General features: G+C 57.6%; 55 protein-coding genes (2 of these 55 running past the window's edge). 28 read left to right on the forward strand and 27 right to left on the reverse strand.

Translation table 11 applies throughout. The features are described 5' to 3' along the window. A protein-coding gene (locus AC2FD9_RS04865; protein ID WP_282169005.1) for a DUF938 domain-containing protein crosses the window boundary here: on the reverse strand, positions 1-178 show its 5' end (the start). Its footprint begins 476 nt before the window's first position; only the first 178 of its 654 coding nucleotides appear in the window; its start codon is at positions 176-178; its stop codon lies beyond the left edge, outside the window. Continuing rightward, positions 175-1,242: an NAD(P)/FAD-dependent oxidoreductase gene (locus tag AC2FD9_RS04870; RefSeq protein WP_496757479.1), complete on the reverse strand. Its 1,068-nt coding sequence runs from the start codon at positions 1,240-1,242 to the stop codon at positions 175-177. The genes AC2FD9_RS04865 and AC2FD9_RS04870 overlap by 4 nt, the downstream gene beginning before the upstream one ends. Before the next feature lie 180 nt (positions 1,243-1,422). Between AC2FD9_RS04870 and AC2FD9_RS04875 the strand changes: the two genes are divergently transcribed. Both AC2FD9_RS04875 and AC2FD9_RS04880 read left to right on the forward strand, forming a co-directional pair. Beyond that, the gene (locus tag AC2FD9_RS04875) at positions 1,423-1,827 is read left to right on the forward strand and encodes a hypothetical protein (protein ID WP_370246295.1); all 405 of its coding nucleotides are present in this window, start codon (positions 1,423-1,425) and stop codon (positions 1,825-1,827) included. A 3-nt stretch (positions 1,828-1,830) separates the two neighbouring features. After that, positions 1,831-3,063, forward strand: a complete 1,233-nt coding sequence (locus AC2FD9_RS04880; protein WP_496835667.1) for an HlyD family secretion protein — start codon at positions 1,831-1,833, stop codon at positions 3,061-3,063. Positions 3,064-3,105: 42 nt separating this feature from the next. On the opposite strand, the gene AC2FD9_RS04885 is transcribed toward AC2FD9_RS04880, so the two are convergent. The 8 genes from AC2FD9_RS04885 to xdhA form a co-directional block, all read right to left on the reverse strand. Continuing rightward, entirely contained in the window at positions 3,106-4,425 is a 1,320-nt protein-coding gene (locus AC2FD9_RS04885) for an MFS transporter (RefSeq protein WP_496835669.1), read from the reverse strand. A 214-nt stretch (positions 4,426-4,639) separates the two neighbouring features. Further along, a complete protein-coding gene (locus AC2FD9_RS04890) occupies positions 4,640-5,713 on the reverse strand; it encodes a BMP family ABC transporter substrate-binding protein (protein WP_496835671.1) in 1,074 nt (357 codons plus the stop codon). A gap of 35 nt (positions 5,714-5,748) precedes the next feature. Then, positions 5,749-6,669 (reverse strand): ABC transporter permease, encoded by a 921-nt coding sequence (locus AC2FD9_RS04895; protein WP_108859238.1) that lies wholly within the window; start codon positions 6,667-6,669, stop codon positions 5,749-5,751. Positions 6,670-6,672: 3 nt separating this feature from the next. Next, entirely contained in the window at positions 6,673-7,755 is a 1,083-nt protein-coding gene (locus tag AC2FD9_RS04900) for an ABC transporter permease (protein ID WP_058276029.1), read from the reverse strand. Positions 7,756-7,818: 63 nt separating this feature from the next. Then, positions 7,819-9,336: an ABC transporter ATP-binding protein gene (locus AC2FD9_RS04905; RefSeq protein ID WP_058275481.1), complete on the reverse strand. Its 1,518-nt coding sequence runs from the start codon at positions 9,334-9,336 to the stop codon at positions 7,819-7,821. Continuing rightward, positions 9,333-10,268, reverse strand: a complete 936-nt coding sequence (gene xdhC, locus AC2FD9_RS04910; RefSeq protein ID WP_496835674.1) for a xanthine dehydrogenase accessory protein XdhC — start codon at positions 10,266-10,268, stop codon at positions 9,333-9,335. The genes AC2FD9_RS04905 and xdhC overlap by 4 nt, the downstream gene beginning before the upstream one ends. After that, complete coding sequence (gene xdhB, locus AC2FD9_RS04915; RefSeq protein ID WP_496835676.1) at positions 10,268-12,670, reverse strand: xanthine dehydrogenase molybdopterin binding subunit; 2,403 nt, start codon at positions 12,668-12,670, stop codon at positions 10,268-10,270. The genes xdhC and xdhB overlap by 1 nt, the downstream gene beginning before the upstream one ends. Then, positions 12,667-14,028, reverse strand: a complete 1,362-nt coding sequence (xdhA, locus tag AC2FD9_RS04920) for a xanthine dehydrogenase small subunit (protein WP_496835678.1) — start codon at positions 14,026-14,028, stop codon at positions 12,667-12,669. Before xdhA ends, xdhB begins: the two co-directional genes overlap by 4 nt. 344 nt (positions 14,029-14,372) lie before the next feature. Here xdhA and dnaE point away from each other — a divergent pair, with 344 nt between their 5' ends. The 3 genes from dnaE (at position 14,373) to AC2FD9_RS04935 (ending at position 18,551) form a co-directional block, all read left to right on the forward strand. Then, entirely contained in the window at positions 14,373-17,873 is a 3,501-nt protein-coding gene (gene dnaE / locus AC2FD9_RS04925; RefSeq protein WP_496835679.1) for a DNA polymerase III subunit alpha, read from the forward strand. An 85-nt stretch (positions 17,874-17,958) separates the two neighbouring features. After that, entirely contained in the window at positions 17,959-18,177 is a 219-nt protein-coding gene (locus AC2FD9_RS04930; protein ID WP_058275719.1) for a YMGG-like glycine zipper-containing protein, read from the forward strand. A 26-nt stretch (positions 18,178-18,203) separates the two neighbouring features. After that, positions 18,204-18,551, forward strand: coding sequence for a hypothetical protein (locus tag AC2FD9_RS04935; protein WP_496835681.1), 348 nt, complete (start codon positions 18,204-18,206; stop codon positions 18,549-18,551). Positions 18,552-18,572: 21 nt separating this feature from the next. On the opposite strand, the gene AC2FD9_RS04940 is transcribed toward AC2FD9_RS04935, so the two are convergent. Beyond that, a complete protein-coding gene (locus tag AC2FD9_RS04940) occupies positions 18,573-19,259 on the reverse strand; it encodes a hypothetical protein (RefSeq protein WP_496835683.1) in 687 nt (228 codons plus the stop codon). A gap of 10 nt (positions 19,260-19,269) precedes the next feature. Beyond that, positions 19,270-19,464 (reverse strand): SlyX family protein, encoded by a 195-nt coding sequence (locus AC2FD9_RS04945; RefSeq protein WP_058275721.1) that lies wholly within the window; start codon positions 19,462-19,464, stop codon positions 19,270-19,272. A gap of 131 nt (positions 19,465-19,595) precedes the next feature. Between AC2FD9_RS04945 and hisS the strand changes: the two genes are divergently transcribed. From hisS to hisG, 3 genes are read left to right on the forward strand one after another with little or no spacing between them, the layout of a single operon-like run. After that, a complete protein-coding gene (gene hisS / locus AC2FD9_RS04950; RefSeq protein WP_496835685.1) occupies positions 19,596-21,083 on the forward strand; it encodes a histidine--tRNA ligase in 1,488 nt (495 codons plus the stop codon). 3 nt (positions 21,084-21,086) lie between these two features. Then, a complete protein-coding gene (locus tag AC2FD9_RS04955) occupies positions 21,087-22,175 on the forward strand; it encodes an ATP phosphoribosyltransferase regulatory subunit (RefSeq protein ID WP_496757509.1) in 1,089 nt (362 codons plus the stop codon). Further along, the gene (gene hisG / locus AC2FD9_RS04960) at positions 22,172-22,861 is read left to right on the forward strand and encodes an ATP phosphoribosyltransferase (protein WP_058276022.1); all 690 of its coding nucleotides are present in this window, start codon (positions 22,172-22,174) and stop codon (positions 22,859-22,861) included. Before AC2FD9_RS04955 ends, hisG begins: the two co-directional genes overlap by 4 nt. Here hisG and AC2FD9_RS04965 read toward each other — a convergent pair whose 3' ends face one another. Continuing rightward, on the reverse strand, positions 22,862-23,293 hold the full coding sequence (locus AC2FD9_RS04965) for a DUF1489 family protein (RefSeq protein ID WP_282168994.1): 432 nt from the start codon (positions 23,291-23,293) through the stop codon (positions 22,862-22,864). 128 nt (positions 23,294-23,421) lie between these two features. Here AC2FD9_RS04965 and AC2FD9_RS04970 point away from each other — a divergent pair, with 128 nt between their 5' ends. The 4 genes from AC2FD9_RS04970 to rpsD all read left to right on the forward strand — a co-directional run bounded on the left by AC2FD9_RS04970 (position 23,422) and on the right by rpsD (position 28,361). Beyond that, entirely contained in the window at positions 23,422-25,704 is a 2,283-nt protein-coding gene (locus AC2FD9_RS04970) for an adenosylcobalamin-dependent ribonucleoside-diphosphate reductase (protein ID WP_282168993.1), read from the forward strand. Positions 25,705-25,833: 129 nt separating this feature from the next. Continuing rightward, positions 25,834-26,622, forward strand: a complete 789-nt coding sequence (locus AC2FD9_RS04975) for a hypothetical protein (RefSeq protein ID WP_496835688.1) — start codon at positions 25,834-25,836, stop codon at positions 26,620-26,622. 417 nt (positions 26,623-27,039) lie between these two features. Then, positions 27,040-27,540 carry a hypothetical protein gene (locus tag AC2FD9_RS04980; protein ID WP_496835690.1) on the forward strand — a complete coding sequence of 167 codons (501 nt, stop codon included), beginning with the start codon at positions 27,040-27,042 and terminating at the stop codon, positions 27,538-27,540. Positions 27,541-27,740: 200 nt separating this feature from the next. Then, complete coding sequence (rpsD, locus tag AC2FD9_RS04985; protein ID WP_058275494.1) at positions 27,741-28,361, forward strand: 30S ribosomal protein S4; 621 nt, start codon at positions 27,741-27,743, stop codon at positions 28,359-28,361. A 278-nt stretch (positions 28,362-28,639) separates the two neighbouring features. On the opposite strand, the gene AC2FD9_RS04990 is transcribed toward rpsD, so the two are convergent. Continuing rightward, positions 28,640-29,101, reverse strand: coding sequence for an Lrp/AsnC family transcriptional regulator (locus tag AC2FD9_RS04990; protein WP_058275495.1), 462 nt, complete (start codon positions 29,099-29,101; stop codon positions 28,640-28,642). 103 nt (positions 29,102-29,204) lie between these two features. Between AC2FD9_RS04990 and AC2FD9_RS04995 the strand changes: the two genes are divergently transcribed. From AC2FD9_RS04995 to AC2FD9_RS05010, 4 genes are all read left to right on the forward strand, one after another. After that, positions 29,205-30,620, forward strand: a complete 1,416-nt coding sequence (locus AC2FD9_RS04995) for an aminotransferase class V-fold PLP-dependent enzyme (RefSeq protein ID WP_496835693.1) — start codon at positions 29,205-29,207, stop codon at positions 30,618-30,620. Between the two features lie 64 nt (positions 30,621-30,684). Next, complete coding sequence (gene hisC, locus AC2FD9_RS05000; RefSeq protein WP_282118955.1) at positions 30,685-31,770, forward strand: histidinol-phosphate transaminase; 1,086 nt, start codon at positions 30,685-30,687, stop codon at positions 31,768-31,770. Next, a complete protein-coding gene (locus tag AC2FD9_RS05005) occupies positions 31,767-32,687 on the forward strand; it encodes a prephenate/arogenate dehydrogenase family protein (protein WP_496696203.1) in 921 nt (306 codons plus the stop codon). The genes hisC and AC2FD9_RS05005 overlap by 4 nt, the downstream gene beginning before the upstream one ends. A gap of 47 nt (positions 32,688-32,734) precedes the next feature. Then, a complete protein-coding gene (locus AC2FD9_RS05010) occupies positions 32,735-33,520 on the forward strand; it encodes an extensin-like domain-containing protein (RefSeq protein ID WP_496835696.1) in 786 nt (261 codons plus the stop codon). On the opposite strand, the gene AC2FD9_RS05015 is transcribed toward AC2FD9_RS05010, so the two are convergent. Next, positions 33,517-34,518 carry a DUF2125 domain-containing protein gene (locus AC2FD9_RS05015; RefSeq protein WP_496835697.1) on the reverse strand — a complete coding sequence of 334 codons (1,002 nt, stop codon included), beginning with the start codon at positions 34,516-34,518 and terminating at the stop codon, positions 33,517-33,519. The two genes, AC2FD9_RS05010 and AC2FD9_RS05015, sit on opposite strands and share 4 nt — an antisense overlap. A 67-nt stretch (positions 34,519-34,585) precedes the next feature. Between AC2FD9_RS05015 and AC2FD9_RS05020 the strand changes: the two genes are divergently transcribed. The 3 genes from AC2FD9_RS05020 (at position 34,586) to AC2FD9_RS05030 (ending at position 38,068) form a co-directional block, all read left to right on the forward strand. Beyond that, complete coding sequence (locus AC2FD9_RS05020) at positions 34,586-35,116, forward strand: gamma-glutamylcyclotransferase (protein ID WP_496835699.1); 531 nt, start codon at positions 34,586-34,588, stop codon at positions 35,114-35,116. Positions 35,117-35,185: 69 nt separating this feature from the next. Further along, complete coding sequence (locus AC2FD9_RS05025; protein WP_496835701.1) at positions 35,186-36,364, forward strand: biopolymer transporter ExbB; 1,179 nt, start codon at positions 35,186-35,188, stop codon at positions 36,362-36,364. A gap of 3 nt (positions 36,365-36,367) precedes the next feature. Further along, positions 36,368-38,068, forward strand: coding sequence for a peptidoglycan -binding protein (locus tag AC2FD9_RS05030; RefSeq protein ID WP_496835703.1), 1,701 nt, complete (start codon positions 36,368-36,370; stop codon positions 38,066-38,068). 25 nt (positions 38,069-38,093) lie between these two features. Here AC2FD9_RS05030 and AC2FD9_RS05035 read toward each other — a convergent pair whose 3' ends face one another. The 3 genes from AC2FD9_RS05035 to gloB form a co-directional block, all read right to left on the reverse strand. After that, positions 38,094-38,981, reverse strand: coding sequence for a YHYH protein (locus tag AC2FD9_RS05035; RefSeq protein ID WP_496835705.1), 888 nt, complete (start codon positions 38,979-38,981; stop codon positions 38,094-38,096). 138 nt (positions 38,982-39,119) lie between these two features. After that, positions 39,120-41,444: an ATP-dependent Clp protease ATP-binding subunit ClpA gene (gene clpA, locus AC2FD9_RS05040; RefSeq protein ID WP_058275504.1), complete on the reverse strand. Its 2,325-nt coding sequence runs from the start codon at positions 41,442-41,444 to the stop codon at positions 39,120-39,122. Between the two features lie 172 nt (positions 41,445-41,616). Beyond that, entirely contained in the window at positions 41,617-42,384 is a 768-nt protein-coding gene (gene gloB / locus AC2FD9_RS05045; RefSeq protein ID WP_496696194.1) for a hydroxyacylglutathione hydrolase, read from the reverse strand. A gap of 61 nt (positions 42,385-42,445) precedes the next feature. Here gloB and AC2FD9_RS05050 point away from each other — a divergent pair, with 61 nt between their 5' ends. The 7 genes from AC2FD9_RS05050 (at position 42,446) to AC2FD9_RS05080 (ending at position 48,818) form a co-directional block, all read left to right on the forward strand. Then, positions 42,446-43,180, forward strand: a complete 735-nt coding sequence (locus tag AC2FD9_RS05050) for a class I SAM-dependent methyltransferase (protein WP_109313357.1) — start codon at positions 42,446-42,448, stop codon at positions 43,178-43,180. Positions 43,181-43,491: 311 nt separating this feature from the next. Further along, a complete protein-coding gene (locus tag AC2FD9_RS05055; protein ID WP_058276054.1) occupies positions 43,492-44,052 on the forward strand; it encodes a F0F1 ATP synthase subunit delta in 561 nt (186 codons plus the stop codon). After that, complete coding sequence (gene atpA / locus AC2FD9_RS05060; protein ID WP_058275507.1) at positions 44,053-45,591, forward strand: F0F1 ATP synthase subunit alpha; 1,539 nt, start codon at positions 44,053-44,055, stop codon at positions 45,589-45,591. A gap of 15 nt (positions 45,592-45,606) precedes the next feature. Continuing rightward, positions 45,607-46,482: a F0F1 ATP synthase subunit gamma gene (locus AC2FD9_RS05065; protein ID WP_058276006.1), complete on the forward strand. Its 876-nt coding sequence runs from the start codon at positions 45,607-45,609 to the stop codon at positions 46,480-46,482. A gap of 20 nt (positions 46,483-46,502) precedes the next feature. Next, positions 46,503-47,927: a F0F1 ATP synthase subunit beta gene (gene atpD / locus AC2FD9_RS05070; protein WP_058275509.1), complete on the forward strand. Its 1,425-nt coding sequence runs from the start codon at positions 46,503-46,505 to the stop codon at positions 47,925-47,927. Between the two features lie 12 nt (positions 47,928-47,939). Next, entirely contained in the window at positions 47,940-48,350 is a 411-nt protein-coding gene (locus AC2FD9_RS05075) for a F0F1 ATP synthase subunit epsilon (RefSeq protein ID WP_058276005.1), read from the forward strand. A gap of 117 nt (positions 48,351-48,467) precedes the next feature. Next, positions 48,468-48,818 (forward strand): H-type lectin domain-containing protein, encoded by a 351-nt coding sequence (locus AC2FD9_RS05080; RefSeq protein ID WP_058275511.1) that lies wholly within the window; start codon positions 48,468-48,470, stop codon positions 48,816-48,818. Positions 48,819-49,270: 452 nt separating this feature from the next. Here AC2FD9_RS05080 and AC2FD9_RS05085 read toward each other — a convergent pair whose 3' ends face one another. The 3 genes from AC2FD9_RS05085 to AC2FD9_RS05095 all read right to left on the reverse strand — a co-directional run bounded on the left by AC2FD9_RS05085 (position 49,271) and on the right by AC2FD9_RS05095 (position 51,341). Next, positions 49,271-49,552, reverse strand: coding sequence for a hypothetical protein (locus AC2FD9_RS05085; RefSeq protein ID WP_496835707.1), 282 nt, complete (start codon positions 49,550-49,552; stop codon positions 49,271-49,273). Between the two features lie 259 nt (positions 49,553-49,811). Further along, positions 49,812-50,261 (reverse strand): ribose 5-phosphate isomerase B, encoded by a 450-nt coding sequence (gene rpiB, locus AC2FD9_RS05090; protein WP_496720853.1) that lies wholly within the window; start codon positions 50,259-50,261, stop codon positions 49,812-49,814. 60 nt (positions 50,262-50,321) lie between these two features. Then, positions 50,322-51,341 carry a ribose-phosphate pyrophosphokinase gene (locus tag AC2FD9_RS05095; protein ID WP_496835709.1) on the reverse strand — a complete coding sequence of 340 codons (1,020 nt, stop codon included), beginning with the start codon at positions 51,339-51,341 and terminating at the stop codon, positions 50,322-50,324. 107 nt (positions 51,342-51,448) lie between these two features. Here AC2FD9_RS05095 and AC2FD9_RS05100 point away from each other — a divergent pair, with 107 nt between their 5' ends. Together AC2FD9_RS05100 and AC2FD9_RS05105 are read left to right on the forward strand one after the other, a co-directional pair. After that, positions 51,449-52,051, forward strand: a complete 603-nt coding sequence (locus tag AC2FD9_RS05100; RefSeq protein WP_058276053.1) for a 2-hydroxychromene-2-carboxylate isomerase — start codon at positions 51,449-51,451, stop codon at positions 52,049-52,051. Further along, a complete protein-coding gene (locus AC2FD9_RS05105) occupies positions 52,048-52,860 on the forward strand; it encodes an alpha/beta fold hydrolase (RefSeq protein ID WP_496835712.1) in 813 nt (270 codons plus the stop codon). Before AC2FD9_RS05100 ends, AC2FD9_RS05105 begins: the two co-directional genes overlap by 4 nt. 39 nt (positions 52,861-52,899) lie before the next feature. Here AC2FD9_RS05105 and AC2FD9_RS05110 read toward each other — a convergent pair whose 3' ends face one another. From AC2FD9_RS05110 to AC2FD9_RS05135, 6 genes are all read right to left on the reverse strand, one after another. Beyond that, positions 52,900-53,934: a threonine aldolase family protein gene (locus AC2FD9_RS05110; protein ID WP_496835714.1), complete on the reverse strand. Its 1,035-nt coding sequence runs from the start codon at positions 53,932-53,934 to the stop codon at positions 52,900-52,902. Beyond that, positions 53,934-54,407 carry a YcgN family cysteine cluster protein gene (locus tag AC2FD9_RS05115; protein WP_058275998.1) on the reverse strand — a complete coding sequence of 158 codons (474 nt, stop codon included), beginning with the start codon at positions 54,405-54,407 and terminating at the stop codon, positions 53,934-53,936. Before AC2FD9_RS05115 ends, AC2FD9_RS05110 begins: the two co-directional genes overlap by 1 nt. Next, a complete protein-coding gene (locus tag AC2FD9_RS05120) occupies positions 54,404-55,336 on the reverse strand; it encodes a bifunctional riboflavin kinase/FAD synthetase (protein ID WP_496835716.1) in 933 nt (310 codons plus the stop codon). Before AC2FD9_RS05120 ends, AC2FD9_RS05115 begins: the two co-directional genes overlap by 4 nt. A 116-nt stretch (positions 55,337-55,452) precedes the next feature. Next, entirely contained in the window at positions 55,453-55,896 is a 444-nt protein-coding gene (locus tag AC2FD9_RS05125; protein ID WP_058275996.1) for a MaoC family dehydratase, read from the reverse strand. A gap of 100 nt (positions 55,897-55,996) precedes the next feature. Further along, positions 55,997-56,872: a TIGR01459 family HAD-type hydrolase gene (locus tag AC2FD9_RS05130; protein ID WP_496835718.1), complete on the reverse strand. Its 876-nt coding sequence runs from the start codon at positions 56,870-56,872 to the stop codon at positions 55,997-55,999. A 109-nt stretch (positions 56,873-56,981) separates the two neighbouring features. After that, positions 56,982-57,406 carry the 3' portion of a DUF389 domain-containing protein gene (locus AC2FD9_RS05135; RefSeq protein WP_496835720.1) on the reverse strand. The gene runs 646 nt beyond the window's last position, so the window shows 425 of its 1,071 coding nt (coding positions 647-1,071); its start codon lies beyond the right edge, outside the window; its stop codon occupies positions 56,982-56,984.

Raw genomic sequence — 57,406 nt, forward strand, 5'->3', positions numbered from 1 at the left:
CCACGACGTGCTGCCCTGTACCACTGGCCAGTTCCAGCGCGCGACCGGACACAGGGGCGAACTGAGCCAGCAAATCACACAGCGCGTCGGCATTCCTGCTGGCCGCCGGAGCAACCAATTTTTGCCCATCGGATACCGTCGCCACGCTGGCATTTGCGGGAAGTTTGCGTTTCGTCATCCACGTAACCTTTCTGGCCTTAGGGCGGAAACGCTCGCCGCCTCCAATTCTGAACGAGCACCAGTCGTCAAATCTGCCACCAGCTGTGAGGCCGCCGGTGCCGTTTGAAAGCCATAACCACCTTGCGCAGCCGACCAGATAAACGTGGGTTCGGCGGGGTCGGGGCCTAAGACCAGCGTACCATCCGGCGCAAAGCTGCGAAGCCCAGCCCAGTTCGCCTCGACCCTTGTGACCGGCTCGGTCACCATCGCTTCGTACCTCGCCAGACCCTCGGCCAACACCATGTCGTCCGCATAGGCATCATGGGGAAAGGTCGGGTCAGCCTCGCAAGGGGAAACGATCAGCTTTCCGGCATCCGGTTTCGCATACCAACCTTCGCCAGCGCCCAACATCAAAGGCCAACCCGTCACGTCATGACCAGCAGGGGCGCGAATACGGGCCACTGATCGTCGGCGCGGTTCTATGCCGATCGGTGTAACGCCGACCATCATGGCGATCTCATCCACCCACGCGCCTGCGGCATTAACAAGGGCTCGGGCCTCGAAGGTTTCTGCCGCTTCGACAAGCCAGTGTCGGGCTTTGATGATGCCGTTGACCTTCTGACGGGTCAGAACCAAGCCGTCGTTGGCCCGGATTACACGTGCGAAATCTTGCATCATCCGGTCGGTATCAATGTCAAAAGCAACGCTGCTGGCGGCGGCAAACCCAACAGTCTGTGGGTTCAGTATCGGAACCCGCGAAATGGCCTCGTCAACCGAGATTTCTGACAGACGAAGGTCAGCCTGATCCTGAAGAAACGCGTCCCGTTGATCATGCCCGGCAATCAGCATCAACCCGCGTGGCGACAGATAGCCGTTCGATCTGAGGTAAGCTTCGCTCGCTGCATTCAGGGTCTTGACGGAAGGTGGTCCATACCCCTTTTCAAACAACGCCGCTGACCGGCCAGAGGTGTGATATCCCAGCGCGTCTTCGCCTTCGAGCACGACGACATGACCATGTTCGGACAAACGCGCGCCCGCGCTTAATCCGGCGATGCCGCCACCGATGACCAGGAAATCGATCATGTTAGAAACTCCGCCCTAGGATCACCCCAAAACGGGTGGATTTGAGATCTGCTTTTGTTCATGCGCAAAGCTTCGCATGCGTAACACTATTGGAAAAGAGGCGTAATTTCCGCAATGTAAACTTGAACCAAAGAGACCGGCCTGTTTTTAGTGCAGCTATCATCGGAATCGGAGAAAGACGTGACACCGGCAGAATTACATCCAATGGCCACGGGGCATATCCCCTCATACGTCACGCAGGCAGATGGCAGCGACTTTTTGCTGACCTTCATGTTTGTTTTTACCGTTTTGGTGATCGTTCTGATCGGAGTTGGCTACTTTACGCTGCACTCCATCCCGGAAAAAATCGCGCATGAATCCAACCACCCTCAGTTTCAGCTTGTGGGGATATTGGCGCTGTTGGCTCTGTTTACCCACAATGGTCTGTTCTGGGTGGCGGCCATTCTTGTAGCCGGATTCCAGTTCCCGGATGTCGCCGCCCCCTTGCGCGCCATTGCCGACGCAATCCGATCCTTGGGCAATCAAGGCAACGATGTTCCTGCCCCAGCGACCCCATCGCAACCGACCGCGCAGCAGGAGCAGTAAGAGATGCTTGAAACACTGATGTGCGCGCTGGTCACCGTGTTGCCGGATTACTTATTTCGCCGTTACGTACAGGGCAAACGTATAGGCCATGAAATCACACTGTTCACCATGTGGTATGAACTGCGTTGGGGCCTGACCACCTGCGCCATTCTTGCGCTGACCGTGATCACCACGCTGTTTTACTTCCACCCTGCCAGTAAAACGGCGGCGTCCTATTTCCGAACGGTGACAATTCTGCCTCAACTCGGCGGTCGCGTGTCCGAAATTTACGTCACCAACAATCAGCAGGTCACTGCCGGCCAACCGATTTTCCGGATCGAGGATTTCACCCAAACCGCACAGGTCGAGGCCGCGCACGCGCAGATCGCGCAGGTTCAGGCCTCGCTGAAAGTGGCGGAAACCGATCTGGCCGAGGCCGACGCAGGCATCGCAGGCGCGCGCGCTGCATTGGATCAATCGCTTGAGGATTTGGAGCGTAACACCACCCTGCGGGACGAAGGCTCCAGCGCCGTGCGATTGGCCGAAATCGACCGGTTGGAAAACCTTGTTGCCGAGCGTGAAGCGCAGCTGACCGCATCGCGATCCCGCCGTGCCGCCGTGGTGCAGCAGATCGAAGAACTGATCCCGGCCCAACTGGCCAGCGCCAACGCCCAGTTGGACGCCGCGCTGACCGAGCTGGACAAAACACTCGTAAGCGCAGGTGTGACCGGTCGGGTTGAACAATTTGGCCTTCAGGTGGGCGACTATGTCAGTCCTTTGCTGCGGCCTGCGGGCATTCTGGTTCCGTCAAGCTCGGGCCATAACCGGTTTCAGGCTGCATTCAACCAGATGGCCGCTCAGGTCATCAAGCCGGGCATGATCGGAGAGTTGGGCTGCATGACCAAGCCCTTCACCGTGACCCCGATGGTTGTGGTTGAGGTGCAGGATGTCATCCCGTCAGGTCAGATACGTCCCACAGATGAGCTGCGCGATGTTCAGACCAACAAGGTGCCCGGCTCGATTTTGGTCTATATGGAGCCGCTGTACAAAAACATGGCCGATGACATACCGCCCGGCAGCAACTGTCTGGCCAATGTCTACACCGATAACCATGAACGGCTTGAGCATGAGGATTTGGGATTCTGGCACGCCGCCGCCTTGCATGTGATCGACACGATCGGTGTTGTCCACGCGGCGGGCTTGCGCCTGCGTCTGATCCTGATGCCGGTGAATACGCTGGTGCTGACCGGGCATTGATCCATTCAAGCGTTTTGATTTCAGATCCGGCCTGTGTGAGGTTTAAACCGCTGGGCGGCCGGGTTTGTTATCTAAGGCGAGGGACACGTAAGCAAACGCGAGAACGCAGACAGCGAACGCCGCAACAAAACAGAAAACGAGAGTGAACGAGCCGGTTATGGCAAAAACCGAACTGCCCAGGGCCATCCCGACCGTACCGCCCAGCAGCTGAAATGTCATCGAGATGCCACTTGCCTGTCCGTGCAGAGCTTGTGGTACCATTGACATGATGGCCCGCCCTGGGGGGACAAACAGAAACGGCACGCAACAACCCCAAAGGAAGTAGCCAGCATAGATCAGCGCGGCGACGTCCAAATGCATTCCCAGTGCGACAATAAGTATGGCAATCGTACCCAGCGCTGTACCTGTCAGAGAAGGGCCGCGAGAGCCAAATTTATCAGCAATTTTCCCCGCCATCGGGGCAATGAAAATCTGCGGAAAAGCAATCGGCAACAGGGCGACACCAGCAGTCAGCGGTGAAAACCCGAGCTTTGATTGAAAGTAGGATGCGCCGAACACGAACAGAGTAATCTTGCCGAATTGTGCGGTGAACAGGATCATGTTTGAAGCAGCAAACCCGGGGCCGGCAAAAAGGGAGATGGCAATCAGAGGCGATGTTGCCCTCTGTTCGACGCGGACAAATAACACCAAAAAAATAAGACCCGCTGACAGGGCCATAAGAACTTCGGGCTGTGCCCAGCCTCTGTCCGGGCCCTCCATGACACCAAACACAATAGCCGCCAACCCCGTCACCAGTAGAATTAGGCCTTTCAGGTCGAACTCGCGCTCCCGTTGGTGTGGCGGGTCCCGCCAGAAAGCCCTTGCGACCAGAGCGACCACAAGCACGATTGGGGGGTTGACCCAGAAGATCCAGCGCCAAGACAGATATTCGGTCAGAACGCCTCCAACCAGCGGACCCATTGACAGGAATACTGTCCCGATCCCGCCATATAAACCCAGTGCCAGCCCGCGTTCCTTTTCGTCAAAAGACTGGATCAGAACCACTAGCGACAGCGGGAAAATCAGTGCTGCACCGATGCCCTGTGCGGCGCGCGCTGTTAGCAGTTCAAATCCGCTTTCGGCAAACCCTCCCAGCGCAGAGGATAAGCCGAAAATCAATAAACCCGCACTGAGCAAAACACGAATGCCCAGAACATCGCCCAATCGTCCTGCTGCGCCCGCAAAACAAGCCAACACCAGCAGATAGATATTCACCACCCAATGCGCTTCCAGCAGAGACAGGCCAAGCTCATCGCGGATGGTCGGAAGCGCGACGCTGACGACCGTTTCGTCCAGCAGAATAACACCCAAGATGGCGCCCATTGCGCAGAGTATCCACCAGCGGCTGTGGTCTTGCGCTTTGATCTCCATGGGATTTTTACGTTTCGTGTTGAGACAGGTAAAACATTAACCCCATCAGGTCCGTCGTGTCTGCAATCGTCAAGACAGTAATTAGTTAAGGTTAGGCGAGGTGCTCGCATAGAAACGAAAAAGGGCCAGCCAAATGGCTAGCCCTTCAGCGTGTTCGTGCAAAGATTTACTGCGGAATTTCGCCTTCCAGACCTTCAACGTAGAAGTTCATGCCTGCCAGTGTACCGTCATCGGCGGTTTCGCCTTCAGCCAGCCAGTCGCTGCCGTCCTGCTTTTTGATCGGGCCTGTGAAGGGATGGTATTCACCCGCTGCCATGGCCGCTTTCATCGCCAGTGCTTCTTCTTTGATGTCGGCCGGAACGGCGTCCGAGATCTCACCGATCTCAACCATGCCTTCCTTGATGCCGTCCCAAGTGTTCACGGTTTCCCACGACCCATCCATGACAGCTTGGGTACGTGCGATGTAGTAAGGCGCCCAGTTGTCGATGATCGAAGAGACGCGCGGCTTGGGAGCATATTCGCTCATGTCCGAGGCCTGACCGAAAGTGATCACGTTGCCTGCCTCTTGCGCAGCCGCCTGCGGCGCGGTCGAGTCGGTGTGCTGCAGGATCACGTCCGCACCTTGTTCGATCAGAACGGTTGCGGCATCAGCCTCTTTCGCCGGGTCGAACCAAGTGTAGGCCCAGATGATCTTGAACTCGACATCCGGGTTTACCTTTTTGGCATGGATGTAGGCCGAGTTGATGCCGCGGATCACTTCGGGGATTGGGTAGGAGCCAATGTATCCGATGATGTTCGACTCGGTCATTTTACCCGCGATGTGGCCCTGAACGGCACGACCTTCGTAGAAACGGGCCGAATAGACGGACACGTTCGGGGCGGTCTTATAGCCGGTCGCGTGCTCGAACTTCACGTTCGGGAATTTCTTGGCCACGTTGATCGTTGGGTCCATGTACCCGAACGAGGTGGTAAAGATCAGGTCAGCGCCTTCAAGCGCCATCTGCGTCATCACACGTTCCGCGTCCGGGCCTTCGGGAACGGATTCAACAAACACAGTCTCGACTTTGTCGCCGAATTCTTTCTCGACCGCCAGACGGCCTTTGTCATGTTCATAGGTCCAGCCGCCGTCGCCCACCGGGCCGACATAGACAAAGCCTACTTTTGTTTTGTCCTGTGCGACCGAGCCGGTCGCCAGACCCAGCACCATCGCAGCACTGGCAAGAAGTGAAGTGAATTTCATGTGGTTACTCCCCAAGTTGGTTCAATTGGCCCCGTCTAGTGCGAGGCGTGGAAGGTCCGGCCCAGTGAGGCAGGTGCGCTGCTCTTGTCGGCCGAAAGGATCACAAGCACAAGGATCGTGATGATGTAGGGCGACATTGCCAGATACTCGACTGGGATGGCAACGCCTGCTGCCTGCAGATTAAGCTGCAACACCGTGATTCCGCCAAACAAATAAGCACCCAGCAATGCACGCCATGGTTTCCAGCTGGCAAAGACCACCAGCGCAAGAGCGATCCAGCCAACACCGGCGGTCATGCCCTCGGTCCACTGCGGGACGCGGATCAGGCTGATATAGGCTCCACCGAGGCCCGCGCAGGCGCCACCAAACAGGATCGCCAGGATGCGGATTTTGATGACCTTGTAGCCCAGGGCGTGTGCGGCGTCGTGGTTTTCACCCACTGCGCGCAGGATCAGACCGACGCGGGTGTATTTCAGCGTGGCCCAGACGGCTGCAACCAGCGCGATGCCCAGATACAGGATCGGATCATGCTGGAACAGGATGGGGCCGATCACCGGAATATCGCTGAGCAACGGGATATGGATATCTCCCATGCTGGGCGGTTTGACACCTACATAGCTTTGACCCATCAGTGCGCTGAAGCCTAGGCCGAACAGGGTAAGTGCAAGACCACTGGCCACCTGGTTCGCCAGCGCAAACTGCGTCAGCAGGACGAACAGCAGGGACAGAACCGCGCCACCAATGGCTGCTGCAATGAACCCCAGCCAGGGTGATCCTGTTTCGACAGATATCGCAAATCCGCTGATTGCGCCGACGATCATCATGCCCTCTACGCCAAGGTTCAGAACACCTGCTTTTTCGACGACAAGCTCTCCGATCGCCGCCAGCAGCAGGGGGGTTGCGGCCACCATAAGCGAGGCGACCAGAAGTACGGGATTGATTTCACCTAGGTCCATGGGTCACGCCACCTCATTACGGGCCGCACGGATGCGGTAGTTGGTCAAAAGATCGAAAGCCAGCAGGAAGAACAGGAGCATGCCCTGAAAGACCTGAATGGCAGCAGCAGGCAGGCCCAACTGGGATTGCGCGATTTCGCCGCCAATATAGGTCAACGCCATCAAGCCACCTGCCAGCAGGATACCCACCGGATGCAAACGGCCCAGAAAGGCCACGATGATCGCGGTAAAGCCGTAGCCCACATTAAAGTCGATGCTGACCTGACCTGATGGGCCTGCGACCTCGAACATCCCCGCCAACCCGGCCAGGGCGCCGGACATGCCCAGACAGAACAGGATCAGACGTGCTGGGTTTACACCCGCGAACTTCGCCGCCCGAGGCGCTTCACCCGTCAGGCGAATGTGGAAGCCCAGCATGTGACGGTTCAGCAGGACATAGGCAAAGATCACTGCGATCAGCGCGGTCACCACGCCCCAGTGCATTCCCGATCCTGCGATCAGCTCGGCGTTATGCGCGCTTTCATAGGATTGCAGGTTGCGCGATCCGGGAAAGCCGAACCCTTCGGGGTTCTTCAGCAGACCAAGGGAAACCGAAGCCAGCATCTGCTCGGCCACGTAGACCAGCATCAGTGACACGAGGATTTCGTTGGTGCCAAAACGCACCTTTAGGAAGGCCGGGATTGCCGCCCAAAGCCAACCGCCAAATGCGCCGGCGATCACCATGATCGGGAAAACGTAGAACGCATCCAGCGGATAGAAGGCCAGACCAGCACCCGCGCCAAAGATAGCGCCCATGATGTATTGCCCCTCGGCGCCAATATTCCAGATACCGGCTCGGAAACCCAAGGACAGGCCAATGGCGATCAGAACCAGCGGCGCGCCTTTGACCAGCAATTGTGGACGGTAGTAGAAAGCGAACTCACCAAACAGCGGCTCCCAGAAAATAGTGCCAATGGCTTGGATCGGGTTCTTGCCCAGAATGGCGAACAGGATGCCGCCGAAAACCATGGTTGCCAGCACGGCAACCAAAGGGGTCGCGTAAGACCACGCTTTGGACGGCTGCGGCCGTTTCTCCAACACAATCATCTGCTCATTCCCCCAGTTTCTTCATCTTTTTGTAAATTTTCCCGCCGAAGGCGGTCCGACGGATTAAACATGAGCCACCTCCATGCCATGCGCGCCGCCCATCATCAGGCCGATTTCGTCGACCGTCAGACCCGTGGTCGTACGCGGAGCGCTGAGCCGCCCTTCATTGAGCGCTGCAAAGCTGTCCGATATCTCCATCAGCTCATCCAGATCTTGCGATATGCAGATGACTGCGGTTCCTTTGGCGGCCAAATCCAGAATGGCCTGACGGATCGAGGCCGCGGCGGCCGCATCCACGCCCCATGTCGGTTGGTTCACAACCAGAACGTCCGGGTTTTGCAGGACTTCGCGCCCAATGACGAATTTCTGTAGGTTGCCCCCTGACAGAGATCGTGCTGCGTTTTCTGGCCCCGGTGTGCGGACGTCAAAGGCACTGATGATCTTTTCGGCAAAACTCTTGGTTTCTGCCCATTTGAGGAACCCGTTGTTCTCAAGTCCTTCCCGGACCGATCCAGTCAGCAAAGCGTTTTCGGTCAGGCTCATGTCAGGGGCGGCCGCATGTCCCAACCGCTCTTCCGGAGCGGTCAGAACGCCCAGCTTGCGGCGCGCGGTCGGCCCCAGTTTTCCGATCGGCTGGCCGTTGAACTTAATCGCGTCGGGTGCTGTGGTGATCTCGCCCGACAGAACGCCCAACAATTCGTCCTGGCCGTTGCCCGCGACACCGCCGACGCCCAGAACTTCGCCCTTACGGACGGTCATGTGGACATTCTTCAATGCGGTACCGAACTCGGATGGTGATGGAACTGACAAACCGCTGACATCCAGGGCGACCTCACCGAACTCACGCCCCGAACGCTCGGGTGTTTGCAGGGTCGAACCCACCATCATCTCGGCCATATCCCGCGCTGAGGTCTCAGCTGGAACGCATTCGCCGACATTCTTACCCAAACGCAGGATTGTGGCGTGGTCGCACAGTGTGCGGATTTCTTCCAGCTTGTGCGAGATATACAGGATCGAAGTACCTTCGGACCGCAATTTGTTCAGCGTTTCAAACAGAATGTCGACTTCCTGAGGTGTCAGAACCGATGTCGGCTCATCCATGATCAGCAGCTTCGGATCCTGTAACAGGCAGCGGATGATTTCGACCCGCTGACGCTCACCCGCGGACAGATCGCCGACGGTGCGATAGGGATCCAGTGGCAGACCGTAAGTTTCCGAAACTTCGCGAATACGCGCCGCCAGATCGCCCATGGCTGGTGGGTTTTCCATCCCCAAGGCGATGTTTTCGGCCACGTTCAATGCGTCGAACAACGAGAAGTGCTGGAACACCATCGCGATCCCGTCCGCCCGTGCGGCGCGGGGTTCGGGTGGTGCGAAGGCTTGTCCGCGCAGCAGCATGGTGCCGCTGTCGGGCTTCACCAGCCCATAGATCATCTTTACGAGAGTGGATTTTCCGGCACCATTTTCGCCCAGTAAGGCGTGAACTTCGCCCTCACCGATGTCAAAGGACACCTGATCATTGGCCACGACGCCGGGATAGGCTTTAGTCAGCCCTTGTAAGCTTAGAAGTGGAGTGGTCACGCGCTCAGGTCCTTCTTTATTTCGTTTTGCCGGGCAGGGCGCAGGATCTGCGCCGCGACACCAACTGCGATCATCTGCGGGTGTTTGCCCAAGGCTGGATCTCCGATTGGGCAGGTAATCCGGCCAATCCGCTCGGGCGCATGTCCCAAAGCGGCCAGCCGGGATCGGAACCGCGCCCATTTCGTAGCCGAGCCAATCAGGCCCGCAAAGCGGAAATCATGCAAAAGCAACCTGTTGCATAGCTCCAGGTCCAGATTGTGTGAATAAGTAAGCACAAGGTGCTCGGCATCACGCGGCGCATGGCGAACCAGCTCGGCCGGTTTGCTTGCCGGAACGACGGTTACGCCTGCGGGCACCGTTTCGGGAAAACGCTCAGGCCCGGTATCGACCCATGTGATCGACAGATCGGGCAACGGTGACAGGACATCGACCAGAGCCCGGCCAACGTGACCAGCACCCCATATCCACAGATTGCGCGCCGGTTCGTGAACGGGTTCGACCATCCAGCCGTCAATCAGCTGCGGTTCGGGCGCAACACCTTGACCGCGGGCCTGCGACAACAGTCGCTTGACCGAAAGCGGCATCGCACCACCTGAAGCCGAGCGCGCAATGACTGCATCATCCAGCCGGTCGACGGCCGCAAGATCGTAGATTTCACTCAGCAGAGTTACTGCACCGCCACAACACTGGCCCATATCCGGGCCGAGGGCATGGTGCGTTTGGCGCATGGGCGCTGCTTGGGATCGAGCTGCTTCAGCCGCCTGATACTCCAACGTGCCACCGCCGATGGTGCCCGACTGCCCGTTCTCCCAAACAAGCATTGCAGCGCCAACTTCACGGGGGGATGACCCCTTGATCCCGGCGATAACCACCCGGGTCACCTTGCCGTGGGTTTTGACCGCCTCCCTCAAAGCCTCTCGATCAAATCCCATCAGGTCTCTCCCTTTACCCGCTGGACACCCTTCCAGACTTCTTCAGCCGTGGCGGGTGCATCCAGTGCCGGATAGCTGTCCCCGCAGGAAGCCACCGCATTCGACAGGGCAAGCCACGCGGAAATACCCAGCATGAACGGCGGCTCTCCGACCGCTTTTGAGCGATAGATCGTGTCCTCGCGGTTTTCACCGCTCCAGAGCGCGACATTGAAAACATCAGGCCGGTCCGAGCAAGCGGGGATCTTGTAGGTCGACGGCGCATGCGTGCGCAGGTTCCCTTTGCCATCCCAAACCAGCTCTTCGGTTGTCAGCCAACCGGCACCCTGTACGTATGCGCCTTCGACCTGTCCAATATCCAGCGCCGGGTTCAGCGACGCGCCTGCATCATGCAGGATATCCGTCCGCAAAATGCGGTTCTCGCCAGTCAGTGTATCGATCGCGACTTCGGTGATCGATGCGCCGTAGGCAAAATAAAAGAACGGACGCCCCCGGCCTTTGATCCGGTCCCACTCGATCTTGGGTGTCTTATAGAACCCGGTCGCAGACAGGCTGACCCGGCCCTGATAAACCAGCGCAGCTGCTTCTGAGAACGTATAACGTTCTTCGCCAACTGAGACGTAGCCATCCGAAAACGTCACTGTCGAGGGATCGGCCTGATGTCGATGCGCCAGATAGTCGGCCATCCGGTCGCGGATCGTGTCGCAGGCCGCTTTGACCGCCATGCCGTTCAGGTCACTGCCCGAGGACGCGGCCGTAGCCGAGGTATTCGGAACCTTGGCGGTGTCGGTCGCGGTGATTTTCACCATCTCCAACGGAATACCAAAGCGGGACGCGGCCACTTGCGCGACCTTTTGGAACAGACCTTGCCCCATCTCGGTCCCGCCGTGGTTCAGGTGGACCGAGCCGTCCTGATACACATGCACCAACGCGCCCGCCTGGTTCAGGTGGGTCAACGTAAACGAAATGCCGAACTTAACCGGAGAAAAGCCGATGCCTTTCTTGATCACGCTGTTCTCGGCATTCCACTTCTCAATGGCAGCCTTGCGTGCGGTGTAGTCGCTGGATTCCAGCAACTTGGCAGTCATGCCGTGCAGTTCGAAATCGCTGACCTCCATCCCGTACGGCGTGGTATTGCCACCTGCGGGCAAGGGACGCACCGGGGCGTTGCCCATCTCAACCGCGCCTCGGCTGGTCAGGTCCTCGTGCGGGTCAGGATGGCCCAGCGGCTTTTCAGCGATCACGGGATCCGCAACAACATGCGCCGGCTCATAGTAGTTCCGGCGACGCAATTCGACCGGGTCCATTCCCAGCTCATACGCAGCGTGATCCATCACGCGTTCGATCCCGACCATACCCTGTGGTCCGCCGAAGCCGCGATAGGCGGTGGCGGATTGAGTGTTAGTTTTCAGCCGGTGGCTTTCGATCCGGGCATTCGGCAGCAGATAGGCATTGTCCGAATGCAACATCGCGCGGTCCGCGACGGGCAGGGACAGGTCTTGGGCCCAACCGCAAATCGCATGATGCAGGAAGGAAACGCCTTGGATGTGACCGTTCTCATCAAACCCGGCCTTATACGCAATCCGGAATGCGTGGCGCTTGCCGGTGATGATCATGTCATCATCGCGATCATAGCGCATCTTGCAGGTTTTGCCTGTCGCACGCGCTGCGATAGCGCAGGAAACAGCCAAAGCGTTGCCCTGACTTTCCTTGCCGCCAAAGCCGCCGCCCATACGGCGCGTTTCAACGCGAACCGCGTGCATCGGAACACCCAGAGCGTCCGCTACTTTGTGCTGAATCTCGGTCGGGTGTTGGGTCGAAGAATGCACCAACATATCCGCGCCCTCATTGGGCACGGCCAGTGCAGCCTGACCTTCCAGATAGAAATGCTCCTGACCGCCAAGTTCAAACCCACCTTCGATCACATGCGCCGAACCCGCAATGGCCGCATCCGCATCGCCCTTGGCGTAGATGCGCGGACCGTCCTCGAACCGACTGTCTGCGGCAAGCGCCTCTTCAATCGTCAGGATCGCGGCCTCTTCGGCATAATCGATCTGGCCCAAACGCGCCGCTTTCCGCGCGGCAATGTGGCTGGTCGCGATAACGAGGAAAACGGGTTGCCCGATATAGTGAACCGTACCATCAGACAGCAGAGGTTCATCATGGATCGACGGTGAGACGTCATTGGCAAACGGCAGATCGTCGGCTGTCATTACCATGACGACACCTTCGGCTGCCTTCACCGCCGACAGGTCCATCGTGGTGATCTTACCCTTGGCAATCGGGCTGATGCCAAAAGCCAGATGCAACGACCCTTTGGGCGTCGGAATGTCATCCACATACCGTGCGGTTCCCGCGACATGCAGTGGCGCCGCGTCATGGGGGAGGGGTTTGGTCACGCTCATGCGGACACCTCCAATACATTTGTCACTTCGCCTTGATCCTCAAGGAAATATCGTTCGAGCAGCGCTTTGGCGGTCTGCAGCCGATAGTTGGCCGATGCGCGCATGTCCGTCATTGGCGTGAAATCACTGTCGAAGGCCGGAATAGCGGACCGAACAGTCTCATGCGTCCATGGCTTGCCAACCAGCGCGGCTTCGACATTTGAAGCCCGTTTGGGAGTTCCGGCCATACCACCAAAGGCAATACGGGCATCAGCAACCATACCGTCCGAAACAGAGATGTTGAAACACCCACACACGGCCGAGATATCCTGATCGAACCGTTTGCTGAGTTTGTAGGCCTTCAAACGATCCGCCTGACGCGGAAAACTTACGGATTCGACAAACTCGCCAGGTGTCCGGTCTTGTTTGCCGTAGTCGATAAAGAAGTCCTCCAATGCGACCGAGCGACGTTCGTCGCCCTTGCGCAGATGTAGCGTCGCGCCCAGGGCGATCAGTGCAGGAGGATTGTCTCCGATGGGCGAGCCGTTTGCGATATTTCCGCCCACGGTGGCCGCGTGCCGCACCTGAACGCTGGCGTAGCGCCGGATCATTTCGGCGTAAGACGGGTGCAGGTCCGCCAGTGCTTCGCCCATCCGGTTCATATCGACCATCGCGCCGAACAGAACCTCGTCATCCGTGATGGTGATCTCTTTCAGATCATCACAGCGGTTCAGAAAAATCACTGGGTCGAGGTCACGCAGTTGCTTGGTCACCCAAAGCCCAACATCCGTTGCGCCGGCGACCAGAGTGGCGTCCGGGTGTTCCGCATAGATTTTGGCCAATTCATCCGAAGACTCCGGCAACATCTGCGATGTGACCCGCGTGGCGACTGGCTTGTCTTTCACCCAAACTGGCACGGGAACTTCTTCGGCAACCTTGGCGGCGCGAATGATCGGCGCGTAGCCGGTGCAGCGGCACAGGTTGCCAGCAAGCTGGGTGTCGTGATCCGTCGCGCCATTTGCATGACTTGCCACCATCGACATAACGAAACCGGGGGTGCAGAAGCCACATTGCGAGCCGTGCAGATCCACCATCGCCTGCTGGGCTGGGTGCGCCTCGCCGTTGGGGCCACTGGCGCCTTCGACCGTGCGAACCGCCTTACCATGCAGTTGAGGCAGAAACAGGATGCAGGAATTCAGCGCCTTGTGGCCACCTTCATCCGTCATCATGACAGTGCATGCCCCGCAATCGCCTTCGTTGCAGCCTTCTTTGGTGCCGGTCAGGCCGCGATCCTCACGCAGCCAATCCAGCAGGGTCGCTGTCGGATTGACATCCGCCAGTTCCACTGTCTCTCCGTTCAGAAGAAACGTGATGTTCATTCGAGAAACCCGTCGCCTTACCCGGTTGCGCCCTTGCGTGCCCCCCTTCGATGCGACGTAGAAAGAGTAGCGGGCGGATAGCTTGCCATCTGATGTTAGAAACAGCGCAGGTTGTCTGGCAAGAAAAACTACCTATGTGATACACCATTGAGCACTGACTCTGCGTGATTGTTATCTTCGTTTAGAGATCACCTGATTGAAACTAAAGCGTTTTTTGTCTTTGGCTGCTGTCGGGCTCCGAAGCACCTTCTGGAAAAGCCGAATAATCAAAGCCCATCTTTTTGGCAATCCAAAGCCAAGGTTCCTGCTTTTGCCGGGCGCGCGGCTGGGATAGCGTGGCAGTCATGAGCAGTACTCCTCGATTCATTCACCTCCGTGTTCACACCGAATATTCCCTGCTGGAAGGCGCCGTGCGGCTGAAAAAGCTGCCCGGTCTGTGTGGCAAGATGGATATGCCCGCCGTCGCTGTGACGGATACTAACAGCATGTTCTCGGCTTTGGAGTTTTCGGTCACCGCCAGCGGGGCCGGAGTGCAGCCGATCATGGGTTGTCAGGTTGACCTGACCTATGTGCAGGCGCAACCGGGCGAAAAGCCCAAAACACCCGCACCGGTGGTTTTGCTTGCCCAGTCCGAGGTCGGGTATGAGAACCTCATGAAGCTCAGCTCGTGCCTTTATGTGGACAAGGGCGGGCAGTTGCCGCAGGTGACTTTGGAAGAGCTTGCGGACCGATCTGACGGGTTGGTCTGCTTGTCCGGTGGACCGGATGGACCGGTTGGGATGTTGTTGCAGCAGGGTCAACGCCCCGCAGCTGAGACCTTGGTAGACCGGTTGTCAGTGATGTTCCCCGATCGCCTCTATATCGAACTCCAACGCCATCCGGGTGAGGGTGGTCAACCCGAGGCCGAACGTCTGACCGAGCGTGGCCATGTGGAAATGGCCTATGCCAAGAACCTTCCACTGGTCGCCACCAATGACGTCTATTTCCCGACCACAGATATGTACGAAGCGCACGATGCGCTGATCTGTATCTCGGAGGGGGCCTATGTCGATCAGCAGGAAGGCCGCCGCCGTCTGACCGCGCAGCACTATTTTAAGTCGCAGCAGGAGATGGCGACCTTGTTCGCCGACTTGCCTGAGGCAATTGAGAACACCGTTGAGATTGCCAAGCGCTGCGCGTTCATGGCCTATCGCCGCGATCCTATCCTGCCGAAATTCGCTGATGACGAGGTTGCCGAACTGCGCCGTATTGCAAATGATGGTTTGCAGAAACGTCTGGCTGTTATCCCGCACGCAGTGACGCCCGAAGAATATCAAGAGCGTTTGGATTTCGAGCTCGACATCATCGAAGGCATGGGGTTCCCCGGCTACTTCCTGATTGTTGCCGATTTTATTCAGTGGTCCAAGGATCACGATATCCCGGTCGGGCCGGGTCGGGGCTCGGGCGCGGGATCTTTGGTGGCCTATGCGCTAACGATTACTGACCTTGATCCGCTGCGCTATTCGCTGCTTTTCGAACGGTTCCTGAACCCGGAACGGGTTTCGATGCCCGATTTCGATATCGACTTCTGCATGGATCGCCGAGAAGAGGTGATCCGCTACGTGCAGCAGAAATACGGCCGCGACAAGGTGGGGCAGATCATCACCTTTGGTGCGTTGCTGTCGAAAGCTGCCGTGCGCGACATTGGGCGCGTGCTGCAGATGCCATACGGGCAGGTGGATCGCCTGTCCAAGATGATCCCGGTGGAAGGCGTCAAACCCGTTTCCATCGAAAAGGCGCTGAAAGACGAACCCCGTCTGCGCGAAGAGGCGCGCAACGAAGAGGTTGTGGACCGCCTGCTGACTTATGGCCAGCAGGTCGAGGGGTTGCTGCGAAACGCGTCGACCCACGCGGCGGGAGTGGTTATCGGAGACCGTCCGCTGGATGCGCTGGTGCCGCTGTATCAGGACCCGCGATCCGACATGCCGGCCACTCAGTTCAACATGAAATGGGTGGAACAGGCCGGGCTGGTTAAGTTCGACTTTCTTGGTCTGAAGACGCTGACGGTGATCCAGAACGCGATGGATCTGATCTTCAAATCTGATCGCCCGTTGCATGTCGCTGCTGATGGTACGGAGCTTTACGAACCCGCTGAAGGGGCGGAAAACCAGATCAACGCCATCCCGCTGGATGATGAGGCAACGTACAAACTTTATTCGGCGGCCAAGACGGTGGCGGTGTTCCAGGTGGAATCCTCGGGCATGATGGATGCGCTCAAGCGGATGAAGCCTGACTGTATCGAAGATATCATTGCCCTCGTCGCGCTCTACCGACCTGGCCCCATGGAGAACATCCCCAAGTTCTGCGAGGTCAAAAACAAGCTGAGCGAGCGGGACACGCTGCACCCGTCCATCGATCATATCCTGGACGAGACACAAGGTATCATCGTTTACCAGGAACAGGTGATGCAGATCGCCCAGGAAATGGCGGGCTACAGCCTTGGCGGTGCGGATTTGCTGCGCCGCGCGATGGGTAAGAAAATCCAGGAGGCGATGGACGCAGAGCGGCCCAAGTTCCTCAAGGGTGCTGCTGAGAACGATGTGGATGAGGCCAAGGCGACCGAGGTTTGGAACCTGCTGGATAAATTCGCCAACTACGGGTTCAACAAATCCCACGCGGCCGCCTATGCGGTTGTCAGCTATCAGACAGGCTGGCTGAAGGCGAACCACCCGGTCGAGTTCATGGCGGGTGTCATGAACTGCGATATCCACCTGACCGACAAGCTGGCCGTATACTTCGAAGAGGTCCGTAAGGGGCTGGAACTGCCTTATGTACCGCCCTGCGTGAACCGGTCGCTGTCGACATTCGACGTGGTGGACGGGCATCTGGTCTATGCGCTGGGCGCGCTAAAGAATGTGGGTGTCGAAGCGATGAACCTTGTGGTCGCTGGTCGCGAAGGCAAGCCGTTCGTGAACCTGTTCGACTTTGCCCGCAAGGTTGATCTGAAGAGGGTCGGCAAGCGCCCGCTTGAGATGATGGCGCGGGCAGGGGCCTTCGATCAGCTCGACAAGAACCGCCGTCGCGTTTTCGAAAGCCTCGATCCGCTGGTGCAGTATTCGGCCGCCATCCATGACCAGAAGAACTCGAACCAGGTGTCGCTTTTTGGCGAGGCGGGCGATGACCTGCCCGAACCGCGCCTGTCGCCTTCGCCAGACTGGCTGCCGGCGGAACGTCTGAGCGAAGAATTCAAAGCCATCGGTTTTTACCTGTCGGGCCATCCGTTGGACGACTATATGCCCGCGCTGAAGCGAAAGCAGGTTCTGACGCTGGATGAGGTAACCGAAAAAGCACGCTCTGGCCCCTTTATCGCCAAAATGGCTGGTGTTGTTGCCGGACGGCAAGAGCGTAAATCCGCGCGTGGAAACCGGTTCGCCTTTGCGCAATTGTCGGATCCGACGGGCGCGTACGAGGTCACTCTGTTTTCAGAAACGCTCGAAAAGTCACGCGAGTATCTGGAAACCGGAGCACAGGTAGTGCTGACCGCCGAAGCGACGATGGAGGCGGATCAGCTCAAGCTGCTGGGGCGCTCGGTCGGCCCGGCGGATTCCGTGGTGGCAGAAGCCGGGGCGACGGGGCTACGTATCTTTGTTGACGCAGCGCAAGCGGTGCCAACCGTAGCAAAAGTCCTTGAGGATGCCGCTACCGCTGCCAAAGGCGCAGCGCGCGGACCGATCCAATTGTTGTTACTGGACCCAAGCCTGCCAGGTGATGTCGAAATGGACCTGGGCGCTGAGTTTCCGATCAACCCACAGATCAAAGGCGCGATAAAATCGCTGGAAGGTATTCTGTCCGTCGAAGAGATCTGACCTCTCTTTGTTGCCAGACAGTTAGCACCCCGCTAGGCTGACCCAACAGAGATGTCTTTGGGTCATGCCGCAGGAGGGTGTTGATATGACAATTGCAGGTCTCAATTTCAGAAGAGTTTTGTTCGGGGCGGCGGCATCGCTGGCCTTGGTTGCAGCCTCGGTCGCGTCGGCGGACGACAAGAAGAAAAAGAAGACCCTTGAGGGCGCGCTGATCGGCGCAGGTGTTGGAGCGATTGTCGGTGACGGAAAAGGCGCAGCGATTGGTGGCGTGGCCGGAGCCATTATTGGACATAACTGGAAGTGATTGTGATGCGTTATTTTAAACTCAAAATGTCCGCTTGCGCCGCAATCCTGGCGGCTCCGTGTGCGGCTGCGGCCGATGAGGCGGCTGAGCAGATGGTACAGGATGCATTGCCCGTCATGCACTATACGTGCGCCTCGATTGCAGAAGAAGCGGATGGCGACGAAGAATTTGTTGTGACTGTTGTTGGAAAGATGACTGCCTTATCTCTCCACAATCGCCAGATCAATATCGAAGATCATGCAGCCACGGATGAGGAGAAAGCCCAACTGCGTGAGGCGTTCATAGCCGCGCTGTCGGAAGGATGTGCCGCAGATAAGGATGCCCTTTTGGGCGGCGTGGTCGACAACGCGGTGAAAACGTCGCTGGGTTTGTGACCCACGTTCGTTTTAGGCACGTTAGAGCGTGCCCACAGCGCAGCGCACAAGCCCCCAGCCCTTGTCCATCCCAGCCTCCTTGAGGCAGTTGACAAGACGGTCGGATAGAAACAACAGAGACGGGACTTTGGGGTCCAGCCAGATATCTGGGCCATCCAAGGCGCCCGGAACAACGACGAGTTCGTCTTCGTGGTGGTGGCTTGGCAGATAGACAGCACCATTCGCGATACTGACAAGAGGTGTGTTTACCCCACCCTCCGGCCCAAGCGCCTCGTAGTTACCCATCGACCGCATGTTGCCCACATTCAACAAATAATACGGTTCGGGCGTTGAAAGGCGCGTTTCAGCTGAATCCATCAAAGTTAAGGCGTGAAAGACGGTCTCCCCAAGATCATACTGTTCCAGAACAGCTTTGGCGGATTCGGAAACCAAAGGATATCCACCCCCGGAAATAAACGGCGGTACTTCATATTCTGGATGTGTATTGTAATACCAGATATCGCCAACCTGTTCTTTGGTCAGAATTTCCCCACGCTTCCAGCCGAGATCCGACTCGCGCACCATCCTCTTTGACCACTCAACCAATTCCGGAGTTTGCTTTAAACACCAGTCTCCGTACTCCTTTCGGAGAACCGCTTGAATTGCGTTGATGTTGTTTACTGTTGTGGAAACCCAGACGCAGAGGTCACCGTTCACATCTTTCGCCATCAGTCAAACCTCAATAATGCGGCGGGCGTTCGTCGCCCAAAACGATTCCGCCCGAGCCTTCCTGTGCCCGTTCGCCTTCGCGGCGCATCAGCATTTCGACACGGCGTGTCAAACGATCAATCTCGTCCTGTTGGCGGGTGACGACCGAGTTGAGGTCTTCGACCGTACGGGCAAGATGGGCGATCTGCTCTTCCAGATGCTGCATGGGGGACTCCTGTGTCTTAGGCCGGTCATAGCGACCCGGACAACGCATGGCCAGCGAAAGCGCGCCTTGCCCCGATGAAGGCCATGGGATAGACCGCGCGCGGAACAAGGCAACTCCCAAGGACGTCCCACATGGCCAAGCCCAAGAAACAGCCCCGCCCCAAGGCCGTAACGCCAAAAGGGTTCCGTGACTATTTCGGCCAGGAAGTCACGCAGCGCACCGAGATGCTGCGGGCTATTGCGGACGTCTATCATCAGTACGGGTTTGACGCCTTGGAAAGCAGCGCGGTTGAAACCGTCGAGGCGCTGGGTAAGTTCCTGCCCGACGTAGATCGCCCGAACGAGGGTGTGTTCGCGTGGCAGGAAGTCGACGAGAATGACAAGGGCGACTGGATGGCCCTGCGCTATGACCTAACCGCGCCTTTGGCCCGGGTTTACGCGCAGCACCGCAACGATCTGCCGACGCCTTATCGTCGTTATGCGATGGGACCAGTCTGGCGGAACGAAAAGCCGGGGCCGGGGCGCTATCGCCAGTTTTATCAATGCGATGCGGATACGGTGGGCACGGCCTCGATGGCCGCTGACGCCGAGATTTGCGCGATGCTGTCGGACACGCTTGAGACCGTCGGCATTCCGCGCGGCGATTATCTTGTGCGGGTCAACAACCGCAAAGTTCTGAACGGCGTGCTTGAGGCGATGGGGCTTGGCGAAGACGTCGCTGCCCGCGACAACGTTCTGCGCACCATCGACAAGTTCGACAAAGTTGGCGAGCAGGGCGTGCGAGAGCTGCTGACCAAAGGCCGTCTGGACGCCTCTGGCGCGTTTATCGACGGTGTTGGTCTTAGCGAGGATCAGGCTGAGCCGGTGATCGCGTTTCTGACCTCCAAGGCCGCGGAAACCGCCGGAACATTGGCCAATTTGCGCGCCGCCGTAGGCGACAGCAAGATCGGCGCGGACGGGATCGCCGAGTTGGAACAAATCGGCACCTTGTTGGATGCGGGCGGGTACGGCGCGGACCGGATCGAGATTGACCCTTCGGTCGTGCGCGGTCTGGGTTACTATACCGGGCCGGTTTATGAGGCCGAGCTGACCTTTGAGATTCTCGATGAGAAAGGCCGCAAGCGGCAATTCGGATCGGTTTCGGGTGGTGGTCGCTATGACGATCTGGTCAAACGCTTCACCGGGCAGGAAGTTCCGGCGACCGGCGTCTCCATCGGTGTCGACCGTCTGCTCGCTGCCCTGCGCGAAAAAGGCAGGATAGCCGCGCAGGCTACGGGCCCTGTAATCGTGACCGTTATGGATCGCGAACGGATGGCCGATTATCAGGCGATGGTGGCAGAACTGCGCAACGCAGGTATCCGGGCAGAGGTTTATCTGGGTAATCCCAAGAACTTCGGCAATCAGCTGAAATATGCGGATAAACGGAACTCTCCGATTGCAGTGATCGAGGGCGGTGACGAGAAAGCCAATGGGATCGTGCAGATCAAGGACTTGATCCTTGGCGCGAAGATCGCCGAAAGCGCCACGCTCGAGGAATGGAAAGAACGCCCCAGCCAGTTCGAAGTGTCACGTGGTGATCTGGTCGCCAAAGTGCGCGAAATTCTGGACAGTCAGGACTGACCGATGCCCAATCGTTCCCAGATACAGGCCCGCGCCGCGATGATGCGTGTCCGGTTTGAAGCCGCCGGGGCGCAGGTTGTGGATACGCCCCTGCTGCAACCGGCTGAAACGTTGCTGGACCTTTATGGCGAAGACATCCGCGCGCGTGCTTACGTGACGTCGGATGCGTTGCGAGGTGAGCAGATGCTGCGCCCCGATTTCACCCTTCCGGTCGTGCAGATGCACATGACCGAAGGGGCTGAACCCGCACGCTATACCTATTCTGGTGAAGTTTTTCGTCGGCAAGAGCATGACCCGGATCGGTCCAACGAGTACATTCAGGTCGGTTATGAAGTTTTTGACCGCAATGATCCCGCTGGGGCCGATGCCGAGGTGTTTTCTCTGTTTGCCCTGCAATTGCGGGGGCTGCCCCTGCGCGCGGCAACCGGTGACATCGGCATCCTGACGGCGGCTGTTCAGGGGCTGCGCACCACGGATCGGCGCAAGGCCGCGCTGATGCGCCACCTGTGGCGTCCACGTCGGTTCCGCGTCCTGCTCGATCGGTTCGCCGGGCGAAAGCCCGAGCCGGAACACCGCACAATGCTTTTGGAGGCCGCAGACCCGATGGGGTTTGACGTTCCTATGATCGGCAAACGCCGCGCTGCCGAGATCGAGGCGCGCATCGACGCGTTGCGCGAAGATCGCGACACACCACCGATTTCTGACAACGAGCTTGCAGGCCTGGAATCTCTGCTGACCGTTCGGGAAACCATGCCCTTTGCTTTGGAGCAGTTGCGGGATGTGGCCGTTGACCTGCCTCAGATCACCCCGGCGCTGGACAGGCTTGAGGCAAGAATTGCCGCCCTGCATGCGCGTGGTGTTGACGTGAGTAGGTTGGATTTCGAGGCTGCCTATGGGCGTACGTCGATGGAGTATTACGACGGGTTTGTCTTTGGGTTTTATGCCGAAAGTCGCCCCGATTTGCCTCCGATTGCCACCGGCGGGCGTTACGATGCGCTGACGCGACAACTGGGCAACGGGGCAGAAATTCCAGCTGTTGGCGGCGTGTTGCGTCCCGACCTGATGCTCGAAGTCGAGGAGGCCGCGCAATGACCCTGAAACTGGGTGTGCCCTCGAAGGGCCGATTGATGGAGAAGACCTTTTCGTGGTTCGAAAAGCGCGGCATCACATTGTCGCGCAGCGGATCAGACCGGGAATATGCCGGTAAGGTTGAAGGGATCGACGGAGTCTCGCTGATCCTGCTGTCTGCCGGGGAAATCCCCCGCGAACTAGCAGCTGGCCGCATTCATATGGGTGTCACGGGAACCGATCTGGTGCACGAAAAATTGCCACGGTGGGAACAGCAGATTGAAGAAGTCTCCGAGTTGGGCTTTGGCAAAGCCGACTTGATTATCGCGACACCAGCCTGCTGGGTCGATGTCGAAACTCTGGACGATCTAGATGCTGCCGCGGCAGCGTTTCGCAAAACCCACGGGCACCGGTTGCGGATTGCGACCAAATACCACCGATTGGTGCGCGAGTTTCTGACGGACGCTGGGGTTGCAGATTACACTCTGGTGGACAGCCAGGGCGCAACCGAAGGCACTGTGATGAACGAAACCGCCGAGGCGATTGCCGATATCACCTCGACAGGTGAGACATTGCGCGCAAACCACCTAAAAATCCTGTCGGACGGCCTGATCCTGCAATCACAGGCCACGCTGTGGCGTAGTCGGGTTGCCAGCTATGGTGTGGGTGAAAAAGAGGTTCTTTCCGAATTGCTTGACCGGCTGAGCTGATTACAGCACGCCGATGTCCGCCAACGCGCGATTCAGATCGTCGGGCAGGGAATCATCCTCGGCCCGTCCTTTGGGAAGATCGGCAGGCGTATCTTCGGATTTAAGGTATCGCCACCCTTGGAACGGGCGTTTCAAGGCATTCTGTGTGCGGTGCACCTCAGGGTCCAGCACGATGGCGCAGCGGCGTATACCGTCCTCGCCGCGCACTTCGTCCAGCCGCAGGATCTTCTGGCGGCACTGTACGACACCCTTGATCACCCAATAGATTGATCCGCCGTTCAGAATCTCGGCCTCGCGCTTGGGCCACATGCGGGTGACGTGGCGCGGCAAGCCGTCTTCATAAAGCGGTTTGCGGCTATCCTGCCATTCCATCAGCGTGTCGACGCTTTCCGATCCGACGGAGAGTTTTATGAGGTTTATGTACTTATCCACAGCTTTCCCACAGAGTCGTCCCAAGACCGTCTATACATTGTAGCTCAAGAAAGCCTGTCATCAAGGTGTTGTGGTTAAGGTGTGATCTGGGATAATCTGGATACCTCTTTCAGAACAGGGAATCACCAATGAGCCGCTTTGCCGCCCCCATCGCCGAGCAGATCTGGGACATGAAATATCGTTTCAAACAGGCCGATGGCACTCCCATTGACCAAACGGTTGAGGACAGCTGGCGGCGTATCGCTCGCGATCTTGCGCAGGTCGAAAAAGACCCGGCGCATTGGGAGCAGAAGTTCTTCGAAGCGCTGGAAGATTTCAAATACCTGCCTGCTGGCCGTATCACCGCTGGCGCAGGCACTGCGCGACGTGTGACGCTGTTTAACTGCTTTGTCATGGGCACGGTGCCGGACAGCATGGGCGGTATCTTCGATATGCTGAAAGAGGCCGCGCTGACCATGCAGCAGGGTGGGGGGATCGGCTATGATTTCTCGACCATTCGCCCGCGCGGAGCGGATGTGCATGGGGTCGCGGCGGATGCATCCGGGCCTCTGAGCTTTATGGATGTATGGGACGCGATGTGCCGCACCATCATGTCCGCAGGTTCGCGCCGGGGTGCGATGATGGCGACCATGCGCTGTGACCACCCGGATATCGAACAGTTCATCACGGCTAAGTCCGACCCTGCACGCCTGCGCATGTTCAACATGTCTGTGCTGGTCACCGATCCCTTTATGGAAGCTGTCAAAGCCGATGGCCCGTGGGAGCTGGTGTTCGACGACAAGGTTTACCACACAGTTCAAGCGCGTGATCTGTGGAACAAGATCATGCAGGCCACCTATGACTATGCCGAACCGGGTGTGATTTTCATCGACCGGATCAACAAAGCCAACAACCTCAGCTATGCCGAAACCATCGCGGCGACAAACCCGTGTGGCGAGCAGCCTTTGCCGCCTTATGGCGCGTGCCTGCTGGGTTCGATCAACCTTGCCCGTCTTGTGGCAGAGCCGTTCGAAGATGCGGCCCATCTGAATGAGGCTGCCCTGCAAGAGCTGGTCGCGACAGCCGTCCGCATGATGGACAACGTTGTCGACGCGTCGAAGTTCCCGCTGCCGGAACAGGCCGCCGAGGCGCAGGCCAAGCGCCGTATCGGGCTGGGCGTGACCGGACTGGCGGATGCTCTGCTGATGCTGGGTCTGCGCTATGGATCGGACGAGGGCGCGCGTCAGACCGAGCTCTGGTTGAAAGCGATAGCGCGCGCTGCGTATCTGGCGTCGGTCGACTTGGCGAAGGAAAAAGGGGCGTTCCCCCTATTCGACGCCGAGAAATACTTGGAAAGCGGCACGATGCAGCAGATGGATGATGACGTGCGCGATGCAATTCGCGAACACGGTATTCGCAACGCTTTGCTGACTTCGATCGCGCCGACGGGGACAATTTCTCTCTATGCAGGGAATGTGTCGTCAGGGATCGAGCCGGTCTTTGCCTATGCCTACACGCGGAAGGTCCTGCAAAAGGATGGCTCGCGCACTGAAGAAGAGGTCGTGGACTACGCGGTGCAGATGTGGCGCGACAAATTCGGCGACAAAGAGCTGCCAGACTATTTCGTCAACGCACAGACGCTGTCCCCGTCCGATCACGTCAAGATGCAGGCCGCGGCGCAGAAATGGATCGACAGCTCGATCTCGAAGACGATCAACTGCCCCGAGGACATCAGCTTTGACGCTTTCAAAGATGTCTACATGCAGGCCTGGGATCAGGGGTGCAAAGGGTGCACGACCTATCGTCCGAACGATGTGACGGGGTCCGTCCTGACCGTGTCGGAAAGCGAAGACAAAGCGCCGGGTGAAAGTGCAAGCGCACCGCATGAAATTGACGGTGGCGACGTGATCTACATGTCGGAGCCGCTGGATCGCCCACAATCTCTGGAAGGGTCGACCTATAAGTTGAAGTGGCCCGACAGCGAACACGCGATCTACTTGACGATCAATGATATTGTCATTGGTGGCCGTCGTCGTCCGTTCGAAGTGTTCATCAACTCGAAGAACATGGAGCATTACGCCTGGACGCTGGCGCTGACCCGCATGATCTCGGCCGTATTCCGCCGGGGTGGGGATGTGTCTTTTGTGGTGGAAGAACTAAAAGCGGTATTCGACCCGCGCGGTGGCGCATGGGTTCAGGGCAAGTATATCCCGTCGATCCTGGCCGCAATTGGTGGTGTGATCGAACAGCACATGATCAATATTGGCTTTCTTGAGGGCGAGGGCATGGCGCTCAAATCCGACCCCCAGGCTCAGGTCGTCAACATGGACGCGCCACGCGGCAAAGCCTGCCCATCCTGCGGCCAGTACGACATGGTGATGATCGAGGGTTGCATGACCTGCCGCAGCTGCGGTCATTCAAAATGTGGCTGATGTCGTGAAATTCAGCGCCGGTTTCAAATTGGTCTGACCAAAGAAGTGCCAAGCCTGTGTTGAGCAGGTTTGGCATTTTTTTTGAAAGCCCTGCAGCACGCAGGCCAAGGACGAACGGGACGTATTGTATTGAAGGTCGTAATTCATCAAGGTTTCCATAAAACGGGCACAACGACCCTGCAAAAGACGCTCTCGAAAAATCGGGAATACCTGAAAGATCGCGTGAATGTTCTATTGCCTGATGACTTGCAAGAAGCCAGCCTGGCTGCACGGCGGTATGCGGTCGCCCCCAAGGATCGCACCCTTCGCAATTTCGGAGCAATCGTTCGCGAGGCGCTGAAGCCTTTTGCGGACCATGGTGGCAAACCCCTGCTGATCAGCAATGAAGAATTCGCTGGTTTGATCCCCGGTCGCAAAGGGGTTTGGTCATATGAGCAAACGCACGTTCTTGCCAAAATTCTGTTGGATGAGGTCTTGCGCCTGACTGATGCCGTGGATCGCATTATCTTTCTATTTACGACCAGAAACGCGGCTGATTGGATCAGAAGTACGTATTGGCAAAACCTTCGCAGCCACAGAATCCGCGAGGATCTGACACAATACGGCAAGGCGTTGCAACAGGGTGCAGATCTTGAGGCGGTGGTCCGCCGCGTGAAAGAGGTGGTTTCACCGCGCGCCGAGGTGGAATCTGTCAACGTTTCTGGTCCGGACGATCACGATTTCCCGTTGATTAAGGCACTGTCCATTCTAAACGTGAGATCCGATAGGCTCATCACAAGTGACAATCGGAACGTCCAGCCAGCCGGAGGCACGGACTATTTTCTGGACCTGAACCGATCGAATTTGAGCGATGAAGAGGTAGCGGCCGCGAAACGAGCTTACTTGGACAAGCTGAAGCGGTCGAATGGCATCCATTGATGAGTTGAAGCAAGGGTTGACCCAGATTGGTACCACTGCCCAATTTAGTTGCCGTAATGCAACGATCAGACGGCTCAAATCGGATGCCCAGATAGGATTGGATGAACCAGAATATCATGGTTTCCGAAATACCGCTGGGAATTGGTGGTGCATGAAGAGCGAATACCTTAGGTATAATTTGCAATTTAAAAACAAATATTTGAGTAGAGAATCGCTTTGAGCTTTCTTGAGGTTGGTCCATCGCCTTTTTTTCAAAAACAATCTAAGGTTGAATTTATTTCACTTTTAGTATCAGTTTGACTTGACACACCGGAAACATTTACGTGATTGCTGCACTTCGGTCTCTTTTCCGCCAGATTCTGTCCTGATAAGAAGGTTCAGTAAGCAGTGATTTGTTGAAAGGTACAGGCGGATACAATGACAGCCGGGGACAGCGGTCGCATATCCATTTCGTGGACGCAGACAGAGTTAAACGGACTTGAGGCGGCGCCTCAGTCTTTTTTGAAAATCGGAGCCGCATGGTCGTGGCGTGGGCAGGCTCTTTCATTGGCCAGTCCGGCCGAGCAGGGCCTTGTGTTGTCAGGCCAGGCCGAAGTTAATTCCTCAGAATTGCAAAGCAGCATAGCACCGTCGCCGAATCTGGCGGACGGGGCGCTGGGTCGTATCGTTCTGACCAATGGTGCGCAAAAGTACACGGCGCTCCTGTTTTTGGTCGCCGGAGAAGCAAACCCAACGCTGGTTTTTGAAAACGGGTATCCCGCGCGCGATCAGGAATTCTGGGTCAGTGCGTATACCGAGTTTGAAAGCGAAAGCAATTCCAGCCTCCCGGACCAAAACGTTGTCGCTTTCCCGACGCGGTCGCCGATGGATAAGAGTTGGGAAAACGCAGTTGCGGGCGTCCGAAGCGTAGCAGACTAAAACGCCAAGCAGGCCGACAGCATTCGCACATAGCAAAAAATCCACAGCCGTGTTGACTCCGCCAGTTCTGCGGATATAAGCGCGGCTTCATTGGTGTTGGTGGGCCCCGTAAGGGGATTCCTGTCATGGGGGAAACCTCAAGAGGACAACGCCCTTCATAGTGGCCTGTACGGGCCTCGACCTAACGAAGGAGATCAGCCGTGACCAAACGCACGTCTGCCAAGTACAAAATTGACCGCCGGATGGGTGAAAACATCTGGGGTCGTCCGAAATCCCCGGTCAACCGTCGCGAATACGGCCCCGGCCAGCACGGCCAGCGCCGCAAGGGCAAACTGTCGGACTTCGGTCTGCAGCTGCGCGCCAAGCAGAAGCTGAAAGGCTACTATGGCGACCTGACCGAGAAGCAATTCCGCCGCATCTACGCCGAAGCTGTACGTGTGAACGGCGATACCGGTGAAAACCTGATCGGTCTGCTGGAGCGTCGTCTGGACGCGGTTGTCTACCGTGCCAAGTTCGTTGCAACCGTCTTTGCTGCACGTCAGTTCGTGAACCACGGCCACGTCAAAGTGAACGGCAAGCGGGTCAACATCCCCAGCTACCGTGTCAAAGAAGGCGACGTGATCGAAGTACGCGACAAGTCCAAGCAACTGGCTGTAGTTCTGGAAGCCGCTGCTCTGGCCGAGCGTGACGTGCCTGACTACATCGACGCCGACCACTCGAAAATGACCGCGACCTTCGTTCGCGCGCCGGGCCTGGGCGATGTGCCTTACCCGGTCGTCATGGAACCGAACCTGGTCGTCGAATTCTACGCGAAGAACTAATCTTCGCCGACATCCAGAATTCCAGGGCCGCGCAATTTGCGCGGCCCTTTTTTGTTTGGACATGCGATGACGCGTATTGGGTTTGAAGGCTGATCCAGCAAGTTGCATCTCGGCTATTAGAAAATATCCACCGAAGTGCCCCAATGGAACGCCTGCAGTGGGTGGGAATGCTGAAGTACACGCTTGGGTGGCGCAGGCTGTGTTTTGAATTGAACGCGTAACAACCTACGAGCAGTATTCCAGCCTGACCATTGAAGAAGTCCGCCGAAGGCGCTGAATCAAATTGGCAGCGGCCTGCTTTCGGCGATGGCCTCCATCGCAAAGTACGAGGTCACACTGTCTAGTTCGACCTTGTCGATCAATCGCTGATACACCTTGTCATATGACGTCATATCTTGCGTGACGACTTTCAACTGATAGTCATAGTCGCCACCAATGCGGTGAAAATCCACTACCTCGGGGATGGTTAGGACATGGCTTCGAAATGCCTGTAGCCATTCAGCCGAATGGTGCCGGGTGCGCAGCATAACAAAGACCACAAGGCTCAGCCCCAATTTTTCGCGGGCGATCCGCGCGGTCGAACCGGTAATGACGCCATTTTCGTTCAACGCCTTCAGCCGCCGCCAACAGGCATTTTGCGACAACCCGACTCGGTCCGCCAACTCACGCTGCGAAAGTGTTGCGTCTGTTTGAAGTTCGCGAAGGATGCGCTTGTCAATATGATCTAATTTTTCTGCCATACTGAAGCATATGACACAAAAATTTAGAAATCTACCAAAAGAAAGGTGAAGTTTCTGCGTCCTCATTCAATCATATTTGGTGATGCAATATGGAGAATTAATCATGACCTTGTCCAAATTTCGCGCAGACCTCCAATCCACCACTCGCAATTCAACCCTGCGCGACGGGCTGATCGGAGAGAATGTTCTGATCCCCGGTCTGAATGGGGACGTGCCGCTGGTTTATGCGGACTACGTCGCTTCGGGTCGTGCGCTGCAGCAGGTAGAGGATTTTGTCGCCCATGAGGTGCTGCCTTTTTATGCCAACAGCCACACTGAGGCCTCCTATTGTGGGTCGTATATGACCCGTCTGCGCCGCGAAGCGCGCGCGGAAATAGCCCGCATTGTTGGAGCAAAGGAAGGCGACGCGGTGATCTTTACCGGGTCCGGCGCCACTGCGGGCCTTAACCGGCTGGTCAGTTTGATGGGAATTGAGGGGGCTGACCGGCCGGTTGTTCTGATCGGGCCATACGAGCATCATTCGAACATCCTCCCCTGGCGGGAAAGCAAAGCGCAGGTCATCGAAATCCCCGAAGCGCCCGAAGGCGGCGTTGATCTCGGTGCACTTGAACGGACATTGGTGGACAATGCCGATTCCGATCTGATTGTCGGTTCATTTTCCGCTGCCTCTAACGTAACCGGCATCATTACAGACCCGGACCCGATCACGCGGCTGCTCAATTCTCATGGCGCTGTTTCGATCTGGGATTACGCCGGTGGTGGACCTTATATGCCGATGGACATGGGGCCAGAAGATGCGCGCAAGGATGCCATCGTAGTCTCCCCGCACAAGTTCCCGGGCGGCCCGGGCGCGTCCGGTGTGTTGATCGTCAATCAGAACGCAGTTCGCCGTACTTGCCCAAGTTGGCCTGGTGGCGGGACTGTCAGCTTTGTATCGCCCTGGCGCCATGACTACAGCGAGGATTTGGCCACGCGGGAAGAAGCCGGAACACCCAATGTGATCGGAGATATCCGCGCCGCGCTGGCCTTCATCGTCAAGGATGTCGTCGGCACGGATGAAATTGCTGAACGCGAAGCACGATATAATGAAATGGCCTTGAAAGGTTGGGGCGACAATCCAAACCTGACTTTGCTAGGCACTGAAAACCAGCATCGTTTGCCGATCTATTCTTTCCTTGTGCGGGACAACTCTGGCCAGCCGGTGCATCAGCAGCTGTTTACCCGGATGCTCAGCGACATCTACGGCATTCAGGCGCGCGGTGGTTGCGCGTGTGCCGGGCCATATGCGCATCGCTTGCTGGATATCGACCGTGAAACGTCCACTGAATTGCATGCTGCTTTGTCCGCAGGGGAAGAGATGAAGAAACCCGGATGGGTCCGCCTGAATTTCTCTTACCTTATGAGCGAGGAGACGGTTCAGTTCATCATCGATAGCGTCAATGATCTGTCCCACCGGACTGAGGAATTCACCCCTTATTACAACGCGGACCCGGCGACCGCCCGCTTCAAAGCGGCGTGACGGAATTGCCGCTTTTCTCAACGCGTTGAGACGGGTATGAGAGGCTCCAACAACGGAGCCTCTTATGAACAAGATCACCCCGCAGCCCGGCATTATGGACATCGCGCTCTATCAGGGCGGCCAGTCGCATGTGGCCGGGGTAGAGCATGTGATCAAGCTCAGCTCCAACGAAAACCCGTTCGGTCCCAGCCCCAAGGCGATCGAGGCCGTGCGCGATAGTGCGGCGACGCTGCATCGGTATCCCAGTACCGATCACGCAAGCCTGCGCTCAGCGATTGGTGAACGGCACGGGTTGGACCCTGCGCGGCTTATCTGCGGCGTTGGCAGTGATGAAGTGCTGCAGTTCATCGCTCAGGCTTATGCGGGCCCGGGGGATGAGGTCATCTATACCGAGCACGGGTTTTCAATGTACCCGATCATTGCCCGCATGGCGGGCGCGACACCGGTGATGGTGGCCGAGCGCAATCGCCACGTGGATGTCGAAAACATTCTGGCCGCCGTGAGCGACCAGACCCGGATCGTGTTTGTGACGAACCCGGGCAACCCGACCTCGACTATGATCCCCGAGGCTGAGTTGCTGCGTCTGGCCGAAGCATTGCCTAAGACCTGCCTGATGGTGATCGACGGGGCCTATGCCGAGTTTGTCGATGGGTTCGACGGTGGTGCATCGCTGGTGGATCGGTTTGACAACGTGATCATGACGCGGACCTTTTCCAAGGTGTACGGTCTGGGCGGAATGCGTGTCGGTTGGGGCTATGCTGCGCAATCGATTATCGACGTACTGAACCGGGTGCGTCAGCCCTTTAACCTGTCCTTGACCGCTTTGGCGGCAGCAGAGGCTGCGGTGAATGACATAGAATTCCTGTCCTATTGTCAGGCTGAAAATGCGCGCCTGCGGGTGTGGCTGTCGGAAGAACTGGCCAAGATCGGCGTGCCCTCGGATGCGTCCTGCACCAACTTTATCCTCGCCCGCTTTGCCGATCGGGCAGAGGCTGAGGCGTGTGACGACTATCTGAAGACACAAGGTTTGATCGTGCGCCGTGTGGCGGGCTACAACCTGCCAAATGCCCTGCGGGTCACCGTAGGCGACGAAGAAGCCTGCCGCCGCGTTGTTGCGGCCATCACCGCGTTCAAAGGGGGCGTCGCATGAGCCAAGTTTACGACCGTGTGGCCTTGATTGGTCTTGGCCTGATCGCCTCGTCCATGTTCTGGGCGATCAAACGTGCCGGGCTTGCTGGCGAAGTGACTGGCTATGCCCGGTCCGAGACCACCCGCGACACGGCCCGCCGCATCGGCTTGTGTGATCGCGTCTGCGATACTGCGCAAGAGGCGGTCGAGGGCGCGGATCTGGTCGTTCTCTGCGTTCCTGTCGGCGCGATGGGCGCTGTTGCAAAAGATATTGCACCTGTCCTGAAACCCGGGGCGACGGTGACTGATGTCGGCTCGGTCAAGCGTCACGTTATTCAGGCCGTCGGGCCGGTAATCCCGGATGGTGTGCATTTCATCCCCGCGCACCCCCTGGCAGGAACTGAGCATTCTGGCCCGGAATCGGGTTTTGCAGAACTCTTTGACAACCGCTGGTGCCTTTTGGTTCCGGTTGAAGGGTCGGACCCGGATGCGATTGCCCGTTTGCGGGCACTTTGGGAAGGCATGGGGTCAAACGTCGATGAGATGGACGCGGATCACCATGATCTGGTTCTGGCAGTCACATCGCACGCGCCGCACCTGATCGCCTATACGATGGTGGGCGTTGCGGATGATCTGCGCCGGGTCACCGATACCGAGGTCATCAAGTATTCCGCCGCAGGATTCCGAGACTTCACCCGCATCGCGGCCTCTGACCCGACCATGTGGCGGGACGTGTTCCTGACCAACAAGGATGCGACGCTGGAGATCCTTGGCCGGTTCACCGAAGAACTGTTTGCACTGCAGCGCGCGATCAGAACAGGTGACGGCGAGCAGTTATTCGACTATTTCACCCGTACGCGCGCCATCCGCCGCGGCATCATTGATGCAGGCCAGGATACGGATGCGCCTGATTTCGGACGGGGAAAAACGAACCCATGACGCAGGGCTGGAGAACCATTCTGACCGGATTTGCAGCGCTTTGCGCAATGTCAACTCAGGCTGGTTCGCTGGAACGTTCGTTAATACCGATATCGCGACCTCAGGCTACACTTGCGGTCCTTAGCAGCGCAGTGCCTCAGCTGCCTCCGGCCACCATACGACCAGAATTGCGGCCGGATTCACCGCAGGTTTTGGCAGCAGCGGCACGGCCTGCAGAGCTGCCTCTGCTTGGCCCGGACACGTCGCTGATGCCTTACTTGCGGCCCAAAGCCTTGGAGCAGGAGGCGTTGTTCAAAAAGCGCAAACTGCGTAAGGGGTCGGTATGCGGCGACATCGATATTCAGGGTAAGCCTGTCGGGACGGTACCGGGCAGGATCAAGGCTTGCGGGATCAAGGACGCTGTTCAGATCACCTCGGTCTCAGGTGTGACGCTTAGCCGTCCCTCCACGATGGATTGTGGAACGGCAATTGCGCTGAACAAATGGGTTGAGAAAGCGGTCAAGCCGACGTTCAAGCGACGCGGGCCTGTGGTTCAATTGCAGGTTGCCGCACACTACGCGTGTCGGACACGCAACAACCGTAAGGGCGCCCGCATTTCCGAGCATGGAAAAGGCCGCGCGATTGATATCTCGGCCTTCAAGATGGCCGATGGAGAGGTTGTGACGGTCCTGAATGGCTGGCGCAAGAACCCATCGCAAAAACAACTGGTCAAGATCTGGCGCGATGCATGCGGGCCGTTTGGCACCGTATTGGGGCCAAACGCCGACCGGTATCACCGGGATCATTTCCATCTGGATACCGCCCGCCATCGTCGCGGGCCATACTGTCGTTAACGCAGGATCAGGCGGGGCGCTGGCCCTAGCGGCAACGGCCCAAGCGCCACGAAACCGTCCCGGAAGTTAAGCTGCAGATCCAGCGCATTTGGGTTTCCACCCAGCCCGGCCATGAAATTCAGCGCGCGAGTCACCGGATCAACGGCCTGATCGGGCAGAGCGCCTGCGGCGTTGGCCATGGCAATCATGTCGCGCCAGTTTTCAGCTTTGACCGCAATTTCGCCCGTTGGGATGCCCTGGTGGTCGATATCAATCTCGCCTGCCGCAAACAGACGCAAAGCGCCCCATTTCATCTCGGCGAGGTTCAGGTCAATCATTACCGGTTGCGGTCTGCCCTGTTCCAATGCCGTGCGATCCCATGGCTTGTTGAACGTGGCGGTCATGTCCAGCTCGAGGGTCTCAAACGCCTGCGGCAATGTGGTGGCCGATCGCATCAGTTCCCGCAGACCGTCACCCGGGGTGAACCCGTCAATACGGGCACCGATGGCATAGGTCACCGGAATAGAAGTCTGTTCCATGACTAGCGTCAGCGTATCACCTCCGGCCAGGGCTTCGGCATCGTCGGTGATCAGCCATGAACCAGCAGTCAACGCCATTTTTTCCAGCACCAGCGCCACACCGGGCTGTAGCTGCAGCTCGGCCTGCAGATCGCTGGCTTTGATTGTTGCCGTCTGATCAAAATAGGACAGGCGCTGGGGGGTGTCAGCAAAGCGCAGCACCTGACGTCCCGGCCAGATTGCAGGGCTTTGGAATTCGATCCAATCGGCGCTCCATGCGGTGCCGTTGACTGGATCAGCCAGCGCCGGACTGTTCAGGCGCGTAACGTGGCGCAACGGATACCCCGCAGTTGAAACATCCGAAAAATCCGCCTGCCAACCCTGTTCCTGCTGTTTGTCGAACCAGGCGGTGATTGCATTGCGCAATCCGAATCCGGCCACGAACCAATAGGCGCTCCAGATAACCGTTAAGAAAATGACTACTCGTATTAGACCGCGCATGGCAGTTGGCCCTTTTTCCCGCGTTGAATTTGATGTTTATAGGCCGAAACGGGCAAGGACCAGAGCAATGACGATGTGGGTTTTCGGATATGGATCGCTGTTGTGGAATCCGGGCTTTCCGGTGGCCCGAAGCGAACACGCCACGTTGCATGGGTATGCGCGTTCCTTTTGCATGAGTTCGATCCACCACCGTGGGACTGAGGAACACCCCGGCCTTGTGCTGGCGCTGGACGAACAGGTCGACGCCAATTGCACGGGCTTGGCGCTTGCGGTCGAAACCGGCCATGAAGAACGCACCCTTCAAGAGCTGCGTGAACGCGAGTTGATCTCGTCAGCCTATGTCGAGAAAAACCTTGATGTGCATCTGAACACTGGCGATGTCATCACCGCCGTGACCTATGTGATCGACGCAGACCACCTTCAATACTGTGGTGGTATGCCGCTAGAGGAGCAAGCGCAGATCATTGCGCATGCGGTTGGCGGGCGCGGGCCGAATACGGAATACCTGTATAATACTGCGGAACATCTGGCCGAGATCGACCTGCGCGATCCTGATCTTGAGTGGTTAGCGCAACGGGTGCGCAGTATCACAGTATAAACCCTTGGCGTCACCGGCGGATTTTGGCTAGATTCAAGCCAGAGCAGGCAAAAACCGGGAAACACGCGCATGGCGCAGGCACATCAGGGCGCGAGACCCCATTTCTCGCATCCCATCCGTCAGATTGTGATGATGTTGGTCGCAATTGGCCTGGCGGGGTTGGGCGTCTTCATGGCGCTGCCTTATGTGTTGCCGGTGTTTCAGGCCAACCCGTACCTGAACGGTTTTATCATTCTGGTTTTCGTTATCGGCGTTTTTGCCTGTTTCTTTCAGGTGACACAGCTGATTGGCTCGGTTCGCTGGATCGAGGCTTTTGTTGGCGGCGTTGTTCGCGAGGACGCGCGCACCCCGCAATTGTTGGCACCTTTGGCCTCATTGCTGCGCGAACGTGGTGCACGGTCACAGATCAGTTCCAGTTCGACCCGGTCGATCCTGGATTCGGTCGCGGAACGCGTCGAGGAAGAGCGTGAGATCACGCGCTATATTACCAATGTCCTGATTTATCTGGGCCTTTTGGGCACGTTCTTTGGACTGGCGACCACCGTCCCAGCTATTGTCGACACGATCCGCAGCCTGAACCCGCAGGAGGGCGAAGAAGGGCTGGCCGTGTTCAACCGCCTGATGGTGGGGCTTGAGGCGCAGCTACAAGGAATGGGCGTGGCATTCGGTTCGTCCCTTTTGGGCCTTGCCGGGTCTCTGATCGTCGGGTTGCTGGAACTGTTCACGGGTCACGGTCAGAACCGGTTCTACCGCGAGCTTGAGGAATGGTTGTCCTCAATCACCCGTGTTGGCTTTGCCGCGGCTGAGGAAGGTGGGGCGGAAATTGCGGTCCTGACACCTGTTCTGGACGCGATGTCTGAACAGATGGATGCGCTGCAAGACCTGTTTTCGGGGCAAGAGGCTGATCGCGCCACCGTGTCGGTCAAGCTGGGCCAGTTGGTCGACGCGATTGGTGAGATGAATGTGCGACAGTCTGAATCCGAAGGGGTTACAGCCGCATTGGAACGCGTGGCCCTTGGGCAGGACGCCCTGTTGGATCACATGCGTGATCAGGGCACGGGTGAAGGAATTGACGCCGAAAGCCGGATGCGCCTGCGGTCGATGGACGTTCAGCTATTGCGTATCCTCGAAGAAATTTCGGCCGGTCGTCAGGAAAGCATGAGCGAACTGCGCAAGGATATCGAATTGCTGGTCAAAGCTCTGACATTGCCCCGAGGCGCCGTGCGCACCGCTCCGGAAGGAGAGTAATCCATGGCTCTGTCCCGTCGCACAGGTCAGCGTTTTCAGGGCTCGGTTTGGCCGGGTTTTGTTGACGCGATCACCGGTTTGTTGATGGTGCTGACCTTCGTTCTGACCATCTTTATGGTGGTGCAGTTCGTTTTGCGCGAAACTATTTCCGGGCAAGAGGACGAATTGACCGCCCTGTCGGATGAAGTCGCAGCGCTGGCCGGGGCATTGGGATTGGAGGAGCGTGAGAATACCCGCCTGGAGGCCCGTCTTGGCGCGTTGAACACGACCCTGTCGCAAACCGAAGATACGCTGGCGCGGGCCGAAGTGGACCTGGCCTTGTCGCAGGCGCGTATCACGGATTTCGAGGCGCAGGTCGCCGCACTTCTGACGGATCAGGAGCGGGCGCGCGGCGCCATTGCAACACTGGAGTCCCAGCGCGCCAAGTTGCTGGAGGACCAAGAGGCGCTGAATCTCGCGCTGGCGCAAAGCCGATCTGAGATCGACGAACAGGCCGAAGCCGCCCGGCTGGCAGCCGCCCAACGCGAGGCGCTGGAGGCGTTGGTTGCGGATCTTGAACAAAGCGACGCGGCGCAATCCACCCGGATCAGTGAACTGGAAGAACAGATCAGCGCGGAAGAGGCCGCCAAGCTGGCCGAAGCTGCCGCTGCCGAGAACCTGCGCAACCGTCTGCAGGATGCAGATGCCGAGTTGACAGCAATGACACTGGCCTTGGAAGCACAGCGCAAAGAAGCTGAGGATACATTGACCCTGCTTGCCGCAGCACAAGCCGCCAGGGCCGAGCTTGAGCGCCAGTTCGGTGCGCTGGATGCGGACAAGTTGCAGGCGCAACTACAAGCCGCTTTGGCTGCGCAGACCGAGGCACAGGCCGAGGCACAATCGCAGCGATCATTAGCCGAAGAGCGTGCAAACCTATTGGCTGTGGCCCGTGAAGCGATCTCGGCGGAGAAAACGATTTCCGCAAAAGCGCAGCGAGAAACGGCGTTGTTGAACCAACAGATGGCGGCGCTGCGCCAACAACTTGGCGGTTTGCAGGCGTTGTTGGGCGACTATGAAGAACGCAACGCCGCTTCGGACATTCGAATTCAGACCCTGGGTCAGGACCTGAACGCAGCTTTGGCCCGCGCGGCCTCGGAAGAACGCCGCCGGCGCCTGCTGGAAGAGGCTGAGCGTGTCCGGCTTGAAGCCGAAGCAGAAGCTCTGTCTGGACAGAATCAGGAACTGGCCGCGCAGGCCGAAGACCTGCAACGCTATCGGTCAGAGTTCTTTGGAAGACTGCGCGACGTGCTTGGGGATGAGGAGGGCGTTCGGATCGAAGGCGACCGTTTTGTTTTCTCGTCCGAGGTCCTGTTTGACACGGGTTCGGCCGTTTTGTCGCCGGCCGGGCAGCAGGACATCGCCAAAGTGGCCAATATCCTGCGCAGCGTGGCGGCTGAAATTCCCGAGGGCCTGAACTGGGTGATCCGCGTCGATGGTCACACTGATAACGTGCCGCTGGCCGGTTCAGGGCGCTATCGCGACAATTGGGAGCTTAGTCAGGGCCGCGCCTTGTCCGTCGTGCGCTACATGGTCGATGCGCTGGGCATCCCGCCGAGCCGGTTGGCCGCAAACGGTTTTGGTGAGTTCCAGCCCGTAAATCCGGCAGACACCGCGGAGGCCCGGGCACAAAACCGCCGGATCGAGCTGAAACTCACCGAAAGGTAACCGAGACACTCGTTAAGGGTACGGGTCAGCGACGACCAAACCGAAAGCTGTTATCTGGCTTACCCGCAAAGCAGCGCGGGACGACCGGGTAACTTTCAGTCAGGAAATAGGCATACGTTCCAGATGGATACTCAGGCGAAATCGTAAAGGCTCCGTTACATTCATCCAGATTTCCGGCGCCTGCTACATAAGCGTAGTCCTCATTGAACGTGCCATCATGCTTTCCGTCGGGTGCGCTTCCTCCAGGGCGGTTGCCGCCTTTCAATCTGTACGACGACTTCATTTGCGTCACTTTCCCATCCAAAACGCCGGTCATTGCGTAAATCGGGAAGCCGTCAGCGGCATATCCGATCAGCGGTGAATGTCGGTTGGGTGTATAGTTCAGCAACTCAATAAAGCCCGTGGGGATGCCGTGATAATGGTATTTTCCATTGGGTTGCACATGGGCATAGTTTTCGTCGAACCCCAAAGTGACCGCGCCCCCAAGCGCATTGTAGGACCAGCCTGAGCGGGGATTGCCCTGCCAGAACTCAGCGGCCAACGGGTCGAACACGACGCCGTTCAGAGACACGCCAAAGTTCCATCCCATTTCAAGCGGGGTGGTGGATCGATTGGATTTCGGGTTCGTCGGTACTTTCAAGTTGACGCGCTGCTCGGAAATGCTGTGCGGATTGCCTTGGTTCGGAAAGCGCCCGACAAGGTGATCGGGGATCCCGTTGGCCGAGACGCGGATACTTTTGCGGGTCTCAGAGATTTCAGAGTGGCTGTGCCCCGGATCAATCGTTGCGGCCTGCAGGCGCAGTGGCTGCGTTTCTGTCTTGTCGTGATATCGAAATCTGTGCTGGGCAGTTGCTATGGCGGCAACGGCGGAAAGGGCGAATGCTACGCTCCAAACGGCGACGGTTTTGGTCATCAAAATCCCCTATGCAATTCATCAGTGACAATGAAACGCGCAGAATTGGCTATTCCGTCGAAAAAGTTTGTGGCCGAAACGTAATCGCCCGGTTGCTGAACAACCGGGCGATTAGATTTGTTAGGCGAATGCGGCGTCTTAATCCGCGGTCAAAAGCGGAGGTTTGTCGCCCGGAATTCTTGGCTGATCGGGGCCAAGGATATCCAGGTTCAAATCGCCTTTCTTGACAGACACGCGGACCACACCACCCTTGGCCAGCTTGCCGAACAGCAACTCCTCGGCCAGTGGTTTCTTGATGTGTTCCTGAATGACACGACCCAGAGGACGTGCACCCATCTTGTCGTCATACCCTTTTTCCGCCAGCCACGCGGCGGCTTTGGGGGTCAGATCGATGGTCACATTGCGATCCAGCAATTGCGCTTCAAGTTGCAGAACAAACTTCTCGACCACCTGTAGGATGACCTCTTTCGGTAGTGGCGCGAATGAGATCACGGCGTCCAGGCGGTTGCGGAATTCCGGCGTGAACATACGTTCGATTGCGGCCGTATCCTCGCCTTCGCGACGGTCACGTGCAAAGCCGATAGCCGCCTTGGCCTGTTCTTGCGCACCCGCGTTCGAGGTCATGATCAGCACCACGTTGCGGAAGTTCACCGTACGTCCGTTGTGATCGGTCAGCTCACCGTGGTCCATCACCTGCAACAGGATGTTGAACACGTCCGGATGGGCTTTTTCGATTTCATCCAGTAGCAGCACGCAATGCGGATGCTGGTCGACGCCGTCGGTCAGCAGACCGCCCTGATCAAAGCCTACATAGCCCGGAGGCGCGCCGATCAGACGGCTGACGGCGTGCTTCTCCATGTACTCTGACATGTCAAAGCGCAGCAGTTCTACACCCAGCGTATCCGCCAGCTGTTTCGCAACTTCGGTCTTACCCACACCGGTCGGGCCAGCGAACAGATAGTTGCCGATGGGCTTTTCAGGTTCACGCAGACCGGCACGCGCCAGTTTGATCGCACTGGACAGCGCCTCGATTGCCAGATCCTGGCCGAATACAACACGTTTCAACGATGCCTCGAGATCTTTCAGCACCTCGGCATCATCTTTGGTGACGTTCTTGGGCGGGATGCGGGCGATCTTGGCGACGACCGCCTCGATTTCCTTGACCCCGATGGTCTTGCGCCGTTTGCTCTCAGCCACCAGATGCTGCGCCGCACCGGCCTCATCGATTACATCGATGGCCTTGTCGGGCAGTTTACGGTCGTTGATGTAGCGGGCCGATAGTTCCACTGCGGTCTTGATGGCATCGGCGGTGTATTTGATCTCGTGATGTTCTTCGAAATAAGGCTTCAGACCGCGCAGAATTTTCACGCTGTCTTCGACTGAAGGCTCGCTTACGTCGATCTTCTGGAACCGGCGGCTCAGCGCGCGGTCTTTCTCAAAATGCTGACGGAATTCCTTGTATGTGGTCGAGCCCATGGTGCGCAGTTTGCCGCCCTGCAGGGCAGGTTTCAGCAAGTTCGACGCATCCATCGCACCGCCCGAGGTGGCACCGGCACCGATCACAGTGTGAATCTCGTCAATGAACAGCACCGCGTCGGGGTGGTCCTCCAATTCGGTCACAACCGCCTTCAGGCGTTCCTCGAAGTCGCCGCGATAGCGGGTACCTGCCAGCAGAGCACCCATGTCGAGAGAATAAATTGTGGTCTCAGACAGCACATCTGGCGCTTCGCCGCCAACAATCTTGCGTGCCAGGCCTTCGGCGATGGCGGTCTTACCCACGCCCGGATCACCCACCAGCAGCGGGTTGTTCTTGCGGCGGCGGCACAAGACCTGAATACAACGCTCAACCTCGTCAGCTCGACCGATCAACGGGTCGACATCGCCTGCGCGCGATTTAGCGTTCAGGTCAATGCAGTACTTCCCAAGCGCGCTTTCCTTTTGTTCGCCTTCGGTAACGCCAGGTTGAGCTTCTTCCTCGACCTGATCCGCGCCGGATACCGAGCGGTTTTCGCCGTAGGCAGGGTCTTTGGCCACGCCGTGCGCGATGAAGTTTACCGCGTCATAGCGCGTCATGTCCTGCTCTTGCAGGAAATAGGCGGCATTGCTTTCACGTTCGGCAAAGATGGCGACCAGAACGTTTGCGCCGGTCACTTCGGTCCGGCCCGAGCTTTGGACGTGGATCGCCGCGCGTTGTATGACGCGCTGGAAAGCGGCCGTTGGCACGGCCTCGGAACCGTCGATATCCGTGACCAGATTGGACAGGTCTTCGTCAATGAATTCAACTAGAGTGCTGCGCAGTTCTTCCAGATCGACGCTGCAGGCTTTCATGACGCGTATGGCGTCAGGTTCTTCCAGTAACGCCAGAAGCAGATGCTCTAGCGTGGCAAATTCATGACGCCGTTCATTCGCAGCTGCCAAGGCCGCGTGGATGGCTTGTTCTAATGTGCTCGAGAATGAAGGCACGCGGGTGCTCCTCTGTCTTGGGTCGAAAGGGGCAGGCTTCGGCCGGAACCCCATCCCAACCATGTCCTCATACTATTAGAGTTTGGTTGATAGTGGCCCGGCTTCAAGGGTTTTCTTGCTCTTGACAGTCACATTTCACGTGACCGTGGCCGTGAGGAAGGCAATTTGGGTACTAGAAGCTGTCTTTTCTAGTCCGAATTTCAGCAAAAACGTCTGCGGGGTCTGAATTTTGCATTCCCAAATGAGCCTGAATCGCCGGGTCAGCGGCCCGCAAGAACGGGTTTGTGGCCTTTTCCAGCGCCATCGTCGAAGGAACCGTGGGTTCTCCGGCAGCGCGAGCGCGGTTAATATCATCCGCGCGTTTTTGCAGTGCGGCATTGGTGGGATCGACGGTTAAAGCGAATTTTGCGTTTGATTGCGTGTATTCGTGGCCCGAGCAAACGATTGTCTCATCGGGAAGCGCGGCCAGCTTGCTGAGAGAGGCCCACATCTGCGGTGCCGTGCCTTCGAACAAGCGTCCACACCCCAATGCCATGAGGCTGTCTGCTGTGAAAACCACTGCGCTGTCCGGCATGTAAAAGGCGACATGGCCAACAGTATGGCCGGACACATCCAGCACCCGAATCTGCTCGCTTCCGAATTCAAACGTATCGCCGTCGCTGACCTGCTGATCCAGCGGGGGCAGGCGGTGTGCATCGGAGGCCGCGCCAACAACTTTAGCCGGGTGCTTTTCCAAAATGGCAGACAGGCCATCCACATGGTCCCAATGGTGATGGGTTAGAAGAATATGGGATAATGTCCAGCCGCGCTTGTCCAACTCGGCCAGAATGGGTCCGGCTTCGGGCGCGTCGACCAGTGCGGTATTGCCGCTTGCGGCGTCATGCGCCAGAAATGCGTAATTGTCGCTGAGACATGGGATGGTAACGACCTCAAGAGGCATGGCCTTTTGCCCTTTCGTTGCTAGACTGCGCCCAGCTAAGCCGATTGACCGGGTGTCTGCAATGCATCTTGATGTGCAGGATTTGAGGAACTTCTACTATCGCAGCACTCTGGGTCGTGCCGCGCAGGCGGCGATCCGTGGGCGACTGATCGAGCAATGGCCCGAGGCCAAGGGGCAAACGGTTGCTGGATTCGGCTTCGCGGTTCCATTGCTGCGTCCTTATCTTGCGGACGCCCGCCGCGTGATCGGTTTGATGCCAGGCCCGCAAGGCGTCATGCCCTGGCCCGCCGGAATGCCCAATGTGTCGGTTCTGACCGAAGAAACCCTGTGGCCGATTGAAACAGGTCATGTCGACAAGCTGATTGTGATGCACGGGCTTGAAACCTCGCAGCGGCCCAGCCAATTGCTAAATGAGTGCTGGCGCGTGTTGGGGCCAGGGGGGCGCGCATTCTTTGTTGTGCCCAATCGGGCTGGTTTGTGGTCTCGGACGGATAAGACCCCGTTTGGCTTTGGCCGACCGTACACAGCCTCGCAGCTGGAAAGTCAGCTCAAGGCGCATCACTTCATCCCGGAAAGCCATTGCTCGGCTCTGTATCTGCCGCCGTCATTCCGCCGTTTCTGGCTGAAGTCGGCGAGCCTGATCGAAAAGACTGGCCAAAGGCTGCCAACAGTCATGGCAGGCGGAGTGCTTATGGTTGAGGTGACAAAACACATCCGACCGCCCAGCGGCAGTGTTGCAAAGGATGCCGAACGTCGTCCGATAAAGGCGCTTGATGGCCTTCTGAAACCAGCCTGAGCAGCCCGGTCATTTCCCCCCTTCAATTCGCAAAAATTGAGGGAAAAAGGACACAGGAATCGCAAAAACCTACACTTTCGTAACATTTTTCGTCTGTTTCAGCCGGATAAAAGGGTCGCACCCTCCTTAAGTAATTGAAATTGAACATTTTGTGGATAAACCTGTTGCCGTGATAATATATTGCTAGCTGGGTTCGGCTCTGCTACATCCCCGGTGATTTTGATCCCCGACCGTCTGGCCGGGGTTTCTTCACGCCCCCGGGGTAGCTGCCGCAACGCGAATTCGGGGCCCAAAATATCGGAAGGGTGGACGTGTCCGAACCAGCTTCGATTTCCACAGGCATTGCCAAGCGCTATGCCACCGCGATCTTTGAGATCGCCAAAGAGAATAATGACCTCGCAGGTCTGGAAACCGGAATCAACGATCTGGCAGCAGCATTGGGCGAAAGCGCCGAACTGCGCGACCTGATCGCATCGCCTCTGGTTTCGCGTGCCGAACAAGAAGGCGCCATTACCGCAATCGCTGACAAAATGGGTCTGCACGCCATCATGCGTAACACGCTGGCTCTGATGGCTCAGAAGCGCCGTCTGTTCGTAGTTCCCGAGTTGGTGCAGGTTCTGCGCGACATGCTGGCGGACGAACGTGGCGAAGTGACCGCCGATGTCGCGTCGGCCAAGGCGCTGACCAAGACACAACTGGAAAAACTGTCCAAGACGCTGTCCGAGCGTGTGGGCAAGACCGTGACAATAAATGCGACCGTTGATGAAAGCCTCATTGGCGGTCTTGTCGTTAAAGTGGGCTCGAAGATGATCGATAGCTCGATCCGTTCGAAGCTCAACTCCCTACAGAATGCAATGAAAGAGGTCGGATAAATGGGAATCCAAGCTGCAGAGATTTCTGCAATCCTGAAGGACCAGATCAAGAATTTTGGTCAGGAAGCCGAAGTGGCCGAAATCGGTCGCGTGCTGAGCGTCGGTGACGGGATTGCCCGCGTATACGGTCTGGACAATGTGCAAGCGGGTGAGATGGTCGAATTCCCCGGTGGCATCATGGGCATGGCGCTGAACCTGGAAAGCGACAACGTTGGTGTTGTTATCTTCGGTTCCGACCGTGACATCAAAGAAGGTGACATCGTCAAGCGCACCAACTCGATCGTGGACGTTCCGATTGGTAACGGTCTGCTGGGTCGTGTTGTTGACGGTCTGGGCAACCCGCTGGACGGCAAAGGCCCCATCGAATCCACCGAGCGTGGCGTTGCTGACGTCAAAGCACCTGGCATCATCCCGCGTAAATCGGTTCATGAACCGATGGCAACCGGCCTGAAATCGGTTGACGCGATGATCCCGATTGGTCGTGGCCAGCGTGAGCTGATCATTGGTGACCGTCAGACCGGTAAAACTGCCGTTGCTCTGGACGCCATCCTGAACCAGAAAACCTACAACGATGCAGCAGGCGACGACGAGTCGAAGAAGCTGTACTGCGTTTACGTTGCGATCGGCCAAAAGCGTTCGACCGTTGCGCAGCTGGTGAAGAAACTGGAAGAGTCCGGCGCGATTGACTACTCGATCGTTGTGGCCGCAACCGCGTCCGACCCGGCGCCGATGCAGTTCCTGGCACCCTATGCCGCAACCGCAATGGCCGAATTCTTCCGCGACAATGGCCGCCACGCACTGATCATCTATGATGACCTGTCGAAACAGGCTGTGTCTTATCGTCAGATGTCGCTGCTGCTGCGTCGTCCGCCCGGACGTGAAGCCTATCCTGGCGACGTTTTCTATCTCCACTCCCGCCTGCTGGAGCGTTCGGCGAAGCTGAACGAAGACTTCGGTGCTGGTTCGCTGACTGCTCTGCCGGTTATCGAAACGCAAGGTGGTGACGTTTCGGCGTTTATTCCGACCAACGTGATCTCGATCACCGACGGCCAGATCTTCCTGGAAACCGAACTGTTTTATCAGGGCATCCGTCCTGCTGTGAACACCGGTCTGTCGGTTTCGCGTGTGGGCTCTTCGGCTCAGACCAACTCGATGAAGTCGGTTGCCGGTCCGGTTAAGCTGGAACTGGCTCAGTACCGCGAAATGGCTGCGTTTGCGCAGTTTGGTTCCGACCTTGACGCCGCGACCCAGCAGCTGCTGAACCGTGGTGCGCGTCTGACCGAGCTGATGAAGCAGCCGCAGTACTCGCCGCTGACCAACGCTGAAATCGTCTGTGTCATCTTCGCCGGCACCAACGGTTACCTCGACAAGATCGACGTTTCCGATGTTGGCCGTTACGAAGCTGGCCTGCTGGCGCACCTGCGCGGCAAGCACGCCGACCTGCTTCAGTGGATCACCGACGAAGATCCCAAGATCAAGGGCGACGCTTCCGACAAGATCAAGGCTGCGCTGGACGAATACGCCGCAACCTTCGCTTAAGGGAGAGGCGGGCACATGCCAAATCTTAAGGATCTTAAAAACAGGATCGAGTCGGTCAAATCGACCCGCAAGATCACCAAGGCCATGCAGATGGTCGCGGCTGCAAAACTGCGCCGCGCCCAGGAATCTGCCGAAGCCTCGCGTCCCTATGCTGAACGGTTCAATGCCGTGATGGCGGGGCTGGCGGCATCGGTCGGGGGCAGCGACAGCGCCCCCAAGCTGCTCCGTGGTACGGGCAGTGATGATGTCCACCTGCTGGTTGTCATGACAGCTGAACGCGGCCTGTGTGGCGGCTTCAACTCGAGCATCGCCAAGCTGGCCCGTGTCAAAGCGGAAGAGCTGCGCCTGAAAGGCAAGACGGTCAAGGTTTTGACTGTCGGCAAAAAAGGCCGCGACGCGCTCAAGCGTGACCTTGGCGATCTGTTCGTTGGACATATCGACCTGAGCGAAGTCAAGCGTCTGGGTTACACCAACGCGCAAGACATCGCCAAGGGCATCCTGTCCCGTTTCGATGGGGGTGAGTTCGATGTTGCCACGATCTTCTACTCGAAGTTCGTCAACGTTGTGACCCAGATCCCGACGGCACAACAGGTCATCCCAGCCTCGTTTGAGGATACCGAGGGCGACGACAGTGGTGCCGTGTTCGACTACGAGCCCAGCGAAGAGGCCATTCTGGCCGACCTGCTACCAAAGGGGGTTGCGACTGCAATCTTCTCGGCTCTGCTCGAAAACGGAGCCTCGGAACAGGGTGCACGTATGTCCGCGATGGACAACGCAACACGCAACGCGGGTGAGATGATCGACAAGCTGACGATCCAGTTCAACCGTTCGCGTCAGGCCGTGATCACCAACGAGCTGATTGAAATTATTTCCGGCGCTGAGGCGCTGTAGAGACAAACCGGAGACGAAACATGGCGAATGCAAAAGGCAAAGTCACACAGATCATCGGGGCCGTCGTCGACGTGCACTTCGAAGATCAGCTGCCAGAAATTCTGAACGCGCTGGATACAACCAACAACGGCAAAAAGCTGGTTCTGGAGGTTGCACAGCATCTGGGCGAAAACACTGTCCGCACCATTGCGATGGACGCAACCGAAGGTCTGGTTCGCGGCGAAGCTGTAACTGACACTGGCGCACCGATCGCGGTTCCGGTCGGCAACGCAACACTGGGACGAATCCTGAACGTTGTGGGCGAACCTATCGACGAAAAAGGCCCCGTTGAAACCAAAGAAACGCGCGCCATTCACCAGCCTGCGCCAGACTTTTCGGATCAGGCAACGGAATCCGAAGTTCTGGTTACCGGCATCAAGGTTGTTGACCTGCTGGCCCCTTACGCCAAAGGCGGTAAGATCGGTCTGTTCGGCGGAGCCGGCGTTGGTAAAACAGTTCTGATCATGGAGCTGATCAACAACATCGCCAAAGTGCACTCGGGCGTGTCCGTGTTCGCGGGTGTTGGTGAACGGACCCGTGAAGGCAACGACCTGTATCACGAGATGATCGAATCCGGTGTTATCGTTCCCGAAAAGCTGGAAGATTCGAAAATCGCGCTGGTGTACGGCCAGATGAACGAGCCTCCGGGTGCACGTATGCGGATCGCTCTGTCGGGCCTGACCCTTGCGGAACAATTCCGTGACGCAACCGGTACCGATGTTTTGTTCTTTGTCGACAACATCTTCCGCTTCACACAGGCAGGTTCCGAAGTGTCCGCCCTGTTGGGCCGTATCCCTTCGGCGGTGGGCTATCAGCCGACGCTGGCGACTGACATGGGCGCGATGCAGGAACGGATCACCTCGACCAAGTCGGGCTCGATCACCTCTGTGCAAGCCGTCTACGTCCCTGCGGATGACCTTACCGACCCCGCGCCTGCGACGTCGTTCGCGCACCTCGATGCGACCACCGTTCTGAACCGTGCGATCTCGGAAAAGGGTATTTACCCTGCTGTTGACCCGCTCGATTCGACCTCGCGTCTGCTTGATCCGGCAATCGTCGGTGAAGAGCACTATACCGTTGCGACCGACGTTCAGCAGATCCTCCAGCGCTACAAGTCGCTGCAGGACATCATCGCCATCCTCGGCATGGACGAACTGTCGGAAGAGGACAAACTGACCGTGGCCCGTGCCCGTAAGATCGAACGCTTCATGTCGCAGCCGTTCGACGTGGCACAGGTCTTCACCGGCTCGCCCGGCGTTCAGGTTCCTCTGGATGTCACCATCGCGTCGTTCAAGGCCGTTGTGGCCGGCGAATACGATCACCTGCCCGAGGCAGCCTTCCTGATGGTTGGCGGCATCGACGACGTGATCGCCAAAGCGGAGAAGATGGCCGCAGAAGCCGCCTAAGGAGCAAACCTGATGGCAAACACGATGCAATTCGACCTCGTCAGCCCCGAGCGGAGCCTTGCTTCGCTCAGCGCGACCGCGGTCCAGCTTCCCGGCGCGGACGGGGACATGACGGCGATGCCTGATCATGCCCCCACCATCACGACGCTGCGCCCGGGTATCCTGAAGGTCGAGGCACCCGAAGGGTCCAGTGAATATCTGGTCACCGGCGGGTTTGCTCAGATCAATGGCGATGGCCTGTCGGTTCTGGCTGAAAAAGCCATTCCGGTCGCCGAAGTGACACGGTCGCATCTGGACGATCTGGTCGCCGAGGCGCGTGCTTCGCACGAAGCAGCCAAGGCAGGCGATGATCAGACAATTGTCGATGACGCTGCCAAACTGCTGGCCGACATGGAAGCCCTTGGAACGCATATGAGCCTGTAAGGCTCACCGCATTCCGACAGTTAGAAACGGCCCCGTAAACACGGGGCCGTTTTTTTTATCGTGATTTTATCAATGCGACGGGTTAAGGTCCGGAATTACATAGATAAAGACAAATCAATGAAGACGTTTCGAACCCATCCAATTGGTATTGACCAAGGCGAGGCAGTTATTTTTTCCGAATTCGCCGATGGTGGCGAAATGTGGACGGGCGAAGGACCGCGCCAGCGGCGTTCGAGCGTTATGTTCAACCAACCCTTCCGATCAAATCCGGTGGTTCAGATCGGTGTCTCTTTGTGGGATGTGGATACATCTTCCGCTCTGCGCGCCGAAGTCACGGCTGAAGACATCACGCCAGAGGGCTTTAGCGCCGTTTTTCGCACATGGTCCGATACACGGATCGCCCGGATACGGGTCACATGGACCGCCATCGGAGAGGTGGCCCATGACGACGATTGGAATATCTCTTAACGCATCCGGGGGCTAAGGTCTGGCAATACCTTTGTTATTTTTGCTCATAGTTACTGCAGCGCAGAATTGAAATATTCCAAGAACTGAATGGGAAATCCTGTGAAGCGGACGGTCGAATAAGTCGCCAAAGCACCGATTAGAAAGTACACCGGCACTCGAACCAGCGCATATCTGCGCAGAAGAACGCCAACTAACCCAATGACGATCGAGGCAACAAGCAATAAAACCGAAGTATGAAAAGCAATCCGAAAGAACTGATACGCGGTCTCGGTTGCAACTTTTGTAGCTCCGGCTCCTAGAATTAAGCTTGTGCATGCACAAACGTCGAATATCAGGCCTAAAACAGAACTAAGCGTCCGCGCCCTTTTGGACGCCGTGCGGTTCTGACCCGGGCCTGTTTCTGACCCGTCGGAGATTGGTTCGATCCCCTGTTTATTGGCCGCAGTGAAGCCTCAGTACATCAGGACAACGCCAACCACCAGCACCACCGCGCCCGCAAGCCCCAACCCGGCTGCTGCACCGATCCCGTAGCTCTGCTTTATCGCTTCGTAGTTTTCGTTCGCCTGTCTTACCGCATGTTGTCCGGTGCTTATAAACCCAGCGCCAATCAATACCTTTCCGTAATTTGGTCGGGATGACGGGATTTTGGCAGCCCTTTGTGCAAGAGCAGAATTCGGCTGTGGGCTTTTGGCGTTGATGCGTTGAATTCGATCTTGAAAATTGGTGTTTGACATATGGTATCTTCTTTCAGCTTCGAAATCACTTCATCGTGCCGACGGAATGTGGTGACAATTGGTCGGGAGGCAGCTTCTGAGTTTTCCCAAACAGGCGCAACGTTGAAACTCGTTGTAACTGGGTGTGCGACAAGGACGGGCGGCTAGGCTGAACCACCCACCCGGTTCATAGGGGGGCAGGCGCTACATGTTTGCATCCGTGTCGTGGACACGCGGTGATGCACTTAGTTTCACTTTGAATGGCCTTTGGAACGGAGCCCTAACCGTCTTTTTCTTCGATCATGTCCACACGGGTTGCGTGACGCCCGCCTTCGAACTCGGCCTCCAGAAACGCATCTACGATATCCAGGGCCTGACCTTCACCCACGACACGTGCGCCAATCGACAGCATGTTGGCGTTGTTGTGCGCGCGGATCATGCGGGCCGAGAAGGCGTCAGAACACACGCCACAGCGAATGCCCGGAACCTTGTTGGCCGCCATCATGATCCCCTGACCTGTACCACACAGGACGATCCCAAGGTGGCAATCGCCCGAGGCAACGGCCTGAGCCGCAGCTTTTCCGTGGACGGGATAGTGTGTGCTTTCAGGCGTCTTGGGGCCGATATCGAAGACCTCCCAGCCTTGCGCTGCGATGTGGTCGGCGACCGCTTGGCGCAGCTCGATAGCCGCGTGGTCGCTGGAAAGAACAATGCGTTTTGAGGCTGTCACGGGTACGTCCTGTCTTGCTGTGTTGACAAAAAAGGGCGGCTGTTACGCCGCCCAACTCGGTCAGTCCATGTGATACATCGACTCGTAGATCGGTGTCAGTGTCTTGTCCTCGAACAATGAAGACACGCTTGTTCCGTTCCAGATGTTCAGGATCGCCTGTGTGAAAATAGGCGCGGTTGGCACGATGCGGATGTTCTTGGCGTTGGTGATCTGTTTGGTAGGCTGGATCGTGTCGGTCAGCACCAAAGATTTCATTACAGAATTCGTCACACGTTCGACCGCCGGGCCACTCATGACACCGTGGGTGATATACGAATGTACCTCTTTCGCGCCGTTATCCAGCAGGACCTGAGCGGCCTTGCAAAGCGTACCGGCAGTGTCGCACATGTCGTCGACGATCAGGCAGATTTTGTCTTTGACGTCGCCAATCACTGTCATCTCAGCCACTTCGCCAGCCTTTTCGCGGCGCTTGTCCACGATCGACAGGGGGGCGTTGATGCGCTTGGCCAATTCCCGCGCGCGGGCAACGCCGCCAACGTCAGGTGATACGACCATAAGCTCGTCCAGATTGTCCTGGAACTGGTGTTTCACATCCAGCGCAAAAATCGGCGACGCATAAAGGTTGTCGACAGGCATGTCGAAGAACCCCTGAATCTGTGCTGCGTGCAGGTCCATGGTCAGGATCCTCTCGATCCCTGCACCGGTCAGCATGTTGGCCACCAACTTGGCGCTGATTGGCGTCCGCGCCTTGGTGCGGCGGTCCTGACGGGCGTAACCAAAATAAGGGATCACGGCGGTGATACGCTGTGCGGAAGACCGACGCAGCGCGTCAGCGATGATCAGCAGCTCCATCAGGTTGTCATTCGCCGGATTCGACGTCGGTTGGACAATGAACATATCCTCGCCGCGCACGTTTTCGAAAACTTCGACGAAAATCTCGCCGTCATTGAAGCGCTCGACCCGCGCATCGACCAGATTCTGATCGACGCCGCGATACAGGCTCATGCGTCGCGAGATGGATTCGGCAAGAGGAAGGTTGGCGTTCCCAGCGATAAGCTTGGGTTCGTTGAGTGTCGGCATCGGCTGAGGTCCCCGGGCAGCAATGGCAATGTGACAGATTCGTGATGTTGACACCGCTTAGCACGGGTCTAACGTCCAGCAAAGATAACGCAGCGGAGAAAGTGCAGATGACCCAGATTGACTACTATTTTGCGACACTCTCGCCCTATACCTACCTTGCAGGTATGCGGTTGGAAGAGGTGGCGGCGAAACATGGCGCGACGATCAACTACAAACCGCTGGATATTGTCGCTCTGTTTGGGCGTACGGGGGGCACTCCTCCCAAAGACCGCCACATCTCTCGCATCGAATATCGGGCGCAGGAACTACAGCGACAGTCCAAGCAACTTGGTATGGAATTCAATCTACAGCCCGCGCATTGGCCGACCAATGCGGCGCCGTCATCATATGCGATCATCGCTGCGATCAAGGACGGGTCAGGGGATGTTGGCAAACTTGCGCATTCCTTCGTGCGGGCCTGTTGGGCCGAGGAGAAAGACATCGCGCAGGACGATGTGATCCGCGATTGCCTGACAAAGGCCGGTTTTAATCCGGGGCTGGCGGATAGCGGCCTTCTGGTGGGCGCGGAAACTTATGCCGCCAATCTGGAAGAGGCCGTGGATCGCGGTGTATTTGGCGCGCCGTTTTACATCACCGAAGACGATCAGCGGTTCTGGGGGCAGGACCGGCTGGATGATCTGGACCGCCATATGTCGGAACTGAAGGGGTGAGGGACACCCCCCTGGCAGACAACACTTTTGTCAGAACGTTGGGGCAGGGCGCGCGCGAGGTGCTCGCCCTGCACTGCACAATCGCGCATTCCGGGGCGTGGTCGGGGCTGGCGACGGCTCTAGAGGGCGAGGCGACATTTACGGCCCCCGACATGCCGTCCCATGGCCGCAGCGCGGATTGGGATGGGCACGGGGATTTCTTTGACCAAGTGACCCAACTGTCGGCCGCGCATCTGACCGAACCGATGGATGTGATCGGGCATTCCTTTGGCGGGATGCTAGCCCTTCGGCTGGCTGTCGAGTTTCCGGACCTGGTCCGCAGTGCGGTCCTGATCGAGCCAGTGTTCTTTGCGGTTGCGATTCAGGACACGCCCGATTTGGTGCGGCAACATGATGAAGAGGCGAAACCTGTCTCTGATGCGCTCGCGGCCGGAAATTTTGAGCAGGCCGCCCGTTTGTTCAACCGGATGTGGGGCGCACAGGACGGCCCACGATGGCCCGAATTGCCAAAGCGGACACGCGCGGGAATGATCCGTGGTATTCACGTTGTGCCCGCCGTTGATGACGCTTTGTTCCTTGATCAGAAGGGGATGCTGAACCCTGGCGTTCTCGACCGCGCATCTATGCCGGTTCTGATCCTGAGCGGGTCTGAGACGCACCCCGTCATGCCCGCGATCGGAGAAGGTCTTGCCCGGCGGCTTCCCAATGCCGGAACGGGCGTTGTTTCGGGTGCTGACCACATGGTCCCAATCACTCACCCGGTTCAGACGGCTGCCGTCATTCGAAAGTTTTGGGGTGGTCTATCCTGAACCATGTTGTGGACAGGATGACGCCCCTAATCCCCGAAATCACAACAAGCCGATGAACCGGTCGATTTCGTCCGAGTTGATCGACCAGTCGCAGACCAGTCGACAGGCCAAGATCTCGTCGTCATCCGCACCGTCCAGCTCTGCGCCCCACAGATGATAGACCGCACCCGCTTTGTGCAACTGCTTGTGACGCGCGCGCGAAAACTGCGCAAAGATCATATTGGCTTGCGGCTCATGTAGAAAGGTTGCGCCTTTGCCGCGTAGACCATCGGCCAGATGCGCGCAGTTGGCGTTGGCTTGTCGCGCCATCTGCAGCCACAGATCATTGTTCAGATATGCGGCCATCTGGGCGGACAAGTAACGATGCTTGGAGAACAGATGCGCCCCACGCTTGCGCCGCAGTTCGAATTCCCAGGCCTTGGATTCGTCAAAGAAAACTACCGCTTCGACACCCATCAACCCGTTCTTGGTGCCGCCAAAGCTGACCGCATCGACGCCCGCTTTCCACGTCATCTCAGCGGGCGAGCAATTAAGCGCGACCAATGCGTTAGTGAACCGGGCACCATCCAGATGAACTGGCAGGTCGTATTCTTTGGCGATACTGCACAGCGCCTGCAACTCGGCCAGTGAGTAAACCGAGCCACGCTCTGTCACCTGAGTGATCGACACGGGCCCACGCTGGGGGCCGTGCACGCCACGTGTTTCTTCGGCCAAAATCGAGCGGCGTAGCGCTGCGGGCTCCATCTTGTCGCCGCCCGGCACCAGTGTCAGCTTTGCGCCGCTATAGAACTCGGGCGCGTTGCATTCATCCTCGTGTATATGCGCGACGGGTGAACAGAACACGGTTTCCCATGGGTTTGAGAGTGTCGCCAGAGCCAGCGAATTCGCGGCTGTCCCGGTGGCTACCAGATAGACCGCCGCGCCAGGCGCTTCGAAGATTCCGCGAATACGATCGCGCACTTCGTTCATCAGGGTGTCCGCGCCATAGGCCATTTGATAGCCCTGATTGGCTTCGTTCAATGCGGCCATAACCAGCGGGTGAACCGGACCGGAATTGTCAGAGGCGAAATACATCAGCTGGGTTCCTCAATGATATAGTCTTCCCACTCTTCCAAGGGGGTCTCGAACTCGGACACCGTGCGCCCCTGAACCGACATGCCAGCTGCGTGTACGCTGTCCGGTGTACCTGATATCAGGGGATGCCATTCGTAAAGTGGTTTCCCTTCCCACAGCAGCCGATAGGCGCAGGTTTGGGGCAGCCAATAGGCGTGATCGTCGATGTTGTTGGGCTTCATCACGATGCATTCCGGGACGAATTGGTGGCGGATGTCGTATTGTGTGCAGCGGCAGGTCTCATCGTCCAGCAGACGGCAGGCGACGCAGGTCAGGGCGACCTCGCCGGTGTCCTCATCCTCAAGCTTGTTCAGGCAGCATTTGCCGCAGCCGTCGCACAAGGCTTCCCATTCGCGCTGGTTCATCTTGGTTAGCGGTTTGCGTTCCCAGAACCGCGGGCCAAGGCCTTTGCGATCGATCGGATCGGTGGTCATAGCGCGGCCAGCAGGATGCGCGCCTTGTCACAATCGGCATCCATCTGCGCGATCAGGGCATCCAGCCCGTCAAACGTCATCTCGGGGCGCAGGTATTCGACCAAGCCGACGGACAGGGTTGAACCATACAGATCGCCCGAGAAATCGAACAGGAAAGTCTCTATATTCGCGACTTCTCCGTTGAACATGGGTCGCACGCCAACCGAAGATGCTCCGAGATAGCTGCCCTGATGAGGTCCGTCGAGCACATCGACCAGCACCGCATAGACGCCAAATTTTGGCGGGTGCAATCCTTCGATAGACATATTCGCGGTGGGGAACCCAAGCTCGCGCCCGCGTTGTTCGCCGCCGATCACTTCGCCCTCGACGCGGTGCCAATGGCCCAGCATTGCCGCGGCGTCGCGGGGGCGGCCATCAGACAGTGCGGTGCGGATCCCGGTTGAGGATACGACGTCATCAGATCGTTCCATCAAGGGTGCAATGGTGACATCGAACCCCATCTCTTGCCCGAACCGGACCATGTCTTCGGCGGTCCCGCTTCGACCTTTGCCAAAACAGAAATCCGCGCCGACCACCACGTGCGACAGACCAAGCCCCTCGCAGATGACATTGCGGGCAAATTCTTCGGGCGTCAGACCGGCAAGCGCTGCATTGAACGGCAATTCGTACAGCTTTTGTACACCCAGTTTCTCCAACCGGTGCGCACGTGCGTTTCCGCGCATTAGACGAAAAGGTGGGGCATCGGGTGCAAAATACTCGCGAGGATGAGGCTCGAACGTCAGAACACCAAGCGGAGCATCCGGGGCCACGCTTTGTGCAAGTTCAATCACCGACTGATGGCCCACATGCACGCCATCAAAGTTCCCGATTGCCACACTGGCACCGCGGTCTTCTGGCTCGACAAACTGGAAATCACGGATGATCTGCATGTAGCTTGCCTAGCGGGACTGGTGACCGGGTTCAAGCACCTGATTGGTACAAATGCCGCGCAACAAAAAAGGGCACCATTCCCAGTGCCCTTCAAAAGGATAGATGTATCGAGGCTTCAGTCGAACTTGCGCGAAGGGGCCAAAACCATGGCTTCGCCTACCAGCACCTTTTTGCCATCGACCGCACAGTGACAATCCAGTTTCACGCGACGCTTGGCAAAATCAATATCGATCACTTTGACCTCGGCATAGACCATATCACCGGGGCGCACCGGAGCCAGGAATTTGAGAGACTGACCCATATAGACCGTGCCGTGGCCCGGCAGCTGCTCGCCGATCACGGCCGAGATCAGACCCGCCGTCAACATGCCGTGGGCGATACGACCTTCGAAGATCGTATCGCGGGCATAGTCGTCGTCCAGGTGTACCGGATTCCGGTCCGTCGAAACCTGCGCGAACATCTCGATATCTTCGTCCGTCACCACTTTGCGCAGGTGGCGGGTCATGCCCATCTCGATGTCTTCAATACAGATCGTGCCGCGTGGAAGATTATCCAACATGTCGCCCTCACTCGAGTTCAATGGGCAACAAAACAACTCAAGTCGCCCCGGTTTGGCAACTTTATTACTTCGCAGTTGCAGAAAATCAAGTCTTTTCTGACTACCTCAATCGACCGATTGTGTAGGTAGGATTGATGTTTTCCTCTGCAATATAATCACTTAGGGATTCATGGTGCGGATGATGCTCAGTTTTTGTTTCCGCTGCGGCCAAACCACCCGAGATGAACAGAGAATCAATCCCTTCGCCCATACCGCCCAGAATGTCCGTATGCGGGCCGTCGCCGATCACAAGAATGTCGCCATCAGGGATGTCATGACCCAATTCCTGCAGCCTGCGCCGCGCAAGATCATAGATCGGGGGGTGGGGTTTTCCGAAATACAGGCTCTCGCCTCCCATCTCGGTATACAGCTTCGCCAACGCGCCCGCGCACCATTCGCGTATCTCGCCCCGGTCAACAACGATGTCGGGGTTGGCGCAGAGCAGCTTTATGCCTTTCTGCTTGGCATAGAGGAAATCGGCGCGATTGACCGCCGGATCCGCCATTGGGTCGAACGGCCCGCAGCAGACGATCCCTTCGGCCTCATCCAGCGGGACACGTTCGATGTGGATCGGATGGTGTAGTATTTTTAGCGGCTCAAAGAAACCCGCGTCGCGTTCCCATTCCCCCATGAAATAGACTTTTTCACCAACCGCCCCACGGAACATGGCCGACCGAGCCGAGTCCCCGCTGGTGGCGATGGTGTCATAGGCATCTGCGGGGACATTGAATTGTCCAAGCTGCTCAGCCACGCCAGCACGCGGTTTGGGTGAGTTGGTGACCAGCACAACGATCCCGCCTTGCGCCCGGTAGTTTTGCAAAGCCGCGACCGCATCGGAATAGGCAGTGATGCCGTTGTGAACGCATCCCCACAGGTCTACGAACAGTGCCTTGTAGCGGCCTGAAATCTCGGAAAGCGTGTGGATGATCTGGGTCATGGGAGCCTCGGGACCTGAAATTCTGAGTTGTGACAGCTATGGCAAAGCTTTCACCTCTTGGCCATCCCGCAATACCAATTGCGGGTCGAACACGGTGTGTCTGATCGTGTCATTCGACGATTTCTTCGACATCGGGTGCTTGTTGGACGTTTTCGGTGCCCAATATGATCTGTGCGCCGATCCTGTTCTGGAAACGCACTACGACCAGATAACCCGGCCCCAGCTCTTTCTGAAGTACGTCGACCAAAGGCGTCTCACGCAGGGTTTCGGGCAGCAAACCGGCGATCGAAGATACTTTATAAGCGGCTTCAATCGGAAGGTCCACGATCAGCCAAATATCGGCGTGTTTGCGTTTGGCATTCACGTCCACGCGGATGATCTCGACCGACACCGGATCGGCCCAGTCCCGGATCGTTTGCGCCAACTGTGCTTCGGTCCGGGTTTCGAGGTAACGGTTGTAGGTCGACTTTCCCAGTTGAAGGACAACGAAGGCCAGGAATGCCAGTGTCACCACCACGCTTGCGGTGAAGTTCA

The organism is Ruegeria sp. YTSC230 (assembly GCF_059609665.1).

Coding starts and splice junctions, on each gene's coding strand:
- AC2FD9_RS04930 (WP_058275719.1), top strand. CDS start 17,959: ATGACAATTGCAGGTCTCAATTTCAGAAGAGTTTTGTTCGGGGCGGCG.
- AC2FD9_RS05030 (WP_496835703.1), top strand. CDS start 36,368: ATGGCTCTGTCCCGTCGCACAGGTCAGCGTTTTCAGGGCTCGGTTTGG.
- AC2FD9_RS05010 (WP_496835696.1), top strand. CDS start 32,735: ATGTCAACTCAGGCTGGTTCGCTGGAACGTTCGTTAATACCGATATCG.
- AC2FD9_RS05020 (WP_496835699.1), top strand. CDS start 34,586: ATGACGATGTGGGTTTTCGGATATGGATCGCTGTTGTGGAATCCGGGC.
- AC2FD9_RS05095 (WP_496835709.1), bottom strand. CDS start 51,341: ATGCCGACACTCAACGAACCCAAGCTTATCGCTGGGAACGCCAACCTT.
- AC2FD9_RS05085 (WP_496835707.1), bottom strand. CDS start 49,552: ATGTCAAACACCAATTTTCAAGATCGAATTCAACGCATCAACGCCAAA.
- AC2FD9_RS05100 (WP_058276053.1), top strand. CDS start 51,449: ATGACCCAGATTGACTACTATTTTGCGACACTCTCGCCCTATACCTAC.
- AC2FD9_RS04945 (WP_058275721.1), bottom strand. CDS start 19,464: ATGCAGCATCTGGAAGAGCAGATCGCCCATCTTGCCCGTACGGTCGAA.
- AC2FD9_RS05065 (WP_058276006.1), top strand. CDS start 45,607: ATGCCAAATCTTAAGGATCTTAAAAACAGGATCGAGTCGGTCAAATCG.
- AC2FD9_RS04980 (WP_496835690.1), top strand. CDS start 27,040: ATGACAGCCGGGGACAGCGGTCGCATATCCATTTCGTGGACGCAGACA.
- AC2FD9_RS05125 (WP_058275996.1), bottom strand. CDS start 55,896: ATGTTGGATAATCTTCCACGCGGCACGATCTGTATTGAAGACATCGAG.
- atpD (WP_058275509.1), top strand. CDS start 46,503: ATGGCGAATGCAAAAGGCAAAGTCACACAGATCATCGGGGCCGTCGTC.
- dnaE (WP_496835679.1), top strand. CDS start 14,373: ATGAGCAGTACTCCTCGATTCATTCACCTCCGTGTTCACACCGAATAT.
- AC2FD9_RS05050 (WP_109313357.1), top strand. CDS start 42,446: ATGCATCTTGATGTGCAGGATTTGAGGAACTTCTACTATCGCAGCACT.
- AC2FD9_RS04890 (WP_496835671.1), bottom strand. CDS start 5,713: ATGAAATTCACTTCACTTCTTGCCAGTGCTGCGATGGTGCTGGGTCTG.
- gloB (WP_496696194.1), bottom strand. CDS start 42,384: ATGCCTCTTGAGGTCGTTACCATCCCATGTCTCAGCGACAATTACGCA.
- AC2FD9_RS05115 (WP_058275998.1), bottom strand. CDS start 54,407: ATGACCACCGATCCGATCGATCGCAAAGGCCTTGGCCCGCGGTTCTGG.
- AC2FD9_RS04870 (WP_496757479.1), bottom strand. CDS start 1,242: ATGATCGATTTCCTGGTCATCGGTGGCGGCATCGCCGGATTAAGCGCG.
- AC2FD9_RS05120 (WP_496835716.1), bottom strand. CDS start 55,336: ATGCAGATCATCCGTGATTTCCAGTTTGTCGAGCCAGAAGACCGCGGT.
- xdhA (WP_496835678.1), bottom strand. CDS start 14,028: ATGAACATCACGTTTCTTCTGAACGGAGAGACAGTGGAACTGGCGGAT.
- hisC (WP_282118955.1), top strand. CDS start 30,685: ATGAACAAGATCACCCCGCAGCCCGGCATTATGGACATCGCGCTCTAT.
- AC2FD9_RS04900 (WP_058276029.1), bottom strand. CDS start 7,755: ATGATTGTGTTGGAGAAACGGCCGCAGCCGTCCAAAGCGTGGTCTTAC.
- atpA (WP_058275507.1), top strand. CDS start 44,053: ATGGGAATCCAAGCTGCAGAGATTTCTGCAATCCTGAAGGACCAGATC.
- AC2FD9_RS04940 (WP_496835683.1), bottom strand. CDS start 19,259: ATGGCGAAAGATGTGAACGGTGACCTCTGCGTCTGGGTTTCCACAACA.
- xdhB (WP_496835676.1), bottom strand. CDS start 12,670: ATGAGCGTGACCAAACCCCTCCCCCATGACGCGGCGCCACTGCATGTC.
- hisS (WP_496835685.1), top strand. CDS start 19,596: ATGGCCAAGCCCAAGAAACAGCCCCGCCCCAAGGCCGTAACGCCAAAA.
- AC2FD9_RS04880 (WP_496835667.1), top strand. CDS start 1,831: ATGCTTGAAACACTGATGTGCGCGCTGGTCACCGTGTTGCCGGATTAC.
- AC2FD9_RS04885 (WP_496835669.1), bottom strand. CDS start 4,425: ATGGGCGCCATCTTGGGTGTTATTCTGCTGGACGAAACGGTCGTCAGC.
- AC2FD9_RS04970 (WP_282168993.1), top strand. CDS start 23,422: ATGAGCCGCTTTGCCGCCCCCATCGCCGAGCAGATCTGGGACATGAAA.
- AC2FD9_RS05075 (WP_058276005.1), top strand. CDS start 47,940: ATGGCAAACACGATGCAATTCGACCTCGTCAGCCCCGAGCGGAGCCTT.
- AC2FD9_RS05130 (WP_496835718.1), bottom strand. CDS start 56,872: ATGACCCAGATCATCCACACGCTTTCCGAGATTTCAGGCCGCTACAAG.
- AC2FD9_RS04895 (WP_108859238.1), bottom strand. CDS start 6,669: ATGGACCTAGGTGAAATCAATCCCGTACTTCTGGTCGCCTCGCTTATG.
- hisG (WP_058276022.1), top strand. CDS start 22,172: ATGACCCTGAAACTGGGTGTGCCCTCGAAGGGCCGATTGATGGAGAAG.
- AC2FD9_RS05025 (WP_496835701.1), top strand. CDS start 35,186: ATGGCGCAGGCACATCAGGGCGCGAGACCCCATTTCTCGCATCCCATC.
- AC2FD9_RS05015 (WP_496835697.1), bottom strand. CDS start 34,518: ATGCGCGGTCTAATACGAGTAGTCATTTTCTTAACGGTTATCTGGAGC.
- AC2FD9_RS05005 (WP_496696203.1), top strand. CDS start 31,767: ATGAGCCAAGTTTACGACCGTGTGGCCTTGATTGGTCTTGGCCTGATC.
- AC2FD9_RS04955 (WP_496757509.1), top strand. CDS start 21,087: ATGCCCAATCGTTCCCAGATACAGGCCCGCGCCGCGATGATGCGTGTC.
- AC2FD9_RS05080 (WP_058275511.1), top strand. CDS start 48,468: ATGAAGACGTTTCGAACCCATCCAATTGGTATTGACCAAGGCGAGGCA.
- AC2FD9_RS05035 (WP_496835705.1), bottom strand. CDS start 38,981: ATGACCAAAACCGTCGCCGTTTGGAGCGTAGCATTCGCCCTTTCCGCC.
- AC2FD9_RS04990 (WP_058275495.1), bottom strand. CDS start 29,101: ATGGCAGAAAAATTAGATCATATTGACAAGCGCATCCTTCGCGAACTT.
- xdhC (WP_496835674.1), bottom strand. CDS start 10,268: ATGGGATTTGATCGAGAGGCTTTGAGGGAGGCGGTCAAAACCCACGGC.
- AC2FD9_RS04935 (WP_496835681.1), top strand. CDS start 18,204: ATGTCCGCTTGCGCCGCAATCCTGGCGGCTCCGTGTGCGGCTGCGGCC.
- AC2FD9_RS05110 (WP_496835714.1), bottom strand. CDS start 53,934: ATGTATTTCGCCTCTGACAATTCCGGTCCGGTTCACCCGCTGGTTATG.
- AC2FD9_RS04995 (WP_496835693.1), top strand. CDS start 29,205: ATGACCTTGTCCAAATTTCGCGCAGACCTCCAATCCACCACTCGCAAT.